At 68.9% G+C, this 57,671-nt stretch carries 44 protein-coding genes and 1 pseudogene (1 of these 45 only partly in view); 23 read left to right on the forward strand and 22 right to left on the reverse strand.

The features are described 5' to 3' along the window. The first annotated feature begins 273 nt into the window (after positions 1 to 273). The 4 genes from OG787_RS20930 (at position 274) to OG787_RS20945 (ending at position 4,094) form a co-directional block, all read left to right on the forward strand. Entirely contained in the window at positions 274 to 1,191 is a 918-nt protein-coding gene (locus OG787_RS20930) for a DUF2637 domain-containing protein (protein WP_405540539.1), read from the forward strand. 124 nt (positions 1,192 to 1,315) lie between these two features. Further along, on the forward strand, positions 1,316 to 1,921 hold the full coding sequence (locus tag OG787_RS20935) for a plasmid mobilization protein (protein WP_405536010.1): 606 nt from the start codon (positions 1,316 to 1,318) through the stop codon (positions 1,919 to 1,921). Between the two features lie 4 nt (positions 1,922 to 1,925). Further along, positions 1,926 to 3,590, forward strand: a complete 1,665-nt coding sequence (locus tag OG787_RS20940) for a mobilization protein (protein WP_405536011.1) — start codon at positions 1,926 to 1,928, stop codon at positions 3,588 to 3,590. 111 nt (positions 3,591 to 3,701) lie between these two features. Beyond that, on the forward strand, positions 3,702 to 4,094 hold the full coding sequence (locus OG787_RS20945) for a hypothetical protein (RefSeq protein ID WP_070204410.1): 393 nt from the start codon (positions 3,702 to 3,704) through the stop codon (positions 4,092 to 4,094). Between the two features lie 123 nt (positions 4,095 to 4,217). Here the strand turns inward: OG787_RS20945 and OG787_RS20950 are convergent, their stop codons facing one another. From OG787_RS20950 to OG787_RS20960, 3 genes are all read right to left on the reverse strand, one after another. Further along, positions 4,218 to 4,916, reverse strand: a complete 699-nt coding sequence (locus tag OG787_RS20950; protein ID WP_176162636.1) for a hypothetical protein — start codon at positions 4,914 to 4,916, stop codon at positions 4,218 to 4,220. Positions 4,917 to 5,013: 97 nt separating this feature from the next. Beyond that, positions 5,014 to 5,472 (reverse strand): hypothetical protein, encoded by a 459-nt coding sequence (locus OG787_RS20955; protein WP_405536012.1) that lies wholly within the window; start codon positions 5,470 to 5,472, stop codon positions 5,014 to 5,016. 105 nt (positions 5,473 to 5,577) lie between these two features. Further along, positions 5,578 to 6,264: a DUF317 domain-containing protein gene (locus tag OG787_RS20960; protein ID WP_405536013.1), complete on the reverse strand. Its 687-nt coding sequence runs from the start codon at positions 6,262 to 6,264 to the stop codon at positions 5,578 to 5,580. Between the two features lie 613 nt (positions 6,265 to 6,877). On the opposite strand from OG787_RS20960, the gene aspS reads away from it, so the two are divergent. Next, entirely contained in the window at positions 6,878 to 8,188 is a 1,311-nt protein-coding gene (gene aspS / locus OG787_RS20965) for an aspartate--tRNA(Asn) ligase (protein WP_070204407.1), read from the forward strand. Here aspS and OG787_RS20970 read toward each other — a convergent pair. Beyond that, positions 8,178 to 8,381 (reverse strand): annotated as a pseudogene (locus tag OG787_RS20970) (flavoprotein); the annotation flags it as partial. The gene aspS and the pseudogene OG787_RS20970 sit on opposite strands and share 11 nt — an antisense overlap. A 99-nt stretch (positions 8,382 to 8,480) precedes the next feature. Between OG787_RS20970 and OG787_RS20975 the strand changes: the two are divergent. Next, positions 8,481 to 9,338 carry a hypothetical protein gene (locus OG787_RS20975; protein ID WP_405536014.1) on the forward strand — a complete coding sequence of 286 codons (858 nt, stop codon included), beginning with the start codon at positions 8,481 to 8,483 and terminating at the stop codon, positions 9,336 to 9,338. On the opposite strand, the gene OG787_RS20980 is transcribed toward OG787_RS20975, so the two are convergent. The 5 genes from OG787_RS20980 to OG787_RS21000 form a co-directional block, all read right to left on the reverse strand. After that, positions 9,326 to 10,183, reverse strand: a complete 858-nt coding sequence (locus OG787_RS20980) for an aldo/keto reductase (protein WP_405536015.1) — start codon at positions 10,181 to 10,183, stop codon at positions 9,326 to 9,328. The two genes, OG787_RS20975 and OG787_RS20980, sit on opposite strands and share 13 nt — an antisense overlap. Continuing rightward, positions 10,117 to 11,313: a JmjC domain-containing protein gene (locus OG787_RS20985; protein ID WP_070204404.1), complete on the reverse strand. Its 1,197-nt coding sequence runs from the start codon at positions 11,311 to 11,313 to the stop codon at positions 10,117 to 10,119. The genes OG787_RS20980 and OG787_RS20985 overlap by 67 nt, the downstream gene beginning before the upstream one ends. An 85-nt stretch (positions 11,314 to 11,398) precedes the next feature. Next, complete coding sequence (locus OG787_RS20990) at positions 11,399 to 11,566, reverse strand: hypothetical protein (RefSeq protein WP_167307964.1); 168 nt, start codon at positions 11,564 to 11,566, stop codon at positions 11,399 to 11,401. A 147-nt stretch (positions 11,567 to 11,713) separates the two neighbouring features. After that, entirely contained in the window at positions 11,714 to 11,854 is a 141-nt protein-coding gene (locus OG787_RS20995; protein WP_365406580.1) for a hypothetical protein, read from the reverse strand. A gap of 176 nt (positions 11,855 to 12,030) precedes the next feature. After that, positions 12,031 to 12,522 carry an ATP-binding protein gene (locus OG787_RS21000; protein ID WP_070204403.1) on the reverse strand — a complete coding sequence of 164 codons (492 nt, stop codon included), beginning with the start codon at positions 12,520 to 12,522 and terminating at the stop codon, positions 12,031 to 12,033. A 252-nt stretch (positions 12,523 to 12,774) separates the two neighbouring features. Between OG787_RS21000 and OG787_RS21005 the strand changes: the two genes are divergently transcribed. Both OG787_RS21005 and OG787_RS21010 read left to right on the forward strand, forming a co-directional pair. Then, positions 12,775 to 14,118, forward strand: coding sequence for a transcriptional regulator (locus OG787_RS21005; RefSeq protein ID WP_402493739.1), 1,344 nt, complete (start codon positions 12,775 to 12,777; stop codon positions 14,116 to 14,118). A gap of 72 nt (positions 14,119 to 14,190) precedes the next feature. Beyond that, positions 14,191 to 15,363 (forward strand): serine hydrolase domain-containing protein, encoded by a 1,173-nt coding sequence (locus OG787_RS21010; protein WP_402493737.1) that lies wholly within the window; start codon positions 14,191 to 14,193, stop codon positions 15,361 to 15,363. A 78-nt stretch (positions 15,364 to 15,441) separates the two neighbouring features. Here the strand turns inward: OG787_RS21010 and OG787_RS21015 are convergent, their stop codons facing one another. The 3 genes from OG787_RS21015 to OG787_RS21025 all read right to left on the reverse strand — a co-directional run bounded on the left by OG787_RS21015 (position 15,442) and on the right by OG787_RS21025 (position 20,088). Beyond that, complete coding sequence (locus OG787_RS21015; protein WP_405536016.1) at positions 15,442 to 17,127, reverse strand: TIGR04141 family sporadically distributed protein; 1,686 nt, start codon at positions 17,125 to 17,127, stop codon at positions 15,442 to 15,444. Positions 17,128 to 17,236: 109 nt separating this feature from the next. Next, positions 17,237 to 17,617: a hypothetical protein gene (locus OG787_RS21020; protein WP_405536017.1), complete on the reverse strand. Its 381-nt coding sequence runs from the start codon at positions 17,615 to 17,617 to the stop codon at positions 17,237 to 17,239. Next, positions 17,614 to 20,088, reverse strand: a complete 2,475-nt coding sequence (locus OG787_RS21025; protein ID WP_405536018.1) for an AAA family ATPase — start codon at positions 20,086 to 20,088, stop codon at positions 17,614 to 17,616. The genes OG787_RS21020 and OG787_RS21025 overlap by 4 nt, the downstream gene beginning before the upstream one ends. Before the next feature lie 316 nt (positions 20,089 to 20,404). On the opposite strand from OG787_RS21025, the gene OG787_RS21030 reads away from it, so the two are divergent. Then, a complete protein-coding gene (locus OG787_RS21030) occupies positions 20,405 to 21,061 on the forward strand; it encodes a DUF433 domain-containing protein (RefSeq protein WP_152170614.1) in 657 nt (218 codons plus the stop codon). After that, complete coding sequence (locus OG787_RS21035) at positions 21,051 to 21,437, forward strand: toxin-antitoxin system, toxin component, PIN family protein (protein ID WP_405536019.1); 387 nt, start codon at positions 21,051 to 21,053, stop codon at positions 21,435 to 21,437. The genes OG787_RS21030 and OG787_RS21035 overlap by 11 nt, the downstream gene beginning before the upstream one ends. 39 nt (positions 21,438 to 21,476) lie before the next feature. Here OG787_RS21035 and OG787_RS21040 read toward each other — a convergent pair whose 3' ends face one another. The 4 genes from OG787_RS21040 to OG787_RS21055 are packed head-to-tail and all read right to left on the reverse strand — an operon-like array spanning position 21,477 to position 29,779. Next, on the reverse strand, positions 21,477 to 24,740 hold the full coding sequence (locus tag OG787_RS21040; protein WP_405536020.1) for a type I restriction endonuclease subunit R: 3,264 nt from the start codon (positions 24,738 to 24,740) through the stop codon (positions 21,477 to 21,479). Further along, positions 24,737 to 25,990 carry a restriction endonuclease subunit S gene (locus OG787_RS21045; protein ID WP_405536021.1) on the reverse strand — a complete coding sequence of 418 codons (1,254 nt, stop codon included), beginning with the start codon at positions 25,988 to 25,990 and terminating at the stop codon, positions 24,737 to 24,739. The genes OG787_RS21040 and OG787_RS21045 overlap by 4 nt, the downstream gene beginning before the upstream one ends. Then, the gene (locus tag OG787_RS21050; protein ID WP_405536022.1) at positions 25,983 to 27,623 is read right to left on the reverse strand and encodes an N-6 DNA methylase; all 1,641 of its coding nucleotides are present in this window, start codon (positions 27,621 to 27,623) and stop codon (positions 25,983 to 25,985) included. Before OG787_RS21050 ends, OG787_RS21045 begins: the two co-directional genes overlap by 8 nt. A 41-nt stretch (positions 27,624 to 27,664) precedes the next feature. Next, positions 27,665 to 29,779 carry a hypothetical protein gene (locus OG787_RS21055; protein WP_405536023.1) on the reverse strand — a complete coding sequence of 705 codons (2,115 nt, stop codon included), beginning with the start codon at positions 29,777 to 29,779 and terminating at the stop codon, positions 27,665 to 27,667. Positions 29,780 to 30,156: 377 nt separating this feature from the next. On the opposite strand from OG787_RS21055, the gene OG787_RS21060 reads away from it, so the two are divergent. Both OG787_RS21060 and OG787_RS21065 read left to right on the forward strand, forming a co-directional pair. Then, positions 30,157 to 31,683 carry a hypothetical protein gene (locus tag OG787_RS21060; protein WP_405536024.1) on the forward strand — a complete coding sequence of 509 codons (1,527 nt, stop codon included), beginning with the start codon at positions 30,157 to 30,159 and terminating at the stop codon, positions 31,681 to 31,683. Next, a complete protein-coding gene (locus OG787_RS21065; RefSeq protein ID WP_405536025.1) occupies positions 31,676 to 34,348 on the forward strand; it encodes a hypothetical protein in 2,673 nt (890 codons plus the stop codon). Before OG787_RS21060 ends, OG787_RS21065 begins: the two co-directional genes overlap by 8 nt. A gap of 150 nt (positions 34,349 to 34,498) precedes the next feature. On the opposite strand, the gene OG787_RS21070 is transcribed toward OG787_RS21065, so the two are convergent. The 3 genes from OG787_RS21070 to OG787_RS21080 form a co-directional block, all read right to left on the reverse strand. Then, positions 34,499 to 38,299, reverse strand: coding sequence for a CHAT domain-containing protein (locus OG787_RS21070; RefSeq protein ID WP_405536026.1), 3,801 nt, complete (start codon positions 38,297 to 38,299; stop codon positions 34,499 to 34,501). A gap of 88 nt (positions 38,300 to 38,387) precedes the next feature. After that, a complete protein-coding gene (locus OG787_RS21075; RefSeq protein WP_152865299.1) occupies positions 38,388 to 39,323 on the reverse strand; it encodes a hypothetical protein in 936 nt (311 codons plus the stop codon). Then, complete coding sequence (locus tag OG787_RS21080; RefSeq protein WP_405536027.1) at positions 39,323 to 39,718, reverse strand: hypothetical protein; 396 nt, start codon at positions 39,716 to 39,718, stop codon at positions 39,323 to 39,325. The genes OG787_RS21075 and OG787_RS21080 overlap by 1 nt, the downstream gene beginning before the upstream one ends. 597 nt (positions 39,719 to 40,315) lie before the next feature. Here OG787_RS21080 and OG787_RS21085 point away from each other — a divergent pair. From OG787_RS21085 to OG787_RS21105, 5 genes are all read left to right on the forward strand, one after another. Next, positions 40,316 to 41,545 carry a PP2C family protein-serine/threonine phosphatase gene (locus tag OG787_RS21085; RefSeq protein ID WP_369036825.1) on the forward strand — a complete coding sequence of 410 codons (1,230 nt, stop codon included), beginning with the start codon at positions 40,316 to 40,318 and terminating at the stop codon, positions 41,543 to 41,545. Positions 41,546 to 42,044: 499 nt separating this feature from the next. Continuing rightward, positions 42,045 to 42,389 (forward strand): hypothetical protein, encoded by a 345-nt coding sequence (locus OG787_RS21090; protein WP_369036824.1) that lies wholly within the window; start codon positions 42,045 to 42,047, stop codon positions 42,387 to 42,389. Positions 42,390 to 42,484: 95 nt separating this feature from the next. Beyond that, positions 42,485 to 43,600 (forward strand): sugar ABC transporter substrate-binding protein, encoded by a 1,116-nt coding sequence (locus OG787_RS21095; protein ID WP_405536028.1) that lies wholly within the window; start codon positions 42,485 to 42,487, stop codon positions 43,598 to 43,600. A gap of 38 nt (positions 43,601 to 43,638) precedes the next feature. Next, positions 43,639 to 44,415 (forward strand): ATP-binding cassette domain-containing protein, encoded by a 777-nt coding sequence (locus OG787_RS21100; protein WP_369036822.1) that lies wholly within the window; start codon positions 43,639 to 43,641, stop codon positions 44,413 to 44,415. After that, the gene (locus OG787_RS21105; protein ID WP_369036821.1) at positions 44,412 to 45,626 is read left to right on the forward strand and encodes a sugar ABC transporter permease; all 1,215 of its coding nucleotides are present in this window, start codon (positions 44,412 to 44,414) and stop codon (positions 45,624 to 45,626) included. Before OG787_RS21100 ends, OG787_RS21105 begins: the two co-directional genes overlap by 4 nt. Before the next feature lie 19 nt (positions 45,627 to 45,645). Here OG787_RS21105 and OG787_RS21110 read toward each other — a convergent pair whose 3' ends face one another. Then, positions 45,646 to 46,824: an FAD-dependent monooxygenase gene (locus tag OG787_RS21110; protein WP_405536029.1), complete on the reverse strand. Its 1,179-nt coding sequence runs from the start codon at positions 46,822 to 46,824 to the stop codon at positions 45,646 to 45,648. 283 nt (positions 46,825 to 47,107) lie between these two features. Here OG787_RS21110 and OG787_RS21115 point away from each other — a divergent pair, with 283 nt between their 5' ends. Genes OG787_RS21115 through OG787_RS21130 form a run of 4 tightly spaced genes read left to right on the forward strand, consistent with a single transcriptional unit; the run spans position 47,108 to position 50,881 of the window. After that, entirely contained in the window at positions 47,108 to 47,692 is a 585-nt protein-coding gene (locus OG787_RS21115; protein WP_405536030.1) for a hypothetical protein, read from the forward strand. A gap of 2 nt (positions 47,693 to 47,694) precedes the next feature. Continuing rightward, on the forward strand, positions 47,695 to 48,960 hold the full coding sequence (locus OG787_RS21120) for a peptidoglycan-binding protein (protein ID WP_405536031.1): 1,266 nt from the start codon (positions 47,695 to 47,697) through the stop codon (positions 48,958 to 48,960). Next, positions 48,957 to 49,673 (forward strand): ABC transporter ATP-binding protein, encoded by a 717-nt coding sequence (locus OG787_RS21125; RefSeq protein WP_369036817.1) that lies wholly within the window; start codon positions 48,957 to 48,959, stop codon positions 49,671 to 49,673. Before OG787_RS21120 ends, OG787_RS21125 begins: the two co-directional genes overlap by 4 nt. After that, on the forward strand, positions 49,670 to 50,881 hold the full coding sequence (locus OG787_RS21130) for an ABC transporter permease (protein ID WP_369036816.1): 1,212 nt from the start codon (positions 49,670 to 49,672) through the stop codon (positions 50,879 to 50,881). Before OG787_RS21125 ends, OG787_RS21130 begins: the two co-directional genes overlap by 4 nt. Positions 50,882 to 51,021: 140 nt before the next feature. Here OG787_RS21130 and OG787_RS21135 read toward each other — a convergent pair whose 3' ends face one another. Continuing rightward, the gene (locus OG787_RS21135) at positions 51,022 to 51,378 is read right to left on the reverse strand and encodes an SH3 domain-containing protein (protein WP_369036815.1); all 357 of its coding nucleotides are present in this window, start codon (positions 51,376 to 51,378) and stop codon (positions 51,022 to 51,024) included. 263 nt (positions 51,379 to 51,641) lie between these two features. Between OG787_RS21135 and OG787_RS21140 the strand changes: the two genes are divergently transcribed. After that, positions 51,642 to 53,261 carry a sensor histidine kinase gene (locus tag OG787_RS21140; protein ID WP_405536032.1) on the forward strand — a complete coding sequence of 540 codons (1,620 nt, stop codon included), beginning with the start codon at positions 51,642 to 51,644 and terminating at the stop codon, positions 53,259 to 53,261. Between the two features lie 176 nt (positions 53,262 to 53,437). On the opposite strand, the gene OG787_RS21145 is transcribed toward OG787_RS21140, so the two are convergent. After that, positions 53,438 to 54,133, reverse strand: coding sequence for a response regulator transcription factor (locus tag OG787_RS21145; RefSeq protein ID WP_369036813.1), 696 nt, complete (start codon positions 54,131 to 54,133; stop codon positions 53,438 to 53,440). 418 nt (positions 54,134 to 54,551) lie between these two features. Here OG787_RS21145 and OG787_RS21150 point away from each other — a divergent pair, with 418 nt between their 5' ends. Next, a protein-coding gene (locus tag OG787_RS21150; RefSeq protein WP_405536033.1) for a hypothetical protein crosses the window boundary here: on the forward strand, positions 54,552 to 57,671 show its 5' portion. 909 nt of this gene lie beyond the right edge of the window; only the first 3,120 of its 4,029 coding nucleotides appear in the window; the start codon lies at positions 54,552 to 54,554; its stop codon lies beyond the right edge, outside the window.

A 57,671-nucleotide genomic window follows, 5' to 3' on the forward strand; every position in this document is an offset into this window, starting at 1 on the left:
ACGCCCTCTCCGCCGCACCCCGCTCCCGCCCTCACCGCCCGTCGGCAGCGCCGATGCCATGCCCGGTCGGCTTCCTTGGCCCCCCTCATGCCCACCCTGGAGATATCTGACTTGCCCTCCCCCACCCCGATAGCCTCGGCCGCCTTCCCCAGCTCCGACACCCATCGTTCCCGCTACACCCGGCTCCGCACTCGCCTCGGCCGCCGCAGGGTCGCACGTGCCGAGGGCCATCGCGCGAACCGCGGTGCACGATTCACCCTCGTCGTCGGCCTGATGGCCGTGGTCCTCATGGCCTTCCGAGTCTCCTGGAACGCCTTGTCCGACGTGGCCCGCGCCATCGGCGCCGACCCAACCGCCGCCCTGTTCTACCCGGTCGTGGTCGACGGGCTGATGGCCCTCGCGCTGATCGCCACACTCGTGCTGCCCGATGCCGACCGGAAGTTCGCACTGCGGGTCCTGGCGACCTACACGATCGCCAGCCTCCTGCTGAACTACGTACACGGCCTCACCCCGGCCCTGCACACCATGCCGACCCGGTGGGGCCGACTGACCGACTGGGACCCGGCGAACTGGGCCCTCGTACTGCTGGCGACCTCGCTCCCGGTCGGGTCGATCTACTTCGGGTCGGACCTCGTCGCGAAGGTGCTGCACCACAACCCCGAGTCGGCCGACTCTGCCGAAGCGGTCGGACGGCAAGCCGCACGGTCGACCTCTGACCAGGCCGAATCGGCACCGAGGCAGCCGACCGAGTCGACCTCCGCAAAGGCTGCCAGGACGCCCGCGCCGAAGCCGACCGAGGCCACCCAGGCGGCCCCCACTACCCGACCGCTCCAATCGTCCGGCGCGGTTGAGTCGACCGAAACCGCCCCGCGCCGTGCGAGACGTCGGGCCCCCGCCACTGCCGAGTCGGCCGCCGACCGCCCCCGCACCGACGACGAAGTCCTCGCCGAGGCCCGACGCCTGACCACCGACTGGAGCGCCGACCAGCTGACCGCACAGAGCCTGCGCACCAAACTACGGATCAGCCAGAACCGCGCCCGCGTCGTGCGTGACCAGCTGAAGGCCGAACGCACCGACCGGCCGGACCCCGTCGCCCACGACGACATCAAGGCCGAACCTCTCGACGGACCCGACGAAGCCGCCTCCGAACACCAGAGGCATCTCGACGTAGCCCCCGTCGGCGTCGCCTGACCCCCGCAAACGCGCGCACCGCACCGCCCTTCCTGCTCACCCCGTGCCCAGGGCCAGACCAGTCCGGGGCACGGGTTGCGCAGCGCGAAGATCCTGACAACAGCACCCCACGGAGCACCGATCCATGCACGAACCGAACTACCGACTCCCCACACCCCAACCGGAGATGACCACCAGCCTGAACAGCCCAGCAAGTTGTCGGATAAGGAGTCCTTATCCGGCCTCCACCCCGCAGGGGGTGGAGGCGTCCGGCGCCGAGGCGGCACCGGAGTCGGCCGGCCCAGGGGGGCCAACCGGGACAGGGGGAGCCGAGTCGTCGTCGAGCGTGCCGCAGCAGCAGTCTGCCCCGCGTCGCCGTCTGCGTGACAAGCAGCTGCGCGAGCGCCGCGTCCACCCTCGCTACAACGACGACGAGTTCGCCCTAATCGTGAATGCCGCCGCCCTGAGCGGCATGGCCCTTGGCGGCTACGTGGCCGAGTGCTCGCTCGCCGCCGCCCGCACCGACGACCCCACCGCAGCGGTCGCCGACTACCGCGCCATGGTCAAGGCGCTGATGGCCGCCAACGGACGGCTCGGCATGATCGGCAGCAACCTCAACCAGCTCACATGGCACCTCAACAAGGACGGTGCCTGGCCCCACCCCGACGTCGTCCAGCGGCTCCTCGCGCGCGTCGAGGCATCCATCGCCGAACTGGACACCGCCGTAGCCCAGGTCACTGAGGGTCGGTGAGTGGGTGATACCCAAGATCATCCTGAGTGCGGGCCCGTATGCCACGTGCCGCACGATCGGCTACCTCTTCGGCAAGGGACGGGCCAACGAGCACATCGACCCCCACCTGGTGGCCTCCTGGAACGGCTTCGCCCCCGACCCCGGCCGCAGCCCTCACCGCGATCCGAAGGAGGCGATGGCCCAGCTCGTCGCCCAGCTCGACCAGCCGGTAAAGATGCTGGGGGACAAGGCACCCAAGGACACCGTGTGGCACTGCCCCGTCCGCGCTGCCCCCGAGGACCCGATCCTCACCGACGCCCAGTGGGCCGCCATCGCCCGCCGGATCGTGGCCGCCGCCGGCATCGCCCCCGACGGGGACGAGCACGCCTGCCGCTGGGTGGCCGTCCGCCACGCCGACGACCACATCCACATCGCCGCCACCCTCGTACGCCAGGACGGCCGCCGTCCCGAGCGCGGCTACGACCAGCGCGCCGTCCAGCGCGAGGCCCGCAGGATCGAAATCGATTACGGGCTCAGGCGGTTGAAGCAGGGGGATGGCACCGGTGCCAAGCGGCCCACCAGCAAGGAACACTTCAAGGCCAGGCGTCTGGGCCAAGACGCCGCCACCCGCGATGTGCTGCGTCTGCGGGTTCGCCGCGCGGTCGCCGCCGCGGCCGACGAGGCCGAGTTCTTCGCTCTGCTGGAAGCGACAGACGTGATTGTGCGCCTCAAGCTCGGCCCCTCCGGCGACGCGCTGGGCTGCAACTTCGCCCTGCCCGGTGACACCAACGACAAGGGCGAGCCGGTGTTCTACGCGGGATCCACGCTCTCCCCCGACCTGTCCCTGCCCAAGATCCGCAAGAGCCTCGCAATCACCGGCTCCGAACCGGCCACCGCCCGGCCGGGCAACCCGTGGCACCAGGCCACCGCCGCCGCCGAACGCATCCCCCACCACCTCACCCACGACGACGACCACGCCGCCCAGGGCCAGCTCGTTGCCCTCGGTGCGACGCTGGACCTGCTGCCGGTCGCCGCTCCGGCCGCGCTGAGGGCTGAACTCGAACGCGCCGCAGCCGCCTTCGAGCGAGCCACGCGCTCCCGCATCACCGCCGACCTCGCCAGCACCCGCGCCCTACACCGCAGCGTCCAGGTGATCTGGCGCGACCGCCCACAGGAGCGTGACGGCACGGGGTTGGCGATGCTCCTCGACTCCGTCCTTACCGCCGTGGCGTTCGCCGTGCACTGGCACCGCACCCGCCAGCACGCCCAGCAGGAAGCCGCCGCCGCACAGGCACTCGTCCACCTGCAGACCGTGTACGGGCAGGTCGCCGAGCCGGTCCTGGCGGGCCTCGCCCAACGCACCCCAAGTGACCAGACCAAGCGTCGCTTCGCCCATCACCTCCAGGAGGCGGTGCCGGAGCACGCCGAGCGCATCCTCAACGACGTCTCCTGGGACGCGCTCGCCACCGTGCTCGCCGAGGCGGAGGCCGCCGGGCACAACGCGGCCACCGTCCTGGACCAAGCCCTCGGACAGCGCACGCTCGACGACGCCCACAGCCCGGCCCGCGCGCTGACCTGGCGCATACGGCGTCTCGGCGAGCGTCACGTCCCCAGCCCCCGCGCCCAGGCAGCAGCCCACCCCACAGTCGGCGTTCCGCTCCAGCAGCGGCCTCCCGCGCGGCGGCGCTGACCCGCAGGCGCGCGGACTGTAGCCGACGATCCACGGCTACCGAAACCGGGGATCGTCCGGAGCATTCGTGCCCCAATCCCGACTCCCACTTCCCGGAAGGAACCCCCCTGCATGGCCCAGACCGAAATCCGCCCCCGCGTCGTCATCCTCCTCGCCGACGTGGATCCCTCCCGCTGCGATGAACTTGGTCGTCTGTACCACCGCGACGGCCGCCCGCTCACCGGCATCGAGCACGACCTGCTCTCCACCAGCACCTCGGACGAGATAGACATGGCGGTCGTGCACGGCCTGCCTGACGAGGCTGGCTGGATGAGCGAAAGCACCCTCGTGGGGAGGGCCCTCGTCAGCCTGTACATGAAGTACGCGTACCTGCTGCCCGACGACTCCCTGGACAGTGTCTACGACCTCATGACCGACGAGGACTACGCGGAGTTGGAACGCCTGTCCGACATCCACAGCACCCTGCGCGCGCCCGAAGGGCACGCCGAACTCGAAGAAGACTGACCACACACGGGCGGCACTTCAGGACTCCACCCACCGGCCGACACCCTCAGACCACGAACCCTGGCCCCACATGCCGAAGGCCCGACCGGAGACACCGGCCGGGCCTTCGGCATGCACGCGAACTCACGTGGTCACACGGGCTTTCGCCACCGCCTCCTCCACATGGGCATCGACCAGCGCGGGCGAACCCGAGACCACCGCAACCACCATCCCCACACGAACAGCTGTCTGCTTGACGACCTGGCTACGTCCTCCCGCCGTGAAGGTAAGCAGTTGGCCCCACTGCTCGTCACCCAACCTCGGGGCGGGCACCTCGTGGGCGGTGACCGTGACGGCCGTGCTGCCGGCGAGGACCCGGTAGCTGGAGCAGGAGGTCATCGCCTCGAAGATCCGGCCCACGCCACTGGAGAGCTCGGCCGCGGTGCCGCTGTACAACTCCTCAGAGACCTCCGAGCCGTTGCCGCTTGCGTAGGTGAAGGAGACCTTCGCCCGGCGCGGGAAGCCGAGGCTGCCGCCGGCCGCAGTGTCAGCGTCGAGTTCCTCCAGCGCGGGACAGCCGGTCACCTTGACGTCAGCGTGCCGACCGGGCAGCTCTGCCTTGCGGGCGTAGCCCTCGCCCAGGTCGCCCTCGTCGAGAAGCCGCTTGGCCAGCCCGGCTGAGGACAACGGCCCGGCAGCCGGGGTGTTCCTGCCCTCCTGGCGTCCGGAAACGGAGGCGGAAGACGTCGGGTCCGTGGCGCGGGTGCTGTCGTTGGAGCAGGCCGTCAGGACCAGGACGGACACAGTGCCGAGGCAGAGCGCGGCTGTGGTGGGAAAACGCATGTGGAACCCCCATGTTGGTGCGGAGCGAACGGTCTGACCAAGCCGGCTCTCCGGGGCCGGCGATGTGGAGGGGAAGGGAAGGGGGGTTTCGTGGGAGTCAGTGGCCGAGGTGGCGTAGCCCGTCCTCAAGGGTGGGGTGCCAGTGGTCGGCCGGACCGGAGTGGCGGTTGTACCAGGCCGCGTCCAGCCCCGGCTCCCGCGCCGTGTGGCCGACACGGCAGCGTAGCCACACCGAGTCGTCGCGCAGGCAGAGGACAACCCAGTTCCGGTACGCGCCGCACGCGGGACACTCACGTACCTCGCCGTCGACGACGAGCGGCTGGTCCCAGCGCGTCATGAACCCGGCGACGTCCTGGCGGGACGGCGCCCTGAATTCCGGCGGCAGGAAGTCGGCTTCCGGCGCAGCCTCCGCAGTGTCTTGGGTGGTAGCGGCGACCGGGTCGGGAGCATCGGGCCAGGGCATTTCGGTGTGCGTCTGCAGCAGCGCCTGGATCTCACGCTGAGCATCACGGAACTCACGGTCGGCGCGAACACGGCACCGAAACATTCGGAACATACGGGTCTCCATCTCTGCCGTCTGGCGAGTGCGGGGAACCGGCCGCTCAGGGAAATCTGCGGTCGGCAAGGAGCGGCACAACAGCCACCCCTGGGGCGCGGGCCGTCAGCTGCGGCGGACGACCATGAGCCGGCCCTCGGCGTCCTTGGGCAAAGTGCGGCGGGACACCACGGCCGGCGAGGCCAGCGAGGAGGCGAAGGCGGCGACCAGATCATGGGGGACACCGGCGCTGAAACTGGCGCACCACAGATACGGGGCGCCGAGAACGGGTTCCGTCCACGCCTGCCAGCTCATCAAGCCGGGGCGCGGATCGGCGTCCTGGACGAGCGGCGGCTGCAGCCCCAGGGAGAAGGTGGCGGAGAACCCGGGGTCCATGGCGGTGGTGTGGGGACTGTCCAGGTCACGGACCCAGCCCTGGGCGCCAAGCGCGTTCAGGACCGTCTCGGGCCCCTCGTAGCCGATGTCGGGCGCCTCGCGGGTGTCGACCGCAACGAGGAGGTCGGCGAGTGCCTCATACGGGATACCGGCGGTGAAGTACGCGTTCCACGATGTCATCACGGAGTCGGCGTCCGGGCGGGCGCTCAGTTGCCAGGCCACGGGCAGCCCGCCCAGTTCGAACGGGTAGGCCGCGAGGACCCACTCGGCACCGCACAGCCCGTCCGGGCTTACGTACAACAGGGTGTCGCGGGAGGTGGGCCACATGTGCCAGCCGAGACCGGTCAGGGAGGACCCGATCTGCTCGGCGAGTACGCCGTCGTCACCAGCCAGGTGCCGAGGGGTGACCCAGTACAACGGCTCCTGCGAGTCGGGGCGGAGGGGGTCACTGGGGTGGTGCGGGTACAGGGGCGCCTCCGTGGGTTCGGGGGTGGGTGTTCTGGCGGGGTGTGTACGTTGACATGGCTTGCGGCCGGGTACCAGTCATTTCCGGGGATTTCCTGTCTGCCAATGGCGAACTGGAAAGAAGGCGGACAAATTTACCCTCGCACGTAGGGGCCGGCTCCCTCGTCCTGCCTGAGTACGGAAGGGGCAGACGGCATGACGACGAGCGAGTAATCCGTGTTCCTTCCTGCGTCTCTGGCTGCACGCCCGTCTTTTTGATTGCTGCTGTCACCGCCCGCTCCGTATCCTGCTGGGCAACGCGTTGACGGAGACGAGTACCCACAGATCACGCGAGCAGAGAGAGCCGCTGGAAGCTGGGAAGGCGGTCTCGCGTCCTGTAGTGAAGACCCTCCTGAGCGCGGGGAGGAACGACCCCGTTTGGTGGTTCAATGCCCCGCCGGCTGGCCCCCGTCACTGGGCCTGAACGAGGCCGCCACCTGGTGGCGGCGAAAGTGCGGTGGTACCGCGAGTTGCCCTTCTCGCCCGCACTCCCAAGGGATCATGACGACGTCCTTCGGAGGACCGAATGATCCACAGCCGCGTACCCGTCTCCGACCTGCGAGAACACGTCGGCCGTACCGTTTCCGTCTGCGGATGGGTGAACACGCTCCGCCTGCAGCGCCACATGCAGTTCGTCATCGTGCGCGACCACACCGGCATGGTGCAGGTGACCCACAAGCGCGACAACGGGCCGCTGGAGGCCCAATTTGAAGCTCTCACCCCCGAGTCCGCAGTCAAGATCACAGGGCGCGTCGTCGACGCAGCCCAGGTCAAGCTCGGTGGCCTCGAAATCGTCCCCGAGGCTGTCGAGGTTCTGAACCCGGCCGTGACACCGCTGCCCATCGACGAGCACACAGGGCTGGAGCAGAGGATGGACTGGCGCTTCCTGGACGTGCGCCGCCGTCCTGCCACTCAGTTGTTGTTCGCCGTGCAGACCACCCTGGAACAGGGCATGCGCGAGTACGTCTACGCGCAGGGCGCCACCGAGATGCACACCCCCAAGCTCATGGGCACTGCCTCGGAGTCCGGCGCTGAGGTCTTCGAGGTGGGCTACTTCGGCCGCAGCGCCTACCTGGCGCAGTCGCCGCAGTTCTACAAGCAGATGGCGATCGCGGCCGGCATCGACAAGGTCTTCGAGATCGGGCCGGTCTTCCGCGCGGAGCCGTCGTTCACCTCCCGGCACGCCACCGAGTTCACGGGCGTCGATGTGGAGCTGGCGTGGATCGACGGCGTCGAGGACGTGATGGCGTTCGAGGAGCAGATGCTCGCCCATACGATCGCCAAGGTCGCCGACGCGCACGGCGAGGCGATCGCCGAGCACTTCGGCGTTGAGGTCACTGTGCCCACGACGCCCTTCCCCCGCGTCACCATGGCCGACGCGCAGGAGATCCTGCGTAAGGGTGGCTGGGACCCGGCAGGGGTGAAGGAAGACCTGGACCCGGAAGGCGAGCGGAGCATCTCGGCCCACATCGAGGAGGCCACCGGGCACGAGTTCGTGTTCATTACGCACTACCCGGTCGGTATCCGGCCCTTCTACCACATGCGGGCTGCCGATGACTCGAGCGTGACCTTGAGCTTCGACCTGCTGTGGAAGGGCCTGGAGGTCACCACCGGCGCGCAGCGCGAACACCGGTACGACGTGCTGCTGAAGCAGGCCGCCGAGAAGGGCATGAGCCCCGAGCCGATGCAGGACTATTTGAACGCGTTCCGGTACGGATGCCCGCCCCACGGCGGCCTCGGCATGGGTCTGGGGCGAGTGCTGATGGTGATGCTCGGGCTGGACTCCATCCGCCAAGCCAGCTTCCTCTTCCGCGGGCCGAACCGGCTCACTCCGTAGCCAGCCGCACGGACAATCTGGGCTTGAGCAGTTTCCAGCGCCTCCTCTCAGCTGGCCAGTCCGCCCCGCCCCCGGCCTTCGGGCGGTGGGGCTCGGACGAACCGATCAGGACGCCCATCTCGTGCAGCCGCTCCCAAACTCAGGCCGTAACGGGGTGGGCAGCCTGAGCAGAGTTCAGAAACGGTAGGAGGGCGGTGAGGACCCTGCAGTCGGATTATGAAGTGGCTGGTGGCTACCGCTCGTACTTCGGCAAACAGGCGCCTCTCACCGCGCCACTGCTACGGTCGCGTCCATGACGCTCTCGGTCTCCACGGGTCAGGCTGTCGACCTACGTGTACAGCCGGTTGGCGAGGTTCTTGATCGCGTCGAGCGGTCTCTCCAAGCGGGGCTGCTCCCGGGCACGATGGTGCGTAAGCGCCGATCTGTGGGGGCCAGAACCGACCGCGACACCTGGGTTCGGATCGAGCGGCGCCTGCTCGACAAGATCTCCGACCAGGGGTGGAACGGGACTGAGAGTGCCGCTCGTCTGAAGGGCATCGCCCAGCCCGAATGGCACGGATGTGTGGTCTGGCGGGCCCCGGACGGGTCGGTGATGTGGCGAGCCGATGAAACCGATCTCCTGCCAGGTGCTCCTGTCGGAAACGCCATCCTGAGTGAAGCCCCGGAGCTGCCGGACGACTGGTGGGGCGCACTGAACGCGTCGTTGGACGCGCTGGCGAAACAGAGCACGAGGCGGGTCGCCACGCCGGACACCGAGACCGTCACCCAGGCCCTCGTCACCGAGTCTGTCCGTGGTGTTTTCTCCGGCGATTTCGATACGACCATCGAGCAGTGGGTGCCAGCCCACGCGGACTTGAACTGGGCCAACATGACGGCTCCGGCGTTCAGTCTCTTCGACTGGGAGGACTGGGGTAACGCGCCGCTGGGGCTGGATGCGGCCTCGCTGTGGGCGAGTTCCCTTGCTGTCCCGGCTCTGGCCGATCGCGTATGGCACGAGCGCCGGTCCGACTTCGAGAGCCGGGACGGCAAGGTGATGACGCTGTTTGCCTGCTCGAAGATCCTCGGGCCGTACGCGCACCCGGAAGACCCTCGGCTGGAACCCGCCCGGCGCATCGCCGAGCAGGTCATCAAGGAGCTTCAGGCCGGCTGATCGTGTGAACGGTCTCGCAGGAGACTCCGGTACTCCTGGACCGTTCGTTCCTCGACCTCTCCGACCAGGGCGCCGACGAGTTCACCCAGATGGCCGGGCTCCTCAGTGCTCACAGCCACAGTGTCCACCCTTGGCAGGTGATAGGCGGCTATGAACGCCGCCTGCACACGCGAGAGTTGACGGCAGTCACCGAGGAAGACACGAGGGTCGATCTTGGCCCACACCGAGTCGCTGGTGCTGCCGCCGAAGGGGCTCATGCCCCATACCTCGCTGGGGTCCAGGTCCCACGCCTTGATGAGGGTGTCCGCGGCGTCCAGCGTTCTGACTCCGACGAGTAGGCCGGCGCGGACCATGAGGGTCGCTGACCTCGGTACGGCCGGGCCGATCAGTCCTACCAGGGGTGATGGATCCCAGGATGCGATGCCCCAGGCGGCGCACAGGCCCTTGCTCGTAGCGTCATCGAGGGCAGCGCATGCTTCTGCTAGCACCTCCTGGCCATGCAGGCCAGCCTCGCGGAGCGAGTGTTCCGGGTTGTGCAGGAACACCAGGTCCGGCTCCTGCCCCAGGTCCCCGGCCGCCTGTTCCACGGCCGCGTGCAGCCGTACGGGATCCAGGGAGTGCTCCGCCCCGCCCGGTCCCGGGAAGTAGCCCACCTTCGTGGAGACCGTGAACTTCGGCAGCAGGTCTCCGGCCGTCTGCGCCAGGACCTGATGCGAACGGAAGCCGAGGTAGTTGGTGCTGGTGTCGAGTGCTGTGACGCCGAGGTCGAGCGCCCCGGTCAGGAGCCGGCGTTCGTGACGAGACCGGTGTAGCCCGAGAACAACTCGGGGGTCAGCACCGCGCACAGCTCCTCCTTCACCAGGATCTCAGCGACCTCCATCACTTCGGCCCCGGCGACGGCCGCAGCCTGTTCCAGCTCGACCGGCCTACCACTGAGCAGCAGACGCAGGGCAGGCAGTGCCTTGGCCGCGAGGGTGAGCTTCTTCCCCGAGGCCACGAGGTCGACGGTCTCTCCGTGCTCGTGAATCTGGGGCGGGAAATGGGTGGTGCACACCACGGCGTCGAGCGGCCCGAGTATGTCGAGGAACGGCACGTGCCGAGGCAGGGTCGTCGCCTGCTCGTATGCGTCCAGGAAGTCGGCCGGCGGGCGCTCGCTGACCAGTTGGGCGGCGGCCTCGGTCAGGGCGTCGGTGCCGGTTCCGTGCTGGCGGTCGAGGTCGTGGCGGAAGATCTCGTGTTCGCGGCACCAGTCGCCCAGCCACGCGAGCCAGCTCGCCCCTGTGCGTTTGGTGATGCCGAACGTGACGTGAAGGCTCTTGCCGGAGCCGCTGCCGGTCCGTGTCGCCTGATGCCAGTGGCCCCGCGGAATGTGCATGACGTCGCCGGTCCGCATCAGACCGGACCAGATGATCTCGTCGCTCGGAGTGCTGTTGGGGTCGGCGTCCCGGTACATCGGGACCGGACGGGAGGTCGCACGCACCTCCCACTCCTTCTCACCCGCCAGCTGGACGATGACGACATCGTGGTCGTCCCAGTGCAGGGGGAAACCGGAGGCGTCGTTCGTCGTCAGGTACGCGTTGACCTGGACTCGCTCGCGGGACCACCACTGCAGGGCCCGGCAGGCGGCCTCCATCGTCGGATCGAAGACGTTGGCCTGGTCCATGATCACCGTCGCGCCTTCGCCCAGGAGCCTGCCCAGGCTGCGCATGTTGACCATGGAGATGCTCTGGCCACGGGGGCTGACGCTGTCGGTGTAGTAGATGGCCGGGTGGACCTCCTCGCCCTTCTGGAAGCACCGGAACTGCGGGCGGTTCAGACTCCTGCGCATCGCGATGTCGAGCAGGCGGTTCGGGGTCATGATGCGGGAGACGAGTGCGGGGTCGTCCATGCTCCCGCGTACGAAGTCCTTGCCCAGCTCCTCGGCCCCGCTCCAGCCGAGCGCTGCCTCGATGGCGCTGATCAACCGGTGTTCCATCGTGCGTCCTCCATGGGTTCGACCACTGATGCGGACACGGTGAGGGCCGGCGCGGCCGACCGCGCCGGCCCTCACCGCTTGGTGCTTACTCGCTGTCGTGCAGGTTGCCGTCGCCACCCGGCCATGGCGCGTCGCCGGAACTGCCCTGGTTGTCCGACCGGAGGCTGTCGTACCGGTCGTGGACGGCGGTCAGCTCTTGCACCGCTACCAGGAGGCCGCTCCGGGCCGGAGGCGGTGTCGTGGGCTCTGCCACCTCGTACTCCTTCCTCTTCGGTTCTCCCGTCAGGGCTCCGACGGGAGGTCTATGGCCGCCCCACGGCGGTGGGAGACGTGGGTTGCGGTGGGGCGGCAGTCATTGGCAGCTCGATGAGCGGCAGTCCGAGACTGGGGACAGGGCAGGTCAGCGGTGGTTCGGCAGGCCGCCGACGTCCTCGCGCATGTTGATCTCCAGAACGCGCTGGTCCAGCTCATACAGACAGGCACGGCAGGCGTAGAGAGCCGCGTGCATGCCGCTCGACCGGACGGGCCCGATCCACGTCACTTCGACGTCGTCACGTCCGCACCACAGCCAGCACTCGCCTCGCGCCTGCCACTCGTGGCGGTCCCATAGCGCGTAGTCAGTGGGCTCTCTGGTGACGGGGTCGATGTCTCGGCGGGTGGGCCGGAAGACCACGTCGGGATCAGGAAGCGGATTCGCTCGTAAGGTGTGCCGTCCCATCACGCGACCGCCAGAGTGAGCGACTCGGGCTCAGCTACCACGCCGCGCTTCGGCCGTAGCGCGAATAGCCTGCGCAGAACGGCAGCTCGGATGGCAGGCGCCGCTTTGGGAAGCGCGATCTCCGCCCATACGCGTTTGCCCTGGCCGACGGGTTCCCAGGCACACCGCGAAGCGAGAAGCTCGACCAGCGCCAGGCCGCGCCCGCTCTCGTCGTCGGCCTGGGCACAACTCATCTGCGGAGCAGCAGGGTTGTCGTCGAGTACGTCGATCACCAGGCGGCCGGGCCGGTGGTACAGCGTGACGGTGACGGACCCTTCCCCATGGACCACGGCGTTGCTGACGAGCTCGGAGGCGACGAGACGGATGGCGTCAGCCGCGTCGTCGTTCAACGGCACACCCCACGCACGCACCTTGTCGACGACCGTGCGCCGGGCGAGGGAAACTTCCCTCTCCTCACCCGCGAGGACGAACCGATGGACGAGCGTGGGCATGGCGGACGCCTCCGAGGAGTTGGAGAGCGGCTCCGTCCCCTGACGGGGAAACAGGGGCGGAGCCGCCGATCTGAGAACCGTTCCGGAAGCTGCACCCTGCGCGGGCTCCGTGGACGGCTGATATTCAGTCAACGGCCCCTGACGGCAAGGCGGAACGTTTCTAGGGGGTTCCTCATGGGGACGCCCTCCCCGTACGCGGCCACGCGAAGTAGCCTCCCCACTACGCCTTGAGGGGATGACGGGAGTGATGACATGCCTGGTGAGCCGTTGGCAGTCCACCCGCTGAGCTTCCTCCGCCAGACGCGTGGATGGGGGAAGGCCGAGTTCGCCCGGCTCATGCAGGCGCACGGGCGGTCGCTCGGAATCCCGCTCGCGACCAACCGGACCACCGTATGGAAGTGGGAGCAGGGGCAGGAGCCGGACGCGGACGCCCAGCGCGTACTCGCCGACCTGCTGCGCGTCCCGTACGAGCAGGCCCGGAGGGAAGGTTGGCCCCGGTGGCTGCCGGTCTGGGAGGTCACGGGACTCACCGCCCCGTGGACCGAGGCCGGTACCGTTGAGGCGTTGTCCGAACTCGTGGGGAGTGGCCGCATGGATCGCCGGGGCTTTCTCACCATCACCGGCGCCGCCTTGACGGGCCTCGCGGCGAGCTGGGTGGACGCGCCGTCCGCCTTCGCCTCGGCTCTGGGCGGGGATCAGGTCACGGACACTATGGTCTCGACGATCGAGCAGCGCATCAGCACGCTCCGTACCCTCGACGACCAACTCGGCGGCGCCACACTCCTGGAGCAGGCACGCGGCGATCTCGCCCTCGTTACCGGACTCCTCAGCACCGGCAGGTACACGGAGAGCATCCGAACCCGCCTCTACGCCCTGGCCGCCCGGGTGTCGCACCTGACCGGCTGGATGGCCTACGACGCCGGTCTGCGGTCCGCCGGCCAGCGCTACTACGTCGGCGCCCTGCGCAGCGCCCGTACCGCCGGAGACGACGCGTTCGGCGCCTTCATCCTCGCGGAGATGGGCGTTCACGTCTCCGAGGCCGGACGGACCGCCGAGCGCGTCGCTCTCATCTCCACTGCCATCGACAACGCCCCTCGAACGCTGTCGCCTTACACCCAGTCCTTCCTCTACCTGCACAAGGCCGAGGCGCTGTCCCGCGACGGCGACCATGCGAATGCCGGTACAGCGCTCAACCGCGCATTGTCCCACTGGGAGCACCACACGACGGAGGAAAACCCGGACTGGCTCAACTGGTTCGGCGAGGCGCAGCTGAAGTCAACCGAGGGCAAGGTCCTGCTGCGGTCCGGGCAGGTGGAGCGCGCGACCGGTTCCCTGGAGACTTCGGTGAAGAGCGCGGCTCCTCGGGACAAGGCCGTACGCTCCAGCCGCTTGGCCGAAGCCCGGCTCGCCGGCGGCGACCTGGACGGGGCGCTTGACGCCGCGAACTACGGCACCGAACTCCTGGAGAGCAGTGTCAGCTCCGTAAGGGCTCTGGACCGCCTGAAGGAGTTCTCCGCACACCTCGAACCGCGCAAGTCCGTCCCCGCTGTCCGTGAGTTCCGCGAGCGGCTTCAGGCCGTGCCCGTCGCGGCGTGACCGTCACCTCTCGGGTTGAGAGGCCGAGCCCGCCCCCTCAGAGCAGGCTGTCGTAATGCCAGGATGGACGGCATGACGACGATCTACGGTGAGGTCGCGGCTGGGTTCGAACCGGTGCGTGAGGCGTTCGCGGCGAACTTCGCCCAGCACGGGGACATCGGCGCGGCGGTGTGCGTCTACCAGTACGGCCGACCGGTAGTGGACCTGTGGGGCGGTGTCGCCGACCCCGAGACCGATCGTTCGTGGACACGAGACACGCTGCAACTCGTCTACTCGGCGACCAAGGGGGCGACCGCGACCGCGGCACACATGCTGGCCGAGCGCGGTGCGCTGGACCTGGACGCGCCGGTGGCAAAGTACTGGCCAGAGTTCGCCGCGAACGGCAAGGCGGACATCCCGGTGCGCTGGCTGCTGTCCCACCAGGCTGGCCTGATCACGCTGGACCAACCCGTCCCGCTGAACGAGGCGTTGGCCTGGCACCCGATGGCAGCCGCGCTTGCCGCTCAGCGTCCCCAGTGGACTCCGGGCACGGCGCACGGCTACCACGGCCGGACCTGGGGCTGGCTCGTCGGCGAAGTGATCCGCCGGGTATCCGGCCGGACACCGGGCCGCTTCTTCGCCGACGAGATCGCCGCCCCCCTCGGGCTCGACTTCTTCATCGGACTCCCAGCGGATCAACGCGACCGGGTCAGCCGCATGGTGTACCAGCGACCGGCCATCGACCTCACCACCGTGCCCGCCGAGTCGGTTCCCGAAGAACTCCGCGAACAGGTCGCCGCCTGGCGGGATCCGGAGTCACTCAGCAACCGGGCGTACGCGGTCACCGACCCCGCCGCGATCGACTTCGACTCGCCCGAGGTGCAGGCCGCGGAACTCCCGGCCTCCAACGGCATCGGCACCGCACACGCACTGGCGCGCATGTACGCCGCGCTGATCGGCGAGGTGGACGGCGTGCGCCTGCTGACCTCGGAGACCCTGGCCTCGGCGGCCAAGGAGCAGGCCAGTGGGAAGGACCAGGTGATGCTGATCCCGAGCCGGTTCAGCTCCGGGTACATGCTGCCTACCGAGACCAACCCCATGATCGGGCCGAACTCTTTCGGTCACACAGGCAGAGGCGGCTCACTTGGTTTCGCCGACCCGGAGCAGGGCATCGCCTTCGGCTATGCGATGAACAACATCATCGGGGGCCTCGACGACCTGCGTGCGACGTCACTGGTCGACGCGGTGCGAAAGTCGCTGGCGTAACAGCTGGCATCGCTGTGGCCCCGAGATCCGGAACGGCTCGCCAGCCACGTCGGTGTACGTCGTTACGGTGCGCGGCGGCTACGCCGCCAACCGCCGAGTCCCAGTCGAGGTGGTGGCGGACGGAGTGGAGGCGATGCCGATGACCTCGACCTGGACGCCCCATGTTTCGAGCGTCCTCGCCGTCTGCACCAAAGTGACCTGCGAGAACGGGAACAGGGTGTCCGCGGTGAGGTCGGTGCCGTCCTTCAGCAGGATCGCGAAGACGACCTTCGAAGGCCGGAAGTCTTCCGGCAGACCGTGCCCTTGCCGGGCCGCCGCCACCTTTTCGGCGAACCGTTCCCTGCCCTCCGGGGAGTTCCGTAACGTCTGTACGGCGACGAGCGCCTGACTGAAGAGATGGCTCAGGGCGTCGGAGCCCTTGGCTCGCTTCACCATGACCAGGACATCGTCCGGGCTCAGCAGGTCGCAGATCTCCACACCGTTCCCGCGGTGCAACGCGGTCTGTACGTTGTCGCGGTCGAAGCAGACGTACCCAGGCCGCTGGTCCGGCACGGACGCGTTGTAGGTGCGTTCCTTCTCCCCGAGGACCCACGGGGGTAGGTCGACGGACGGGGTGTCGGTGATCAGCCGCTCGGCGTGCGAGCGGATCGCCTTCAGATACTCCTGGTCGATCTCGTACCAGTGCTCGTCCATCAGGAAGAACCGGCGGGAGTCGAGAAACACCTCCGCCTCGATCCACCGGAGCGCGCTGGACGTCCAGATTTCGTCGGCCCGGTCGGCGCGGCCATGCTGATAGAGAGTGACGGTTCCTTCCCGGAGCGCGGCCACGCGGCTGCCCGCACGCTGGACGCGCGCGCGGCAGAGGACGTACTCAAGGTCGAAGTCGTCGGTCGACCGGCCGGCCACGTCGCTGTTGATCCTGGCCTTGAACGCTCTGGCGGCCATGTAGTCGTCCCAACGGTCGGCGGGGACAGCGACGCTGATTCTCCCGTCGGGCTCCTGTCCCAGAAGGTCGTCGAGGACGGCCTCCAGACGGGTGACAAGGCTGGGATCGTCGACGGGCACGACGTGTTCGACGAACTCCAGCTCCGGACTCGGCTTCTCTTCGCGCAACACGCGGGCGATCGCACGGATGTCGGCAATCAGGTCGGTGCCCTCCACGCCGAGCCGCATGCGCAGCCCGGCGCCGCCCTCGGCACTGGAGATCTTCCCCGGGTTGTCCCGGGAGATGGTGAGCGGGATGTTGTCCAGGTGGCCGCCGAGGCGGCGCACGATCTGGGCGTGTTCGACGATGCCCAGGCTCCACACCGAGGCCCCGCTCGGGATCAGGGTGATGTCGGTGCGCCCTCCGCCCGGGGTGTGCGACACCAGGTCCCGGATCTTCGCGGGGTCCACCCGGCGGGACGCGAAGCTCAGACCGAAGCGGTGGTCCTTCAGGCGGTCGGGCACCAGGCGGAAGCCCTGGTCGTAACCGATCGCGTACACCTCACCGTCGACGGCCAGCATCAGCAGGCCGGCCGAGCGGTTGACGGGCCGTGACACCTCGATACCCGTCGTGCGGAAGATCTCGTCGCACCAGCTCGCCACGGGCTGCTCGAAACTGCCGGTGACCAGGACCGCCGGTACACCGAGGTTCTCGGGGACGTCGAAGTCCGCGTGGACCTTTTCCAACTGGTCCGCGTCCAGGGCGTCGAACATCGCGTCGGCAGTGGGAGACACACCCCTGAGTCGGTACAGGGTTCGCTTGGACGTACGGGCCGTCATGGTGCTGCTCCTCGTTCCGCTCTTTGTGGACGGCGGCGATAACCGCCCTCGTGATTTCGTTCTCATGCGTGTCTCCTCCCGGCAGTGCCTCTCCTGGGGCCAATGCGGATCAGCGGGCCAACAGGGCGACGAGCACCGCGACTTCGGTGTACCACGCGCGGACCTGGTCCTCCGTGGGACCGATCTCGTACTGGTGGTAGTGGCATCCCAGGCAGAGCTGGCTCCACACGGCCTTCGCGCGGCGGGCCGCCCCTGCTTCGGCGCAACCGCGGAGCCAGAGGAACGCGGCCCGCTGGGTGCCTTCCCGGATCGCGCGAGGCGCCCGGTGGGCGGTGAGGCGGTCGGCGACCGCGCTCTCCAGCGCGACCCGGAGGGCGAAGGCTGCACCTCGACACCGGCTCGCCGTGGCGGCAGTGGACGTGGCGGGCTCGTCGGTGTCCGTGAGCAGCAGGTCAGCGGTGTCGAGCAGCTGGCGAATCGTCTGGTTCACGGCCCCTCCTCGGGCTTGCGTACCGTCAGGGCGACGGCCTTGACGTCGTCCACGAACCGCTGGGGGTCCGGCATCGAGGTGCCCGACGGGTGGGCGCCCTCCTGGCACTGCCGGACAACGTCCACCGCCTTGGAGCCGCACCGCCTGCGCAGCTCGCAGTAGACGTCACTGGCCCTCTTCGTCGGGTCTCCGAAGAGCCCCAGGGCGGCGATGTCCATCAGCGTGACGGCCCCCGCGACGGCCTTCTCCGCCTCGTGTTCGGCCACCCCCGCCCGGTGCAGCCGCAGCCACGCGGCCTCGGAGAAGGCCCGTTCCAGGACGGCGCGGCAGAGGCTGGGCAGCACATGGGTCATCGCGACCGGCGGGAGGTTTCGCGTGCGGATGAGAGCGCGTGCGTCGGCCAGTGCCTGACCGACCGGATCGGTCACCCGGTTCACGGACACCACGGACCTGCCCGCCCGCTCCACCTCCAGTACGGTCACCGGGAGTTCCTGGTTGGTGAAGGCCCGCTGGAGTCGCGTGTCGTGAGTGAAGACCACGACCTGCCGGGTCTCCCCGAGGTCGTGCAGCACCTTCGCAAGGCCGTGGACCTTGGCGGGATCCATGGACTGCACCGGGTCGTCGATGACGACGAACCCGAAGGGACTGTCCGGCGCGGCGGCACGCGGCAGGAAGAGCGAGAGCGCGAGGGAGTGCAGTTCGCCCTGGCTCATCACGCCGAGGGCCGCCGCCTCGGTGCCGTCGACGGACACGTCCATCACCAGCTTGCGCACGGTGGCCTTCTCACTGCCGGTCAGGCGCACGGAACGCAGGTCCACGTTGCTCTGCTGGCGCAGCTCCTCCCAGATCCGCTGCGAGTGGTCCTCGAACGGCCGCAGCCGCTCCTCGCGCAGCTCGGCACGCGCCTCCTTCAGCCACTTACGGGCCGCCCTGACCTGGCACAGCCGGGGCCTGCCGGCGTACGCGGGCCGGGCCCGGTCGAGCCAGCCCGCGAGGCGGGTGACACAGGAGCGCCACTCCTCGTCGAGCTTCTCCAGCTCCCGCAACGCCTCCTCCCGCAGCGCGGCGCAGGCGTCGGCGAGGACGAGCGCGGTGGTCTCAGCGCGGGCGGCGAGCCGCTCGGCGTCATCGATCGCCCGGCACGCCTGCCACTCCTCCCACGGGTCCACAAGCGGGGCGGGCAGCCACGCGGGGGCCGGCGTGACGAGGTAGCGGACAGCGTCCACCGCGTCCCGCAGCCCGGTGCGGGCCTCCCGCGCGGTCGCGGCCTCCCGTCGCAGGGTCGCCACCTGCTCGGCTGCCCGCTCGGCCCACGCCTCGTCGAGCGCCCGGTCGGACCCGCACACCGGGCAGGTGTCCTCGCCCTCGTACCGACGGCTGTGCTCCAGGGCCTTGGCCAGCAGTTCCGCGCGCTGGTGGGCGTCCTCGGCGCCCGAGGCGCGTACGTCGTCGAGTACGGCGACGGCCTCGCGCAGCCGGTCCACGGCCGCGCCGACCACGCCGAGGTCCGGTCCGGCCAGGGCGGCGGTCGTCCGCAGTTCCCGGAGACGACCCTCGTCCGCGTCGGGCAGCGAGGTCACGAGGGCATCGAGCTCGACGAAGTCGGGGTCGCCCGCCTTGCCGACGACCGCGAGCGCGCGTACCGCCCGCGGGTCGTCCAGCACGGACAACGCCTCGACGAGTACGGGCCGTTCAGCCTCGGCCTGCTTCAGCGCGGAGTCGAGCGCCTTCTCGATGCCCTGGAGCCGCTCGTCCGCGTCGGTCAGTTCGCGGAGTCCGAGGATGGCGGCGACCGAGTCGTACTGTTCGCTGGGCCTGCCGTTGAGGACCTTGTCGAGATCCGCGTACGACAGAAAGGGGCTGTAGTCGTTCAGAGCCCGCTCCCAACCGACGCCGACGAAGGGCCGACGGCCATGGCCCGGCCGTCTGAACTCGACCTCGGGGGCGGTGACATCGTCGCCGGGCCAGGTGCACGTCAGAGTGGACAGCCGGGGGTCACCCGCGATGGCGAGGCGGACCTCGACCTTCGGGTCGGCACCGTCGTGCAGGTTGCGCCAGTGCCGGCGCCACACCTCGCCCCGCTGCTTGTCCAGGCGGGCGGTCCGGCCCGTGAGCGCCGTCTCGGCGCCCTCGGCGAAGCTGGACTTCCCCGAGCCGTTACGTCCCACGACGAGGGTGACGCCGGGCTTCGCGGTCAGCGGCAGACGCGCCTTGCGGCCGATGCCGCGAAAGCCGTTGACGCTGATGGAGTCGAGGAACACCCGCTGGTCCGGGTGCGGAGCGGCGGGGGTGCCGGAGGACTCCGTCGCGGTGGCGCTCAGTGCCTCTCGCAGGAGTTCCCGGGGTGCCTCGGCGAGCGCCGAGCTTTCGAGGCGGGCGGTCAGGCGGGAGAGCGTCGAGGAGGAGCCTCGGCGGTGATCGACCTGATGATCGGATGCGTTCGGCTCGTTCTGTGCGGGGTGTTCCGTCATGGTGCTCTCCGCCCTCCGTGGTCGGTTCCGGGGCCGGGCTCGTGCGGTGGGCGAGAGGAGTGAGTCTCTCGCTTTGCGCGAGCCCGGTGTGACAGAACCGACGGTAGAGGCGGAGAAGTTATTGAATCCAAGATTTCAGTGATAACCCTGGTTATCGAGAATTCCGCTCAAAAATGAGCCACGCGCTGCCGGGACTGCCAAGCCAAAGACCGAGTCACTGCGGCTGACTGAGCTGATGACTGGGTGTGCGGTCCACCTGCAGGTGGGAGGCTTGATGTGGCACGATGCGAAATCCGGTGCCAAGAGGAGGTGGGGCATGGTCGACAGGTTCAACGACGGGCTGCTGACGCCCGCAGAGACCGCCTCCTACCTTGAGATTCCGCAGTCGACCATGACCTCGTGGCTGAAGGGAAAGGCCGCCGGAGCGCCACTGGTCCACCAGGTCGAGCCGGTACGGAGGGGGCAGCCTTCGGTGCCGTTCATCGCGGTGGCCGAGGCACACGTCCTTCGTTCTCTGCGTTCCCTTGGGCTTCGCATGAGCGAGATCAGGGAGGCCGCCGCCGCCGTACGGGACGCCTTCGACACCCCCTATGGCCTCGTGTCGAAGCGGATCGCCACGGACGGCGTGGACATCTTCATCGAGCACGGTTGGGGAGACCTCCGCAGAGCCCGCGACGGCCAGGTCCCCATCCACGAAGTGGTCTCCGACTATCTCCGATACCTCACCTGGGAGCCGGGCGACGACTTCCCCTCCAGCCTGCGGCTGAGGCAGTACCCGGACTCCGTCCCCGTCGTGATCGACCCGAGGTTCGGCCACGGTCTCCCCGTGGTGGCCGCCAACCGCGTCACGGTCCAGGCCATCACCGACCTGTGGGAGGCCGGGGAGACCGTCGAGGACATCGCGTACGACTACGACATGACGCCTGCACAGGTGGACGCGCTCTGCCGGGCCGTGGTGCACCTTGCCGCCTGAGTTCTTCCTCGACCGGAACCTCGGTCGCCGTGTCGCGGAAGGACTGAGAGCCTGCGGGTGGACGGTTCACCGCATCGGGGACGTCTTTCCTGACGACGGGCAGGACGTTCCGGACGAGGAGTGGATCACTTACGGTCTCGACCGGTCCTGGGTCCCGCTGTCGAAGGACGGGCGGATCAAGTCCCGGGATCTTGAGATCCAGCCCGTCCTGGAGCGCGAGGCGGTGCTGTTCTACCTGGACAACCAGCAGCTTCGCAGTGCCGAGATGGTCGAGAGGCTCGTCGCACGCCGTGACGCGATCCACCGGGCCGTCGAGAAGGGCGGCCCGGCGGCCTACGCCGTACGGCACGACCGTGTTGAGCGCACGTGGCCGTGACGGGAGGGTGTCCCTGGTGGCGCCCTCCCATACGCATTGCTACTTCGCCGCGGGCGCCCACAGGGCGGCCACGATCTCCATCTGCTTGAGGACCAGGTCGATCGCCTCGCGCTCCTCCTCCGGCGGATAGTCGAACATCGCCAGCACGCGGCGGATGCGGGTACGGAGCTTCGCACGGACGGGTTCGCGGGAGAGCCAGTCGACGGAGAGGTTCTTCTGGATGTCCTTGACGAGGGCACGGGCGATCTTGGCGAGGGTGTCGTCGCCGCCCTCCATCACCTCAGCCATGTCACGGTGTGCAACGGCGTCGTAGAAGGCCAGCTCGGCGTGGGTCAGCGGCGGGTCAAACCGCTCGCCGCGGCGGGCCTCCGCCGACACCTCCCGCGCCAGGGCGGCGAGTTCGGCGATGACCTGGGCGCTGGTGAGCTGCTGGAGCATGTAACGCTTCATAAGGTCGTTCAGGCGCTCGGTGAAGCTCTCGTTGCGGACGACGTTGTGCTTGGTCACCTCGCGCATCTTCTGCTGGATCATGCGGCGCAGAGCTTCGGTGACCAGGTGCGGGGTCTCGGAGTTCTCCAGCTTGCGCAACTGCGCCTCGTTGAGGCGGGTGATGTCCAGCCGGCCGATCCCGGCCTCCGCGTACAGGTCGGTGATCTCGTCCGCGTCGACGACCGAGGCTGCTAGTGCTTGCAGGTAACGCTGGACCTCGGCGCTGAGCGGCTCCCCACTCGCCTCACGCTGGGCGGCGTCCAGCTTGATCATCCAGGCCCGGACCTCGCTGAAGAAGGAGATGTCACGACGCCAGTCGTCCAGGTCCTCGCAGCGCTCGGCGATCTCCTTGCTCATCGCGCAGACACGGTAGAAACGGTCCAGCCGGGCCGCGCTGTCCTTGAAGCGGACGGAGAGCAGCTTGGCGGGAGGCTCGACCTTGTTGCCCGGGTTCTTCGGGTCGCGCAGAAAGTCGGCGGTCAGGCGCAGCGCCCGCTTGCGGGTGTCGGGCCGGCTGGTGTCGGCAAGCCATTCCTTCCAACGGCTCCCGGCCAGCAGCCCCTTGATGGTGGCCAGCTCGTTCTTGACCTCGGTGACGGCCCGTTCGATGTCCGCGCCGAGCGTCTGGTCCTTGCGGTCCTGGTCCGAGTACTCGCGCAGGGCCTTGGTGAGGTTGTCGGTGAGCGGCGCGTAGCCGACGAGCAGACCGTCCTGCTTGCCGCGGAAACGACGGTTGACGCGGGCGAGCGCCTGCATCAGATTGGCGCCCTGCATCGGGCGGTCCATGTACAGGGTGTGGATGGGCGGGGCATCGTAGCCGGTGAGCAGCATGGAGTGGACGATGAGCAGTTCCAGCTCGTCGTCGGGGTCCTTGGCGCGCTTCTGGACGACCTTCTGCTGGGACTTGCGCAGCGAGTGCTTGCGCATGTGCTCGGGGTCGGAGCGGTCGCCGTGGAAGACGATCTTCATGACGCCCTTGTCGACCTCGTCACTGACCCAGCCGGGCCGCCGCTCGGCCAGCGCGTCGAAGACCCGTACGCAGATCTCGCGGGTCGCGCACACGATCATCGCCTTGCCGGGGGCGCCGATGTCGGGCTTGACCAGCTCGCGGCGCTGCTCCCAGTGGGCGATCAGGTCGTCGGAGAGCTTCGCTATGCGGTCCTCGGAGCCGTAGATGGTGTTCATCGTCGTGGCGTACTGGATGGCGCGGCGGCGTTCGGCGTCGTCCATGCCCTCGGTGAGCGTGTTGGCCTGCTCGTCGAGCGTGTTCGGGTCAACACCCTTGGGCAGGTCGACCTTGATGACACGCGGTTCGTGGAAGACGCGGACCGTGGCCCCGTCGTCTACGGCGCGCTTCAGGTCGTAGATGTCGATGTACTCGCCGAAGACGGCACGGGTGTCAGCCTCGGCCTTCGAGATCGGCGTACCGGTGAAGGCGAGCAGGGTGGCGTACGGCAGGGCGTCGCGCAGGTGGCGAGCGTAGCCGTCGAGGCTGTCGTAGTGCGAGCGGTGGGCCTCGTCGACGATCACCAGGATGTTGCGGCGCTCGGAGAGGAGGGGGTGGGACTTGCCGGCGTCCTTCTCCTCCTTGCTCAGGCCGAACTTCTGGAGGGTGGTGAAGACGATCCCGCCGACGTTGCGCCGCGTCAGCTCGGTGCGCAGCTCTTCCCGCGTGTCGATCTGGTGGGCCTTCTGCCCGAGCAGGGTCTCGCTGTCGAGGAAGGTGTCGTAGAGCTGGTCGTCGAGGTCGTTGCGGTCGGTGATGACGACGATGGTGGGGTTGTTGAGGGCCGGGTGGCGGGCGACGAGCGCCGCCGTCTCCACCATCTCCTCCGACTTTCCCGCGCCTTGCGTGTGCCAGACGACGCCGGCTTGGCCGTTCGTCCGCGACGCCTCGACCACAGCGTCCACCGCCTTGTTCACCGCGAAGTACTGGTGCGGCTTCGCGATGCGCTTGCCGGAGAGGGGCTCGCCCGGCTTGGGCGGGGGGAAGTTGACGAAGTTGCGGGTGAGAGAGAGAAACCGGTCCTGCGTGAACAGGCCGTGCAGGGCCAGGTTCAGCGCGTCGAGGCCGTCGTAGCCGGGCTCGTTGGTGTCGACGCGCTCGCCCTCGTGGTCGACGTTCCAGGGGGCAAAGTGCTCGTACGGCGTGAACGCTGTGCCGTACTTGGCGGTTATGCCGTCCGAGACCAGACAGAGGACGTTGTAGCGGAACGCGATCGGGAACTCCGAGACGTACGTCTGGAGTTGGGCGTGAGCCGACTTGAGGGTCGCGTTCTCGTCGGAGGCGCTCTTCAGCTCGATGACGGCGAGGGGCAGGCCGTTGACGTACAGGACGATGTCGAAGCGGCGGTGACTGCCGTCGGTGTCCCTGACGGTGACCTGGTTGACGGTGAGGTAGCTGTTCGCGTCGGGGTCCGTGAAGTCGACGAGGCGGACGGTGGGGGTCTGCTCAGCGCCGAACTCGTCGGTGTAGGTGAGGCGAATGCCGGTGGTCAGGAACTCGTGGGCCTGCTTGTTCTCCGGGTACGCCTCGCGGGAGGCAGGGTCGGTGGCGATTCGGAGGGCTTCGTGGACGGCGGTTGAGGTCAGCTCCGGGTTCAGCTTCTCGATGGCGAGCTGGAGCTCGTCGTGGAGGATCAGGTCGTCCCAGTCTCGGCGGTGGCCGGTGCCAGGGGCGAGGTCTTTGCCGGGCTTGGTCTGCCAGGCGAGTTGCGCGAGTTCGTCCAGGGCCAGGTGCTCCCAGGTGGACTCGGTCATCTTGGTGTCGAGGTGGGCGGGGGTGGGCTGGTTGGGGTGGCTTTCGGTTGTCATACCGCCTCTTCCACGATCTTCTCGGCGTCACGGACGTGGAGCCTGCCGGACAGTAGTTGAGGAAGGAGGGTTTCGCGGAGGGTGACGAGGGTTCGAGATTCTTCGCCCATGGACTTCATGTGCGCAAAGGCCGCAGACGCACGTTTCCCAAACGCCATGAGAGATTCATGGTCGGGGCGGACGACGTAAAAATTCGATGAGTCATTGGCACTGACCCGCTGTCGCCCCGAAGAGCCGACCATGTTCCGGATCGAATGCTCGCGAAACCTGCCACTCCGGGCAAGGAAATAGCTGAACTCTTGCGGGATTCCAGGGCGAGATCGCATCACGATGAACTCAGTCGAACCAACGCCGACTTCACCCTCTAGCATGAAGTCAACGTAACCCGTCTTCCCATTTTCCAAACATGGCGTGATGCGAGCGAGAAGAGTATCCCCGTTGCGGAACCGAGTGCCACTCTTGGGTTCCCTTCTCGACCAGCTATCGATACCTGCTCGACTTGTCGAAAGCGCCGCCATGTCCACATAGACAGGCTCGTCATCAGACGGCTTCGGTGTCTTGGGGTTGAAATCAACTAGATCCGTTACGCGGACGCTGTCCGAATCATCTGGGATTCTTTCTACGTCAAGCATTTCCATACCCACCTGCAGCAATCGCTCGTACGACACCGCAAGGCGTTCATTGACGCCGATCTTGTCATCCAAGGCCCCGACCACCTCAGCGATAGCTCGCTGAATTGGGAGTGGCGGAACGGAAACCAGGAAACTTTCTACCTGCTTCTTGGTCAGCGCCCTCCTGGATCCACCAGCGCTGTGACTAAGCATGTATGCGCGCATTGCCGGATGCGATAGGTGACGCTGAAGGAATTCGGGATCCAATCCCTCACCGGCACGAATAATCATTACATGCTGATTGACTCGCGCAGGAAGAACAGTCGACGGAGCAACGCAGCAACGCGCAATCGTCTGCCCATCACCGGTAATATTCAAGAGAACATCGTTCTCCCGAACTGCCACACCGGACAACCGCTCGGCAGCATCGTCTGCGATGAAAGCTAGGCCGGCTTTGGAGAACCTGTGATCGAACACGTTTTGCGATCTAATGAACGAGACGCCGCTTTGCACATAAACAGCGGAGCCCCCCTTAGGGGTTGCACCACTTCCGATCTTCGTGCACATTCCGCCCAGTTCCCTGAGCGCCCACCCATCCGGCAGGGTCGAGCCCAGGGGGGTAGTGATACTCTCAGCCATCGATCCTCCCCAACTGCTTTCGCACCACCGCATCCAGTCGTGCTGACTCATCGAGATGCTCGAACAGTTCTTTGGTCAAACGCTCAATGCGCTCTGCCATCGGTTCCGTATCCAAGTCCAGTCCATTATCGGCTGCCCCAACGTACGGCCCTGGTGTCAGTGCGAAATCACGCTTCTCAATCTCTTCCAGAGTCGCGCTGTAGCAAAATCCTGGAACGTTCTCGTAGGAAAGTCCCTTTTCCTTGGCTGATCGAGTACCGCGCCACGCGTGGTATGTGTCGGAAATTTTCTCTAGATCCCCCTCCGAGAGGATACGTTCCGTGCGGTCGACCAACGTGCCCATTGCCCGTGCATCAATGAACAGCACGTGGCTACGACAATCGTTTAGGGCCCTAGCGCTCTGAGGAGACTTGTCCTTGGAAAAAAACCACAGGCATGCTGGGACCGTAGTCGTACGAAACAAGTTTCCAGGCAACACAATCATGCAGGCGACTAGGTCAGCTGCAACCATCGCCGCCCGAATCTCACCTTCTCCCGACTTGGTTGACGTCATCGTTCCGTTCGCCATCACCACGCCCGCGCTACCCCTGTCTCCCAGCTTCGACACGATGTGCTGGAGCCACGCGTAATTAGCGTTCGACTGGGGCGGAGTGCCGTACCGCCACCGCCGGTCATCCGACTTCCTCGCCCAGTCCGACATGTTGAAGGGCGGGTTGGCCATCACGAAGTCGGCCTTCAGATCAGGCAACTTGTCGTCCGCGAACGTGTCCGCCCAACGGTCGCCGACGCCCTTCGGGTCCATGCCGTGGATGGCGAGGTTCATCTTGGCCAGACGCCAGGTGCGCTCGTTGGCCTCCTGGCCGTAGACCGCGATGTCGTGCGTGTGGTCCTTGCCCTTGCGCCGTTCGACAAACTTACCGCTCTGCACGAACATGCCGCCCGAGCCGCACGCCGGGTCGTACACCCGACCCTCGTACGGCTCCAGGACCTCGACGATCAGACGGACCACGCTCGCCGGCGTGTAGAACTCGCCAGCCCGCTTGCCCTCCGCCCGCGCGAAGCGCTCCAGGAAATACTCGTACGTCTCGCCCAGCACGTCCTGCGCCGGACGGTCGCCATGCCCCGTGAAGCGCGCATCGCTAATGAGGTCGACGAGTTCCTTCAGACGCTTCTGGTCGACGTTGTCGCGGTTGAAGATCTTCGGGAGGACGCCGGTGAGGGTCTTGTTGGCCTTCATCACCTCGTCCATGGCGGCGTCGAGGAGCTTGCCGACGCCGCCCTCCGCGCTGGCCGCGTTCTCGGAGAGGTGATCCCAACGGGCGGTCGGGGGCACCCAGAAGACGTTCTTCTCCGTGTACTCGTCCTTCTCCTCAAGGAAGGCCGCCCGGCGGTGTTCGGGGATCTGGGCCAGCTCGGGGTCGGCGGCCAGTTCTTCGCGGCGTTCGGTGAAGGCGTCGGAAACGTACTTCAGGAAGACCAGGCCGAGCACGAACTCCTTGTACTGGGCGGCGTCCATGGAGCCACGGAGCTTGTCCGCAGCCTTCCACAGGATGTCCTGGATCTCTTTGGTGCTGGAGACACTGAGCAGTTCGCCCTGTCCGGCGGCTGCCGCGGCTCGCTTGCGGGGAGGCATCGTTCCTTCTTCCAACTCGTCGGTGGATGGGTGTGGATGGGTTACGTGCGGTTGATGGTTCGGGGTTCGCCGAGGGTGAGGGTGCCATCGGCCAAGCCCGCGATCGTCAGGTGGCGAGCCTCGGCAAGGGCGTCAGCCTGGGCGCGCAGCAGGCGTTCCCGGCGTTCGGTCTCGGCCAACAGGGCGTCGAAGCGCAGCACCTCGTCCGGGTCCAAGTCAGGGAGCTGGTACTCCTCGATACGGCGGGCGGCGCGCACTGCGCTGGGGCTGCGGGCGGTGCCACGGGCCGCGCCGAGCAGGGCCGCGAGGACCCGGGGGGTGAGCGGGCGGGTGGCGTCGGCGTTGACGCGGAGGACGCGGGCCGGGAACGCGACGACCGAGAAGCCGTCGTGGTCGACGTACATGCCGAGGCGAGGCACGAGGGTGTACACGACGTCACGGGGCTCGGTCAGCGCCGCCCGTTCGTACGTCGTCGCCAGCAGCAGGCGGTCGATGCGGCGGTCGCCCACGGGTCGTTCGCCGGTGATCTCCTCGGGGCCCAGGACGGTGTGGTGGCCGTCCCGGGTGAGGTGCTTCTCGTCGATACGGTGGCCGGGGAGGCGAGTCACCCTGCGTGCGGTGATCAGCTTGCCGAGGGTGGTGCGCCTGGGCAGGCGACCGACCCTGCGCATTACTGCCCCTCGGTAAGGGCCTCGCTCGTCCTCGTATGTGTGGGTGTCCGCTGTCGCGCGCTCCAGGCGGGCCTCGGCCTCGGCGATCAGGGCGGGGCGTTCGGTGACCTTGTCGGACCAGATTGCGGAGGCGGGCGGCGCAGGTGGGGCCAGGGGACCGCCGAAGGCCCGGTCCAGGTCGGCGACGGGGACCACACGGCCGTAGCGCGGGTCGTGACCGTCGAGCCCTCGGAAGCCTTCTGCCCGCCAGAGGAGGACGTCCTCGGCGAGTCGAATGCGCACACCCGGCGTGAGCTGTTCCGAGCTGATGTCGGCGAGTAAGACCATGCCCTCCGCCTCCCGGACGGGACCGCGTGTGAGCGTCCACAGCGCGGGACGGTAGCCGGGGCGAAAGGGCAGGACCCCGCCGGGAAGCGCGATAACCGACTCGACGATGTTCTCGCGTAGGAGGGCCGAGCGAAGCTGGGCGGCCTCGGTGCTCTTCAGTTCGTCGACGAGCGCGTCGGCTGGTCCGAGGACGAGGGCTGTGCAGCCGGGGCGGAGGAGGTAGGCGACGCGTTCGAGCTCCGTCAGGGCGGCGAGTACCGAGCGGTCCTCGCCCGGGCGGTACGGGAGCTGGGTAACGACGAGGTCCGGGTCCGCGAAGCGTTCCTCCAGGTCGGAGCCGGTCTGCACGTCCAGGTCGAGTTCGCTTACGCCCGCCAGCAGGAAGCGGCGGCGGGTGATGCGGGTGAGCCGGTCGTCGGGGTCGGCGGCGAGGACGGTGACGCGGTCGCGGTCCTCCGTGTCGTCGAGGAGCGCGGCGAGCAGGTCGCCAGCGCGGGCGTGCGGGTCGGCGAGGGTGAGGGACTCACCTCGCTCAAGGCGGACGCGGAGGTCAGTGAGCTGGGTGAGCAGACTCCGCAGCTCCTGGGTGACCGCGTCGGCGGCGAGGGAGTCCAGTCCGAGCCGGGAGCGGGCGGCGAGCAGCCACTCGTACGCGCCACGTTCGTCGTAGGCGGATTCGACCAGGTCCTCGGCGAGGCGGGCGAGTGGGGCCGCCGTGGCGTCGATCGCGCGAAGCTCGCGGAGTACGAAATCGTCCTCGGCGTCGATCCGTTCGGCTCGGCGCAGCAGCGCGGACCAGAGGGCCTCGTCCGCTTCGGCGTCGGGCGGGGAGGTTGGGGAAGCGTTCGCGCCGTCGTCGGCCAGTGGCCGGCCGCCGAGCCGGCGTAGGCACAGGAGGCTGCCCAGCGTCTCGACCAACTGCCACGGCGTGAAGCGGTCCCGCAGCGCGATGATGCCGAAAAGGGCCAGCTCGGATCGGAGCTCCTGCGGGGCGGCGTTGCCCAGGCCGGAGGCGATCAGCCAGTCCGTCACCTGTGCGCCGTCGAACAGGGGGCGTCCCGAGTTCTCGGACACCGCTGCTGGGAAGTCCGGGTGGCGTCGGCGCCAGGTGGACACGACAGGGCGCTTCACTCGGGCGAACGTCGCGATATCGGACATCGATACCAGGAGAGGTAGCGGCCTGGGGGAGCGGAGTGCCGGGTCCGGCAGACCAGTGATCACGGTGCGCATCCCTCCCCGCTCATCTATCGTCACATCAGCTGCTTCGGCCCTCAGGCCGGGCCTTGTCTTGCGTCACGGTTCCGCTTGCAGCGGATTCTCGCCGACGCCACAAGACGATACGCCGACCCTGGCGACGCGAGTGCGTCTTCATTTGATAATGACGGTTATCAGACATGGATGCAGATTCACGTCCCATCGGGCTGTCTCATTCGGCTGGGTGATTCACATCCGAAGTGCCGCTGCCTCCCGAGAGATGCGCCAGAATGACGGATCAGTTTCCCGGCTGGGCAGCGCTGAGGGGGTGGCAGCGGGAGATGGCTGAGCGCATGGTCACCGTCGGCGGCAAGGGGCAGACACCGGACCTCGTGGACGGACCCGGCTGGAGCCGCCCCGGACTGGACGTCGCCGCGGGCCGTTATCCGCTCTCGGTGGAGCGGCATGTGGGGCGCATGGTCGATCACCTGGTGCCAGGGGTGACCACATTGACCCCGCACGCGCGTTACTACGCTCTGCACGGGCTGATCGCCGCGCAAGCCGATGCGGAAGACCTGACGGTCCCGGCCGCCCAGACCCTGCTGCGCCGCGCCGAAGTGGCGTTGGCCGCCGTGTCGTTCGCACATCATCCGCAGGCTCTGGAGTGGCTGCCGCGTGCTCATGGGGTCGATGCCCTTGCCCGGCGGCTGCACTCCGGGACGGTCACCATGTCCGAGGCCGAGGTCCCGGGCAAGGACGGGTACGTGGGCAACTCGTGGGGGTTCTGGGGACCGTACACCGGATCCGAGGTCGCGCTCGGCATCCTCGGCGCGGGGCCCATGCCGGTTCCCGGACCGCGGCTTGAGACCGCAGCACTTCGAGCCGGACTGGGCGGGTTGCTCGAACTGGCTGCCGAGGACATGCTGAACGTGGATGATCTCGCCCCTTTCGGGGACCGGCTGTGCGTGTGCGTGGGCGGTGAGCATCCTGACGGGGCGTGGCTGGCGAACCTGATGTGCGAGCCCGGTGCACCGGCCGAAGCAGGCTCCCGCTCGGCAACGCGACGCCAGACGATTCAGCTTCTGGCTCGTGTGGTCGCCACACATCCCGTCCGGTATTTCACCCGCGACATCGGCCATGTGCTCGCTTTCGGCGACTTCCTGACCACCGATCCCGTCACCAGCGGCATCGACGCGGCCGGCGCCTGGCGCGGAGTGGTGCTGCGCAACTACTCCGTCGGGGCCTGGCGCCGCCTGTGGTCCTGGCTCGTGGAGCAGGTCGACGGGCTGGTGCCGATCGAGGAAGTGGCCGACCGCTTCGCCGCGGAGTTGCCCGACATGACAGTGGACGCGTTCCTGTTCTCCCTTCCCGCGACGCAGAGCACGACCGGAGCGCCGTTGCCCGCCGAGCACGACCTGAGGTGGGCGGGTGATGATCCCTTACCTCTCACCGAACTACGGGTGCTCGCTACCAATGCCCGTCGGGTGGACGAACTCACCGGTCGGGTCCGGGACGCGTTCCTCGGCCAACGCGGTGTCGAACTCGGCCCGGAATGGGTCCAGCGGCGGCTTGACGAAGCCCGGCCCATGAAACTGCGCGATGTCGCCCGCCGACTCACCTATGACCTGGTAGCGCGGTCGCAGAGGATCGCGCTGGCCAAGGCCCGCCGACGTGCTGACGGCACGCTGTGGTTACCGACCCGGCTGCACGAACGGGGCGGGCTGCTGTACCGGACGAGCCAGGAAGGGCGCAGTGATGTCGGGCTACGGCTGGACCAACTCGGGACCGTCCTGGCCACCTGCGGGGTACTGCGCTACCACGACCAGCACTGGTCGGTGACCAGTAGCGGGAGGGCTCTCGTTGACTGAGACCACACCGGCACCAAAAGTGGTGGAGCCGCTAACTGCGTTCGCCTCTCCGCTGACCCTCATCCTCGACGAGGAGCGCACGGGCGGGCGGAGCCTGGAAGAAGCCCTCTTCCTAAGCTTCACCGCCGATCTTGGCTTCTTCGAAGAGGTCGCCCTCGGCGTCACCCAGGCCACTGGCGCACGCGTCACGGTGGCGGGAGACGTCTCCATGGCCCGGAACGATCCCCGCTCCGTCCGGCGGGCCGGCCGCAGCTACCTCGCCGGTCTGGCATACGCCCACGGTCCCGCGTTCCATCCCAAGCTGATGGTCCTCGCCGGACCGGAGCACGCCACCATCGCCCTCGGCTCCGGCAACACCACGCTGGCCGGCTGGCAGGCCAACGCCGAACTGTGGACGGTTCTGCGGGTGGACGGCGAGCAGAGTCCCACCGCGGTTCCGGAGCTGTCGGCATGGCTGCGCGACCTCCCGGAAAAGGTGAGGTTCTCCGCCGGAGTGCCACAGGCGCTGGGGCGGGTCGCAGCACTGCTGGACCGGCTCCACCGGGACAGGACACCCACGGCGCCACAGGTTCGCGTCGTCAGCAGTCTGCGTTCGCCGATCATCGAGCAGCTGCCGCAGGGGCCCGTCGACGAACTGGCCGTGTTCGCGCCCTTCTACGACCGGCGCTCGATGGCGCTGCGGCGGCTGCTCGAACGCTTCCGTCCGAGCCGGTTCACCCTCGCTTACCAGCCCGGGCTCAGTGATCTCGACGGTCCATCGGTATCCGCCCTGGTGAAGGAGTACGACGGACGCGTCATCAGCGACAACGACCAGCGGTACCGCCACGGGAAGCTCGTCGAGTGGGTCTCCGAGGGGCAGAGGTGGGCCCTGACCGGCAGCCCGAACCTCTCCGCTGCGGCCCTGCTGCTTTCCCAGGGCGACGGCGGCAACTGCGAACTCGGCATCATCACCCCCATCACCGCCACCCTCCTTCCGGACGGCACCGACGAGCCCGCCGCCCGGCTGCACACCGTCCCGCCCCTTCCCCGCCCCATCGCTGGCGGTGGGCCACTGCTGCTCGGTGCCCTACGCGTACCGGACGGCCTGGAGATCAGCGTGGCCCGGCCTCTCTCCGACACCGCTCACCTGGAGTTGTCTCAGGCCGCGGCACCGCCGGAGGCATGGGAGCGCATCGCCGACATCCCGACCGGACAGGCCACGCTGACGGTGACGGCTCCGGCCGATGCGGGCAGCCGTGTGCGCCTGGTCGTAGTCGACAGCGACGGCGTACCGAGCTTCGGCAACATCGTGTTCGTCGTCGACCCTGACCGCGCCCTGCGCCGAATGACCCCGACCCAGTCCCAGGCCCCTACGACACGGCCTCCCGACCTGTTCGCGGATCCCCGGCTCGCCGAACGATTCCTGGGCGATCTAGAAACCCTCCGTACGGGCCTGACCCCCACCCCAGCGGGCGTATCCGCGAGCAGCAGCACTGGCGGTGCGGCTGCGACGGCCCCGCTGGACGCCGATGAGGACGGCTGGGAGCGCTATCTGGACGAATGCGCCGGACGCGTCGGACATCCGCTCACGCGCTTCGCGCTGGGGCTCCCCCTGCCCACCGACATCAGCACGCCTTTCCAGGATCTGCTGCCCGTCTCCTGGGACGAGCGGTTCACCGACGACATCGACGCCGCCCTCGATGATGACGACGCCGAGAGCATGGCGGCAGAGCACGACCCCGAGGCAGTCGATGCCGAAGCGAGCAGCGCCGCCACCCTGCCCGACCTCCGGCAGGCCGACCAGGAAGTCCGCCGTAGATACCGGCGCTGGGTGGAGCGCCTCGTCGCCCTCGCTCCCAACCTGGGCCCTCCCGAGCGCATGCTCGTCGTCCGGCTGACCCTGTGGACCGTCGCGGTAGGCGCCTGGCCGCCGGCGCACACCGACTGGGTGCCACTGCTCTCCCAGGCCGTCCGTGCACTGAACCGAAACGACCTCCCCGAGCGGATTGAGCCCCAGGTCGGCAGCCTCGCAGCAGTCGCCCTCGCCGTGCTCCGAAGCCACGCCCCACGCTACGAGATCACGCCTGAGACCATCGCCTTCAACGAAGCCTCCCAGGCGGTCGGCCACCTGCTTCCCGCAGTGGACTCCGTGTACGTCACGGAGTACACGACACTGCTCGACACAGCTTTCGGCCCGGCCGTCGACCCGGCCGCCGTGCTCGATGTCGCGTCGGACGTCGTCCAGGACGATCCCCTCGCCGACGCCGTATGGTCCCTCGCCGAGAAGGGACGCGACGTACACCGCCACGGACGACTCCTGCTTCATGTCATCGGCAGCTTCAGCAACCCCGCGCTGGTGGCACTCGAAGCAGTGGGCGCCGCCGAGGATGCGCCCCTGGTCGGGGCCTGGGCCGACTCGGGCTCGGAGTCCGGCGGGGGAGGTTGGGCGCTGGTTGTCTGGCGTCGACCCGACCTCATCGTGGTCGATGCTCGCCGGCCGATTCCCCTCTGGCGGCATTACCGGCTCACCGGACTTGTGGGCCCCCGAGCTCTCGCCGCACAGCGCAGCTTCGAATCCGCTGCCTCCGTACCCCACGGCCCCCGCAACCAGCCATTCGAACTGGCTCACCAAGTCCTGTCGGATCTCGGCCTGGTCGGACCCCAACCACCGCAATGTGAGCCATAGCCTGGGGAGTTTCTACATGTCCATCGCGGAAGATCCGCGTCACGGACACCCGATCACCGCGCACTCACGATCAGTCGAGACCAAGGTGCAAGCGGCATCGAGAGCAGTGTGCATGTCGATCCCGCGTCTCAGCGGCGACACCGCCCGCGTTCAGATCCCGGCGTGCAGATGGGCCGCCCAGAGGTAGGGGGACTTGGGATAGCGATCACGGACCTTGCGCACAGTGTGGTGCAGAGCACGGGCCGCCGCATCCGTGTCGAGGTCAGCATGCTGGTCGGTGACCCCGCCGAGCTCAGCGTAGAAGTCAGCTGCCATATGCGAGGCCACCTCGTCGTTTATCTCCCAGAGGGTGCCGATGACGTGGGGAAAACCCGCGAGCTGAAAAGCCGATGTGAGATGGATGGCCTCGTCGATCAGCTCCACGGATTCCATGAACGCTGTTCGGCACGCTGACAGGTAGGCCAGTTGGGCCGAGTCCATCTTCATTCCTGCAAGGCTCGCCACCGTGAGCGGATCACGTTCGTGGTCGTGCAGAAGCAACAGGCTCTGGGACGGGTCGTCGGGGTCGTGGGCACCGTGGCACGCGAAATGAACGATCCCGGAATCGGAGAGGGCCTTCAGGACCCGAGCCTTGGTCGGTCGTGTCTCCGGCCCGGGGACGGTCATGCCGTCAGCTTCTGCACCCGGCGCCATGAGGAGCGTCGGCTCGGGCAGCAGGCCGCACAGCAGTGCGGCTTCTTCCGAGACGTGGTCCAGGCGGCCTTGAACGCCCGGAGTTGTGGGCATGGCCACGATCAGTGACCGGCTCACGGACGGCGCGGATGTGCGACGACGGCGCGCGTGGTGCAGTGCGCGGATAGTGGTGGTGTACGAGGAGACGACACGGTCCATGACTGTCGGCGGTTCCCCGTCTCTCAAGTCGGCCCGGAGCGGCTCGGAGTGATGGCCGGCAGCGTGCAGAGGTAGCAGCGAGAGGAGCCCGCCAGGCGCCCACCAGACGCGGGGCCACGGCTGTCCGGGAGAGGGCTCACCAGTGAAACCAAGGCTACGCAAGACCGGTTCGGCCGCCACGTCCCACAGCCACTCCAAGACAGCGTGAAGTGTCGCTTGCGCCTCCTTTCGCGTGAGGGGCGACATGCGCGGATCCGCAACGGTTTCCAGGGCCCTATGGAAGGTCTGTATCTGATCGATGACGAGGTCGTACGTGAGGTCGGGCAGATTCAGGGACTCGATGCCATCGGACGTCAACAGCAGTGCGTCGCTGCGGTAGTGGCTGACGTTGAAGCTCACCACCGGGCCGGAGGTGGCTTGTGCCAGGAGCTCACTGACGGCGGGGGGACGAGCGAAGCTGGCGAATCCGTCCTGCGCCCGGATATTGCCCAGCGTGGCCTGAAGTTGGTCGGCGCGGCTGCGTCGTTGCTCCTCGGCATCGACCGCACGTACCGCGGCGCTGACTTGTCCGTCGGGCTCCGTGAGGGAAGCCAATTCCATCGGCCGGTCCAGCTCGTCCCGAAGTACCTCGAAGCGATGGGCCAGGTCGGGATGGCGCTCGCGAAGCTCTGCGAGGTCGCTCCGCATGTCCAACGCCTGGCTGTGGAGGACGCCGCGACCCACCTCGATCAACTGCAGTGCTCGCGCCGCCCGTTCAGCGGGTGTGCCTTCGCGAGAAGCAAGAGCTAGTGCCGCCGCATCTCCGGCCAGCCCGGACCACTTGCCCATGGCGTGCTGCTGGTCACCGCGACTCAGCCGGCGGTCTGCCACTTCGGGCAGCAGGCGTACGGAACCGTCCAGGAGATCAGCTGCGAGATCAGGATCCGACCGTCCGGTAATTGAAGCCGCTGCCTGGGCGGCCCGAATCCGAATCGAGGGCCTGGCCCCGTCGGCTCGCGCGCCTTCCATGTGGGCGGCCAGGGCACGATCAAAGTCCTGTCTCAAGTGAGTCCGCTGATAACGGCGGTGCAAGGCCGTCCCGAGCTGGAACAGGTAGTCGGCGCGCTCAGGATGTTCTGCCGGCGAGGTGTCGAGCGCGGCCTGACACGCAACCACTGCGTCGTCCAGGTCCGCAGTAGACCCGGTCTTCTCGAACCTGACGGTCAGCACACCTCCCAGCAAGGACAAGTACCTCGGGCGCTCAGGGTGGTGGGATGGAACGGTGGCGGTCGCATCCTGTCCCGTCGCAACCGCGCCGTCCAAGTCCTCAAAGCTTCCGGCGCGCTGGAAGCGGGCATACAGGCTGGCGGACAGATTCGCGAGGAAACGAGGACGGTCAGGACTGCTTGCATCCACAATGCCGAGGACCTCGCGGTTCCTTCGGATCACCTCGTCGAGGTCTTGAGGGTCCCCGTTCCGTTCGTAACGCTGCAACAACACTGCGCCGAGATTGGACAGCATCGCCGCGAAGGCGGAGTGTTCACGGGGTGCCGTCTTCACAGCTCCGTGCGCGAACTCGATCGCGGCGTCCAGGTCCGACATCCTCCCGGTGTGCTTGAACCGAGTCCACAGCATCAGACCGACGTTGGACAGACGGGTCGATCGGTCGACGTGACCGTCCGCGGTGGCCTGAGCGGAAGCGCGACTGACACTGATCGCCTCGTCCAGGTCGGCCATATCACCAGTGCATTCGAAACGCTGCCCGAGAGAGATGGCCAAGTTGTTGAGGGCCGCGTTGAACTCGGTCTGGTTCGGGGTAATTTCCCGGGAGGCAGCGCGGTTCATCTCGATCGCCGTATCAAGGTCATATCTGTCGCCGCCGATGCGGTATCGCGCCAGGAGAGCCTGACCCAGGCCGGAGAGACGAAGCCCACGAGCCCGGTGCCCCGGCGGGAGCATCTCCAGAGCTTCCTGGAACGCGTTGACGGATCGGTCCAGATAGGCTGTTTCCCCGGTCCGCTCGAATCGAGTCAGCGTGATGCCGCCGAGCCCAAACAGGAATATGGAGCGTCCAGGATGTTCCTCGGAGGCAACCTCTACTGCGGCCTGGCCGCACTCGATCGCGCTGTCCAGATCCGCCGGGACACCAGTGCTCTCATATCGGGCCCGCCAGGCGATCCCAAGATTGTGAAGAAATCCTGCCTTGTCGTCGTCCTCGGCACAGAGGTCTGACGCTTCTTGGAAGGCTTCGATCGCCGCGTCCAGGTCCGACAGGATGCCTCTCTCGGTGAACCTGGTCTGCAGCGCGGTGCCCAGGTTATTGAGTCCGCCAGCCCGGTGGGCAGGGGAGCCCGCGGCAGCTTGGACTGCCAGTCGGCCGGTCTCGATCGCATCGTCCAGGTCCGCCGCCATACCTGTATGAGTGAAGCGCTCCATCAGCACACCCGACAGGTTGGACAGCATGACCGGCTGGTTCGGGTGCCCTGTCGCCGTGCTTTCCACTGCGCCCTGGGCAGCGTCGATCGCCGCGTCCAGATCCGCTCGTTCGCCACCCACGTCGAAGTGGGATTTCAGGATGACGGAAAGATTGGACAGCGTTTCCGCGTGCTCGCTTTCTCCACGGGGAATAGCGGCCGCGATGCGCCGCAGGAGATCGGTCATTCTTGCGCGCAGCGCCGGGCTCGGCGAAGCGTCCATCCCTTGCTGGATCCTCCAGACGAAACCAAGCGCGTGCTGGGCCACATCTGGAAGGAGTTCGTCTGGCAGATCCTCCTCATCTGCGCCGAACACGAAACAGGGCGTGAACTTCGCGACGGCTTCCTCTCTGTCCCGCTGCCCAGCCCCTTCGGGAAGTGCCCGGTACCTGAAGGCGTGCAACCAACCGAGGACGTAATGACCTTCCAGGTCGGACTCGTCGTTTCGGAGTATTGCGGCAAGTTGGCGGGCCTCGACCAGTGCTTCCGGCTCCAGCACCACACCAAGGTCCTGTTCACGGGCCAGCCGTTCGAGCCGCAACCCCACTACGGCAATCCGCTGCTCCAGTTCGTGTTCCCTTGCGAAGTCCTGCTCGCGCCCCTGCATGAACCGTCCTGTCACTTCCCGGTCTCCAGTAGGTCTGATTGCTGCACTGTCCAGGTCCGCCGAGGCGAGCCTCTGAATGCGAGGGAGCTCACGAAGCCGGCTCCGTCGCTGGCGCCAGGCTGCTCAGCCGTCGCATGACCGCGCCACCGAGTGGAGGGCCCATTGGCTGTTCCTCGATGCGCAGCTTGTCGGCCAGGTCCGTCAGGTGAAGGCGCACGGATGCCTCCAGCAGCGTGGCGTAGGTGTCCGAGGCAGTACGGAGGCGACGTGCCGAAATGACCACCAGCGTGGCGGCGAGCGGCACCGCGGGCCACCACCACCAGGCCAGAGGCAGATAGAGCAGGGCCCATCCACCGAGGACGGCAGCTCGCGTCAACGCGGCGCGGGCCCTGCCGATCTCGCCGCGTATCTCTTCCGGCAGCACGAGCCAGAGGTGTGGCCAGAGGATGAGGAGATCGACATGTGCGTCTCGGTCTAGCCGGACCGCGGTGGCGTGGATCCGGTCACCACTCCAGGTCGGCCGTTCAGGCCGCTCCACGGAGATACGTTCGCACCTGTGGGCCGCACGATGACGCTCCCGGGGCCTGGGGCGGTCAGCCGGACGCGGAGCACGCTCCAGAAGCCGTAGGGCTTCGTACTCCGCCCGTGCCGCGTCCCAGCGACGCTGTCGGCGTGACACGTGACGCTCGGCCAACTCGCCGAACAACCACGGCCATGCGCCCCAGCCGGCAGCCAGGGCCACACGCTCGACAACGGAGCCGAGGGACTGGGCGGCCAGACCAGTGACGGCCGCACCGGCCAGGATGGCAGCGAGCAGCACGACCTGGCCGCCCACCGTGGTGGCCTCGGGAGCCCGGGCAACGTCCGAGATCGCGTGAGTAAGCCGCCCCACGTCCAGCGCGGCACTCTGCCCGAGGGTGTGTCCGGCTGCGGCGACCGCCAAGTAGAGCGCGCCTGGGAGTACGAGGAGAGTCAGCCACCGCTCGGCCAGCTTCTTGCTGAGTTCACTGAGCAGCCCTCCCACTACGGGAGCCTCTCCCGGATCAGCGCTGTCTCGCCGGGGGCGAACTGGCAGCGTGGGACGTCGTCGTCCACTTCATGACCGGACCGACCGATACACAGCTGCAAGGGGCACCGGTACACGACGTCTAAATCAGCAACACCGGCCAGTATGGCACTGCGGCCCGTTCCCCCATACACCCCCGACGGGTCGCCTGCGCGTCGAACCGCTGCGTGCAAAGCGTCCAGAAGGACAGTGAGCGAGACGTCGTCCGCGGGCGGCCTGCCGACTGCGGCTTCGATAGCACGCAAGGCGGCGTCGTCCTCGTCGAGCAGCGCGGCGAGTTCGTCCCGATGCCCACACACGTACGACAGTGCCTTGGCGATCCTCAGGCCGCCTACTTCCACCTGGCTCGTCATGCAAAACTCCGCCCCCTGCGCCTTGTTGATCCACCAGGCCGCCATTCTTGCTCCAAATGTGCAGGTGCACGCGCGGGTTCGGCCAACTCCCTCGGGCAGAGCAAAGAGGCGCCGAGGTCCTTGAAAGGACGGTTCAGCCGATCTCCTCTGCGCGAGCGATGCGTAGGCGGCGGTGTGCCACGCGCCACGCTGCCGCTGACGGCGTACGGCATCGCGCAAATTCGCCTTCGTGACGCGGCGTGCGGAAGTAACCGTCATGCCGTCCCCCCCGCCGCTGGGAGAAATCTGGGAGAAGATCTTCTCCCAGAGCCCCCGCGAGACCACCCGAGGCCAACCACCACCAACGCGCTGACCTGCACAGATATCATCCACAGCAGGTGGTCAACATGATCGAACCTAATTCGGGACGAAGAGGTCGTGGGTTCAAATCCCGCCACCCCGACATCGAGTTGACACTTTGGGGCCTGATCCGCACTGCGGATCAGGCCCCAAAGTGTTTCCCGTGGGCTTCCTGTGCAGTGGCCAGGCCACGCGTCCGTTTCGCTCCTATCGTGGGACCGCACAGCAACGCTCGGTACCGGAACAGACAGGCAGGACATGAGGAAACCGCAGATCGACTACGCGGCGGTCTTCCGGGCCCTGCCCGGCATGGTGGCCCTGCTCACCCCTGATCTGGTGTACGCCGACGCCAACGACGACTTCGTGCGGCTGACCGGGCGGAGTCGTGAGGAGTTGGTGGGACGGTACATCTTCGACGTCTTTCCCGAGAATCCCAATGATCCGGCCGCCGCCGGCATGCGGGAGACCGAGACGTCGATGCTCCGTACGGTGGCCACCGGCGAGCGCGACACGATGGCGTTGCTGCGCTACGACATCGAGGATCCCGCGCGGCCCGGGCACTGGCAGGAGCATTACTGGAGCCCGGTCAACGCTCCCGTCCTCGGCCTCGACGGCACGGTCGAGCTGATCGCGCACCGGGTGGAGGAGGTCACCGAACTCATCCGCGCCTTCGGTGGTCCGGGCGGTGACAGCCGGGACCGTGCGCTGGAGGCCGAGCTGTACACCCGTGCCCGGGAGCTCCAGGAGGTCAACGAGCGGCTGCGCGCGGCTCATGCCCGTGAGCGTGAGGTCGCCCTGGCCCTACAGGCCGCGATGCTGCCCCCGCCGGGGCCGACCGGGGCGCACGACGCCGCCGTGCGGTACCAGCCCGCCGTCGGCACGCTGAACGTGTGCGGCGACTGGTACGACCTGGTCGAACTGCCCGGCGGGGGCCTCGCGGTCGCCGTCGGCGACGTCGTCGGGCACGGGCTGGCCGCCGCCTGTGCCATGGGGCAGTTGCGCAGCGCCCTGAGCGGGGCCACCCGTGTCGCGGGCGGGCCCGCCCAGGCACTGGAGGCCCTCGACCTGTACGCCCGGTCCGTCGAGGGCGCCGAGTCGACCACCGTCGTGACGACCTTCATCGACTGGGACAGTCACCACATCAGTTACAGCTGCGCCGGGCATCCTCCGCCTGCCCTCGTGCACCCCGACGGCACGGTCGCCTTTCTCGACCAGGCCACCGATCCGCCGCTCGGTGCCCGGCCCGAGCGTCAGCCTCGTCCTCAGGCCCGTACGCCCTTCGCCGAAGGCGCCGTCCTGGTGCTGTACACCGACGGTCTCGTCGAACGCCGCGACGAGGACATCGACGCCGGCCTGGCCCGCCTCGCCGACTCCCTCACCCATCACCGGAACGCGGCTCCCGAGGCCCTGGCCGACGCACTCCTGGCCGACCTCCTGCCGCCCACCGGCACGACCGACGACGCCGCCCTGATCGTCCTGCGTCTGTGAACCGGCCTGGTGGGTGAGTGACGGCCCCCGGCGGGGGCCGCCCCCGATCGAGTGGACCGCAGAACCCGCCCGGGTACGGGTACGCCGTTCCTGCGCCCCAGGCGCCGAAGAAGCGTGGTGCCGGCTCCCGGTGAGAACATCTCCGGCAGCGTCACCGGCCAGGGCGGTTTCGCCCCGAAGTACGTGACCTTCGCCGACGGGTTCCTCGGCGACTCGATCCGCGCCGACGTCTCCTGACCCGCCTGGAGGGAGCGGAGCGCAGCCGTCGCGTTGACATGGATCCTCGCCGGACGTTCACTGGCAGCACGGCGCGGCGCCGGGCGGAAGGGGGCCGCTCCGGATCACCCACCCCAGGCTTTCGCCTCACCGTCCCAGGGCGTGTCACCGCCGGCAGGTGACCGCAGCGCCGATGCAGGACCGACCGGGTCTCCGGGAGCCTGGAACAGGCCGTCGGGAAGACCGAGGACGCCTTCGGGCGCAACGGAAGCGGCACCTACAGATGTACGACCAGACACGCGCCCAGCAGTCTTCCGACCAGCCTCCCGGCCGCTCCCAGCGCCGGACCAGCGGCCCTGAGCCGCTGCTCGGGGCGAAGGAGCGGGACGAGATCGTGCGGCGGCTCGGGCGAGCCATCAACCACTTCGCGGACACCCCGCGTGAGGCGTTGGAGGAGGCCGAGGGTGCCTACGACGACGCCGTCGCCCAGCTGGTGAACGCCCTCGCGGAGCGGCGTCGGCTCCTTCACGCCGGCTGGCAGGACCACGATCCCGAGACGCAGGCCGACGAACTCCGGCTCTCGCTCCGGCAGTACCGGGAGATCACCCAGCGGCTGCTCCACCTCTAGCGCCTGCGCAGGGCGCCTGCGCAGGTCCTTGACTACCCTTGCCTTTAAGTTCCCTTTGCGTGCTTATATCGCACAAAAGTTCTAAGGAACGGGACATGGGTACCGTTGTCGGCCTGCCAGCCGTAAAGCGAAGGTCTCTCGCCGTCACTGTCGCCGTCGCCGTTGGTCTCGGGCTCCTCGGAGCCTGTGGGGGTGGGGGCAGCGGTGGTGACGGCGGTGGTGGTGATCGGATCACCGTCGGGGTCCTGCTTCCCGGTGGCGGGGCCTCGCGGTTCGGGCAGTTCGACAAGCCCCTCATCGAGGAGAGGCTCAAAGAGCTCTGTCCTGACTGTCCTGCCGCCAATGTCGCCGCCACCCCCGACCCCCAGGTTCAGCAGCAGCAGTTCGAGGCCATGATCACCCGGGGTGTCGATGTGGTCATCCTCGCCGCCGTCGATCCGCAGCTGATGCGTCCGTCCGTCGAGTCCGCCCATCGGGCCGGGATTCCCGTCGTCGCCTACGACCGGCTCGCGCAGGGGCCGATCTCCGGGTACGTCACCTTCGACGGGGAGGAGGTCGGGCGGCTTCAGGCCGAAGGCCTGCTCACCGCCATGGCGGCCGACGGCGATGACGGGCGGCGCATCGTCATGATGAACGGGGCCACCACCGACCCCAACGCCGGGTGGTACAAGGAAGGCGCGCTCAAGGTCCTCAAAGGCAAGGTGACCATCGGGAAGTCCTACGACACCGTCGGATGGCGGGCCGAGAACGCCTACGTCAACATGACCGGCGCCATCGCCGCACTCGGCGGCGAGAACATCGACGGGGTCCTCTCCGCCAACGACACCATGGCCGGCGCCGTCGTCTCCGCCCTGAAGGCCGCCAAGGTCAGGCCGCTGCCGCCCATCACCGGGCAGGACGCCGATCTGCTGGCCGTACGGCGGATCGTCAAGGGCGATCAGTACATGACCGTCTACAAGCCCTTCAAGCGCGCGACCGACGCCACCGTCCAGATGGCCGTCGCCCTCGGGCGGGGTGAGGAGGTCGAGGCCATCGCCACCGGCACCGTCGACAGTCCGACCACCAAGGACGTGCCCGCGGTGCTGCTGCCGTCCGTCTCGGTGACTGTCGGCAATATCGGGGAGACGCTGGTCAAGGACGGTATGTACACCGTCGACCAGATTTGTACGCCTGCTCTCCGGGCCGCCTGTGATCGGGCCGGCCTCACCTGACGCACATCCCCACAGCGCCCACGGGAAGGAGGTGGCTCGTGCCCGGTCAGCCTCTGCTCGCGTTGCGCGGTGTCTCCAAGCGGTTCGCCGCCGTACAGGCGCTGGTCGACATCGAGCTGGAGGTCAGGGCCGGGGAGGTGGTCGCCCTCGTCGGGGACAACGCCGCCGGCAAGTCCACCCTGGTGAAGGTGATCTCCGGGGTCGGGCCTCCCGACAAAGGGGTTATCGAGTGGGAGGGGAGTCCTGTACAGATCAAGCATCCCCAGGACGCCCGTCTGCTCGGGATCGCCACCGTCTATCAGGACCTCGCCATGTGCGAGAACCTCGACGTCGTCGCCAACCTCTTCCTCGGGAGGGAGATCCACCGCTTCGGGGTTCTCGACGAGGTCGAGATGGAGCGGCGTACCCGTGAGCTGCTGCACACCCTCTCCATCCGGATCCCCGATGTGCGGGTGCCGCTCGCCAGTCTCTCCGGCGGGCAGCGGCAGGTCGTCGCGATCACGCGGTCCTTTCTCGGCTCGCCCCGGCTGCTGCTGCTCGACGAGCCCACCGCGTCCCTGGGCATCCAGCAGACCAACCAGCTTCTCGACCTGATCGAGGAGCTGCGCGACCAGGGGCTCGGGGTGCTGCTCATCAGCCACAACATGAGTGACATCAAGGCCGTCGCCGACCGGGTCGCCGTGCTGCGCCTCGGCCGTAACAACGGTCTCTTCGACGTGAACACGACCTCCCAGGAGCAGATCATCTCCTCCATCACCGGCGCGGCCGACCATGCCGTCGCCCACCGGCCGCACCCGGAAGAGGTGTGGCCGTGAAGACCACTGTCAGCGTGGCCGTGAAGGGGCGGGTCTCCGCGTACGTCGGTGCTGTGCGTCGGAGGGTTCGTGAAGGGGGCCTCGGGCCCGCGCCCGTGCTGCTCGCCCTCGCCGTCACCTGGGTGGTCTTCCAGAGTCTCAACGACAAGTTCCTCTCGCCGCGCAATCTGTCCGTCCTCAGCGTCGACATCGTCGGCACCGGCATGGTCGCCGTGGGCATCGTGTTCGTGCTGCTGATCGGTGAGATCGATCTGTCCGTCGGGTCGCTCGCCGGGCTGGCCGGCGCGGTGTTCGCCGCGCTGAACGTCAACGTCGGTATGACGGAATGGCTCGCCGTGCTCATCGCCGTCATCTGCGGTACGGCCATCGGGGCGCTCCACGGGTTCCTGTTCGCCAAGTTCGGCGTACCCGCGTTCGTCGTCACCCTCGCCGGGCTGCTGGCCTGGAGCGGGCTGATGATCTACCTGCTCGGGCCCGACAGCTCCATCCACTTCAGCGAGGACGGGCTGGTCGCCACCCTGACCAGCCGCTACTACAGCGCCCCCGGCTTCACCTACGGTCTCGCGGCGGTCTGTACGGCCGCCTATCTGTTCTTCTCCCTGCGCGAACGCGGGCGGCGCGCAGGCGCCGGGATGCCGTGCCGGCCGGTGGGCGAGATCTGGGTACGTACCGTGCTGCTGGCGATCGTCGCGTTCACGACCGTCGCCGTGCTCGGGAACTTCGAGGGGCTGCCGCTGGCACTGCTGATCTTCCTCGGCTTCATCATCGCCTCGGACCTGCTGCTGCGCCGTACGCCCTATGGACGGCAGGTGCTCGCGCTGGGCGGCGGGGTGGAGGCGGCGCGGCGAGCCGGTGTCGATGTGACGCGCGTACGGGTCTCGGTGTTCATGGTGTCGGGGACGCTGGCGGCGGTCGGGGGGCTGTTCGTCGCGTCGCGGTTCACCTCGGCGAGCCAGGTCTCGGGGTCCGGCATGCTGCTGATCAACGCGGTCGCCGCCGCCGTCATCGGCGGGACCAGCCTGTTCGGGGGGCGGGGCTCGACCTGGTCGGCGCTGCTGGGGGTGCTCATCATCCAGTCGATCGCCTCGGGGATGGCGTTGCTGGGCGTCCAGACCGCGCTTCAGTTCATGATCACGGGTGGGGTGCTGATCACCGCTGTCATCTTCGACTCCCTGGCCCGGCGGACGGCCGCCTCGCGGGTACGGACCTGAGGGCAGGGGAACAGCGCGCTCACGGTTCCTCTCCCCACGCCCCGGCGTGCGGGCCGAACCTGTTCTCCTTCTCGTACGCCGCCATCCGGGCGTTCCGTGCGTCGGCCTCCGGCCCGTCCGGCAGGTGGTAGACCTCGCCCGCACTCGCCGAACCTGCCTGCACCCTGGTGGCGGTGGTCAGCCGTCGGTGTACGTACCGGGTCAGCGCGTCCGGGATGCCGTCCGGCGTCACACCCGCCAGGCAGTCGCCCAGTACCGCCGCGTCCATGATCGCCTGAGCCGCGCCCTGGGCCTGGAACGGGACCATCGCGTGGGCGCTGTCGCCGAGGAGGGTCACCCGGCCGAGGTGCCAGCGGGTGAGCGGGGTGCGGGTGTGGATGGCGTAGCGGAACACCTGGCCGGCGCGTTCCAGGACCGTGCGGATCCGGGGGTCCCAGCCGGTGAACTCGCGGAGCTGCTCCCCCGGTTCGGCCTTGGCCGTCCACGACTCCGTCCACTCCGCCCATGACTCGGGTGCCGTCTTCGCCGTGAACACGGCGACCAGGTTGAGGAGTTCGCCGCCGCGCACCCAGTAGTGGACGACGTGCCGGCCCGGGCCGAGCCAGCCCGCGTACTCCGGCAGGTCCAGGTCGGCCACCTCGGCGGCCGGAAGCAGTGCCCGGTAGGCGGCGGTGCCGGAGAAGACGGCCTCGTCGGCGCCGAAGAGCCACTGGCGGGCCGAGGAACGCACCCCGTCGGCGGCGACGACCAGGTCGGCGCCCAGGCGCTCACCGCCCGCTGTAGTGACGTACGCCTGTCTGTCGTCCTGGTCGATGCCCACGGCCTCCGTGTCCAGGCGGACCGACCCGGGCGGGACCCGGTCCGCCAGTGCCTGGTGCAGGTCGGCCCGGTGGACCTGTAAGTAGGGCGCCCCGAACTCGGCCTCCGCCTCGGGCCCGATGACGTACCGGCAGATCTCCGTGCCGTCGAACCAGGTGTGGAAGGTCAGCCGGGTGGGGTGGGCTGCGCGGGCGGCGACCGTGTCGAGGAGGCCCAGGCGGCGCAGTACGCGGGTGGCGTTGGGCGCGAGCTGAATCCCGGCGCCGATCTCGGTGAAGCGGCGCGTCCGCTCGACGAGGGTGACGTCGTGCCCGGCCGCGCGCAGACTCAGGGTGGCGGCCAGCCCGCCGATGCCGGCACCCACGACGATCGCCCGCACACCCACTCCCCTCAGCGACCCGGCCCGGCGAAACGACGCGCCCTCATGACGACAGCGACCTCGTGGCCCTCCGCACGCAGGGCGGTTGGTGTCGCGGCCGGCCCGCCGATGCCGGCCCCCACGACGACCGGCCTCATGTCCCCGCCCCCTCCGTCTCTCTACCTCTATCTCCGGTCGCATGATCAGATGACAGGTTCTTCAAAAGTTCTTCATCATGTGCGTTCTACCGTCGGGGTGCCCGCCGCGTTCGTGGTCGGGCACGACGGGAGGACGGGGAGAACCGATGAGGACGAATCGGGTACTGCTGGCCGTGGCGGCCTCGGTCATGGCCTTCGCGCTGACCGGCTGCGGGGGCGACGACGGTGGCTCGAAGGTCCCCACGGCGGCGAGCGGCGGCGCGACCACGGCGTCCGGTGGGGCGGCGGCCGGGGACGGCGCCGGAGATGATGTCGCCGCCTATGTGGCGGCCCAGGGCAAGTACGTGAAGTGTCTGCGGGACAACGGGATCGACGCGCCGGACCCGGACGCGCAGGGGAACATCGACTTCGGCGGCGGCGACAACGTGCGCGCCCTGAAGAAGGACCCGAAGTTCCAGGCCGCCTCCGAGGCGTGCGCGGAGTTCGTGACGGCCGTTCCCGAGAGCGTCGAGAAGGGCAACCAGCCGGCGCTCACCGCCGCGCAGATCAAGGTCAAGCAGGAGTACGCCACCTGTATGCAGAAGAACGGCGCCGCCGACTTCCCCGACCCCGGTCCCGACGGGCTCGGCCAGGGCGAGTGGGACCAGACCTCGGCCGGGGCCAAGCGGGCCACCCGGATCTGCGGTCCGATCGTCGGCGTACCGGCGACCGCCGCTCCCGGCAAGGGCTGACCGTGGCGGAGACGGACACCGTGACACACGTCGACGACACCGGCCCTGAGGACGAGGGCATCGAGCCGCCCCGCGGGGCACGTGGACGGCGTACCGCGCTCATCGCCTGTGCCGTGGCCGTCGTGGCGGCCGTCGCCGTGGTCGGGGCCCTCGGGCTCGGCGGCGGTACGGACGAGAACGTGAGCGCACCGCCGCGGGCCGGTTCCGTCGTTCCGGTCACCCGAGCCACGCTCACCGAACGCACCGACGTGGACGGGCAGTTGGGGTTCGGTACGGAGATACCGCTGCCGGTGAAGGCGACGGGCACCGTGACCTGGCTGCCCCAGCAGGGCGCGACGGAGGAGCGCGGCGACACGCTGCTGCGGGTCGACGACCGTCCCGTCGTCCTGCTGTACGGGTCGATGCCCATGTACCGGGATCTCGGGCTCGTCGCCGCCACCCCGGCGACCGAGTCGGAGTCCGGCGCCGCGTCCTCGGACACCGGGACCGACGCCGCCCCCTCCCCCTCGGCCACCACCGAACCCAGTACCGGAACCAGTACCGGAAGCAGCGCGCCCGCGCCCCTCACCGGTATGGACGTCCTACAGTTCGAGACCAACCTCGCCGCGCTCGGCTACACCGGCTTCACCGTGGACGAGAAGTTCACCGACAAGACCGTGCAGGCCGTCAAGCGCTGGCAGAAGTCGCTCGGGCTGGCCGAGACCGGGACAGTCGGGGTCGGGGACGTCATCTACTCCGCCGGGAAGGTACGGATCGGCCAGCCGGGTGCCCGGCTCGGCGCCGCCGTCGGCGAGAACACGCTGACGTACACCGGTACGGCACGCAAGGTCGTCGTCAACGCCTCGGCCTCGGACGCCGCCTGGGCCGTACGCGGCACGGTCGTCGGGATCACGCTGCCCGACGGGAAGTCCGTACGGGGCGAGGTGGCCTCGGTGGGGCGGCAGGCGAGCGCGCCCGAAGGGGGCAGTACCGACGGGGAGTCGGGAGCGGGCGCCGCCACGGTGCCGGTGACGATCACCATCGCGGACCAGGGGGCCCTGGGGCGGCTGGAGAGCGGACCCGTCACGGTCGAGTACGTGGGCCGTGAGGTCAAGGACGTGCTGAGTGTGCCGGTCGCCGCGCTGGTCGCCCTGGCCGAGGGCGGACACGGGCTGGAGACCGAGGACGGCCGGTTCGTCGCGGTGAAGACCGGGCTCTTCGCCGACGGCGACGTGGAGGTCAGTGGTACCGGGGTCACCGAGGGCATGAAGGTGAGGATTCCCGAGTGAGCGACCCAACACCTTCGGTCGTGGAGTTCGACTCCGTCTCCAAGACCTATCCCGGCGGGGTCGCCGCCGTCCGTGACGTGAGTCTGCGGATCGGGCGCGGTGAACTCGTGGGGGTGGTCGGGCCGTCGGGGTCGGGCAAGTCGAGCATGCTGCATCTGATGGGGAGCCTGGACCGGCCCTCGGCGGGGCGGGTGCTGGTCGACGGGTACGACGTGGCGAAGCTGTCCGACCGTGAGGTCTCCGCGCTGCGGGCCACCCGGATCGGCTTCGTCTTCCAGCAGTTCCATCTGGCCGTCGGGGTCCCGGTGCTGGACTCGGTGGCGGACGGTCTGCTCTACGCGGGCGTGCCGATGCGCCGCCGTCGGGCCAGGGCCGCCGCCGCGCTGGCCCGGGTCGGGCTCAGCCATCGCGTCCGGCATCTGCCGCACCAGCTCTCCGGGGGCGAGCGGCAGCGGGTCGCGGTCGCCCGCGCGGTGGTCGGCGAGCCGTCGGTCCTGCTGGCGGACGAGCCGACCGGCAACCTCGACTCCGTGTCGGGGGCCGCCGTACTGGAACTGCTGCGCGAACTGCACGCGGCCGGTACGACGGTCGTGGTCATCACCCATGACCTGGAGATCGCCGCGCAGTTGCCCCGCCGGATCGAGATGCGCGACGGTCGCGTCGTGAACGACACCACCCAGGAGACGAGTACGACGATCGGGGTGCGTCGATGACCGACCGCATGGGACAACCCCGTCCGCTCCGGGCCGCCCGGCTGCGGCCCGCCGATGTCGTACGGCTCGGCGGGACCGGACTGCGGACCCGGCCGTTGCGGGTGTTCCTGTCCGCTCTCGGGATCGCGATCGGCGTCGCCGCCATGGTCGCGGTGGTCGGTATCTCCGGGTCCGGGCAGGCGGAGGTGGACCGGCGGCTCGACGCGCTCGGGACGAACCTGTTGCGGGTCGCGCCCGGCGAGTCCCTCACCGGCGAGCAGGCCAAGCTGCCGTACGAGGCTGTCGCGATGGTCCGCCGTATCCCGCCCGTGGAGAAGGTGACCGCCACCGGCGCGGTCGACGCGAGCGTCTACCGCAACGAGCGGATCGCCATCGGGCGGACCAACTCGCTGACCGTGCTCGCGTCGGACACCGGTCTGCTGCCCGCCGTCGGCGGGGAGGTCGGCCGGGGCCGCTGGCTGGACTCGGCGACCGCCGAGTACCCGGCGGTCGTGCTCGGTGCCACGGCCGCGCAGCGGCTGGACGTGTACACCCCGGGGACCCGGCTGTGGATCGGCGGTCGCTGGTTCTCGCTGATCGGCGTCCTCGATCCGGTACCGCTGGCGCCCGAGCTGGACAGCGCCGCGCTGGTCGGCTGGCAGGCGGCCCGGACGTATCTGCGTTTCGACGGTCATCCGTCGACGGTGTACGTCCGTGCCGAGGACAGCCAGGTGACCGCCGTACGGTCGGTGCTGCCGGCCACCGCCTACCCCGAGAAGCCGGGCGAGGTACGGATCTCGCGGCCCTCCGACGCGCTCGCGGCCAAGGAGGCCACCGAGTCGGCGCTGACCGGGCTGCTGCTGGGGCTCGGCGGGGTCGCGCTGCTCGTCGGGGGTGTGGGCGTGGGCAACACCATGGTCATCTCGGTGCTGGAGCGACGCCCTGAGATCGGGCTGCGGCGCGCTCTCGGGGCGACCCGGGGGCAGATCCGGACCCAGTTCGTGACCGAGTCGCTGCTGCTCTCGCTCATCGGCGGACTGGGTGGGACGGTGCTCGGTACGGGCATCACGGCGGGCTATGCCGTCAGCCGTGACTGGCCGACGGTCGTCCCGGCGTGGGCCAGCGTGGCGGGCATCGGCGCGACCCTGCTCATCGGCATGATCGCCGGGCTGTATCCGGCGGTCCGGGCGAGCCGGCTGGCTCCTACGGAGGCACTGGCCGGCACATGACCACCACCGGGCGTTCTGGCCGACGCTCCGGTGGTACGGAGCGGGGGCGGTTCCCGAATTCGGGACCGCCCCCGCTGTCGCGCTATTTCACTGTGCGGGCTTTACCACCGGATTCGCTACCTCCGGATTCGCTCGACAGGCTAGATGCCGCAGCTGACGTAGCTGCCGCCGTCGCTCAGCAGGTCGTCCCGGACCCAGCCGGTGATGCCCGTCGAGTCGTTTCTGAGGTACGTCCAGGTGTAGCCGTCGTTGCCCGAGGTGTAGCAGTGGTAGTCGAGCGTCTGGGTGCTGTAGGCGACGCCCTTGATGGTGCAGCTGGTGCTGGAGCCACTGCGCTCGTTGGCGCCGTCGGCCGTCTTGCCCCAGGAACTGCTGTCCTTGTCCGAGACCGTGGTGCCGCACGAGGCGTGTGCGGCGGCCGGCGTGGCGATGGACAGCGGAACGGCGATGGCTACGGCCGCGAGTGCGGGAACGACAGCCGCGAGTCGACGTTTCATTTCATACCCCCTGTATGTGATTCGTCGGCGCTGCGAAATGCGAAAGCAGCGACCCCTGATTCCCCCTGCATCAGCTGGGGCGTCAGCGGCTTAAGTACGATCACCTGGCGTTCACACTGAAGAAATAATTCCGCCTACCGATGTCCATTTTTGATACCCATGAGGCTGAAAGTGATCAGAGTGAAAACGCGCCACTTCTGATAACTCCTGGCCGACACCGCACTCTTGCGTCTCTCGTGATCCACACCGAAAGGGTCCCGCCGATGAGTTTCCGGCTCCGGGTTCTCGGCCTGCTGACGCTGGTCGCCATGGCCGCCACCGCCGCCACCGGCTGGCTGACCCTGCGGCAGGCGAACCGCCAGGTCCAGGAGACCGTCACGGCCGGCCGGCAGGAGGTCTCCCGGATCACCGGCGAACTCCGGACGTACGGATTCACCCACGGCACCTGGGACGGCCTGTCCCCCACGGTGGCCGCCCTCGCCCGGGACACCGGCCAGCGCATCCGCGTCGCCACGGAGTCCGACGTCCTGCTCACCGACTCCGACGCCCTCGCGGGACGTACGCCCCGCGAACCCAGCGGCCAGCCCGCGGTGCTGGTGGATCCGCGGCCCGTGCTGAAGGTTCCGGCGGGCCAGGTGCGCCGGGCTTCGATGAAGCGGGTCGCCACGGCGATCGCCGACTACCGCGCCGAGGTGGCCTACGCGGCCTGTCTGACCGAGGCCGGCGCCGAGATGACCGTCCGCGCCGACGCCCTGGGCATCCCCCGGGCCGGCACCGACCGGCGGCCCGCGCGCTGCCCGGCGCCGAGCGGCGCCGCCGATCCGCTGACCCCGGCCGACCTGACCGCCCTCGGGCCCTGCGAGGCCGAACAGCGCTTCGCCGCCTGTCTGCGACGGGTGTTCAACGCGCGGGTCGCCTCCGTCGCCCCGCCGCGCCTGGAGGTCCGGCTCGGCGTACGGAACGAGTCGCCGCCCACGCTGGCCGCCGCGCCCAGCGTGGCCGTCGCGGCGGGCGTCGCCCTCGCGGTGATCGCGGGCGCGCTGCTGCTGAGCCGGGCCGTGCTGCGTCCCGTACGGGCCATGACGGTTGCCGCGAAGGGGCTCGGGGAGGGGGATCTCGGGCGGCGGGTGCCGGTGTCCGGGCGGGACGAGATCGCCCAGCTCGGGGGTGCGTTCAATCGGATGGCGGACTCCATCCAGGCCGGGGAGGAGCGGCAGCGGCGGCTGACCGGGGACATCGCGCATGAGCTGCGTACGCCGCTGGCCAATCTGCGCGGGTATCTGGAGGCGCTGCGGGACGGGGTCGTCGAGCCGACGCCCGAACTCCTCGAATCCCTCCACCGGGAGGCCCTGCTCCAGCAGCGGATCGTGGACGACCTCCAGGATCTGGCTCTCGCGGAGGCCGGGGCGCTGACCTATCACCCCACCGAGGTCGATCTGCGGGAGCTGCTGGAGGCGGGGCGGCGGGCGCATCATGCTGCGGCGGAGACGGGGGGCGTGACGCTGCGGGTGGAGGCGCCGACGTCCGCCGTCCATGTCACGGCGGACGCGGACCGGTTGCGGCAGGTGGTGGGGAACCTGGTCGGGAACGCTCTGCGGGCGACTCCGTCGGGGGGTTCTGTGACGTTGGCTGTGGTGGGGCGGGGGGAGTTGGCGGTGGTGGAGGTGCGGGACACCGGGGTGGGGATTGCGGTTGAGGATCTGCCGCACCTGTTCGACCGGTTCTGGCGGGCGGATGCGGCGCGGGGGCGGGCGACGGGAGGCAGTGGCCTCGGCCTGTCGATCGCCCGTCAGATAGTGACGGACCATCGGGGGACGATCGAGGCACGCAGCGAGGTCGGCACGGGGACGACGTTCACGATCGTGCTGCCGCGAACCCTTTGATCTCGCCCCCGCCGCCCCTACCCGTCCCATCCTCGGGGGCTGCCGCCCCCGAACCCCCGCTACGGCCCTGAAGGGGCCTTGTCCTCAAACGCCGGACGGGCTGAGTTGGTCAGCCCGTCCGGCGTTTGAGGACAAAGGGGGGTCTGGGGGCGCAGCCCCCAGGGATGCGAAGGGAATCAAGGGGCTGTCAGGCGGTAGCCGCGGCCGTATACCGTTTCCAGGAGGCGGGGGGTTGTCTCCGAGCCCGCCTCCAGTTTTCTGCGTAAGTTCATTACGTGGGCGTCCACCGTGCGTTCCAAGACGTCTCGGTCGTAGCCGAATACTCGTTCTATTATTTGGGCTCGGGTGAAGACCCGGCCCGGCTCGCGGGCCAGGGTCTCCAGGATGTTGAACTCCTTGGAGGTCAGGGCGACCGGGCGGCCGGACATCCGGACCTCGAAGCGGGCCGTGTCCAGTTCCATCTCGCCGACCCGGAGGGTCGAGGGCTGGGCCGCCGCGCCCGTCTTGCGGGAGCGCCGCAGCAACGCCCGTACCCGCGCGGTCAGTTCCCGGGGGCTGTACGGCTTGGTGAGGTAGTCGTCCGCGCCCAGGTCGAGGCCCAGGAGCATGTCCTCCTCCGTCGTGCGGGCCGTCAGGAGGAGGATCGGGACATCTGATGACTCCGTGCGGAGGATTCTGCACACGTCCAGGCCGTCCACCAGCGGCAGCATCACATCCAGGACGATCAGGTCCGGACTCGTCGAGCGGGCCTTGTCCAGGGCCGCCCGGCCGTCCGCCACCACCTGGACCGCGTTTCCCTCCCGCTCCAGATAGATCCGGATCAGGCGGGACTGCATCTCGTCGTCTTCGGCGACCAGAATCCGCGCGCTCAACGGTTCTCCCCCAGCATCTCCACACCGTACTGCGCCCACAACGCCATTCGGCACCGGTCCCTCCCCACGTGGGGACCGGTGCCGAACGATGGACGAGGACCCGGGGGTGTCCGGTCTGTGCCGGTTCCGTAGGTCTCGGGTTCGCGTGGTGCGGCCGACTCTCCCCGCTGGCGAATCCGGCAAAGCTGGCCGAGAACGTTCGGCCTTCGAGCTGCCCCTGGGATCGCTGCGCTGGTGGTCCGGGTGGACGCCACGCGGGTGGTTCTTCGTTGCGTCATGATCCTGCCATTCAGGGCCCGAGGAGAGGAGGTTCCGGTGTGGGCCCGAACGCTTAACCGCAGGTCAGCCGTATAGAGTGGGTTTTCCGGTCCGGATGAGACCGGACGACGCCGGATGACCGACGCGGGGGAAGTTAGGGGTGGAGACCTTGAGTTCCGACTCAGGGGCACGCACGGCCTTCGCGGAGCGACTCGCGCTGTTGTACAAGGAGGCCGGCAATCCTCCCCTCAAGCGTGTGGCCGAAGCCGTCGTCCAAATGCAGCGGGTCGACGAGCGCGGGCGGCCCGTGCGGGTGTCCGTGCAGCGGATCAGCGACTGGCGGCGGGCCAGGAACGTACCCGCCCAGTTCGCCGCCCTGGCCGCCGTACTGAGCGTCCTCGTCCCGCAGGCCCGCCGTGCCCGGCCCGTCCCGGTCTCTCCCGGACTGTACGACATGGTCCAGTGGCAGCGGCTGTGGGAGCGGGCCGTCGCCGACCCCGTCGGTGACCGGGCCCCGGGCTCCCTGGACGAGGAGGAACCGCCCGCCGGCGAGATCACGCCCGTGCCGGGCGCGGTGTGCCCCTACCGTGGCCTCGCCTCGTACCGGCTGGAGGACACCCGCTGGTTCTTCGGGCGTGAGCGCAGCACCGATGCGCTTGTTGCCCAGCTTCGTGCCGCCGAGACCGCGGACACGGGTAGCGGTGGGCTGGTCATGCTCGTGGGGGCTTCTGGGGCGGGCAAGTCCTCGTTGCTCAGCGCCGGGCTCGTGCCCGCCTTGCAGGAAGGCGCGCTGGGCGGGGCGGGGCAGCAGGCACGCGAGGTCGTCCAGCTCGTTCCGGGTGCCGATCCGCTCGCCGAGCTGATCCTTCGTATACCCGGGCTCTCCGAAGTCCTGACCTCTGCCGCCGAGCCCGGTACTCCCGAATTCGCCCATGCCGTACGGGAGACCGTCGGCGCCTGGGCACGCCGTGACGGTGGGAGCGCTGCCACCCGGCCCGTCGTCATCGTCGACCAGTTCGAGGAAGCCTTCACCCTCTGCCCGGACGAGACGGTCCGCAACACCTTCATCCAGTTGCTGCACGCCGCCGCCTCGCCCCCCGGGCCCGGTGAGCGGGCCGGGGCCGACGGGTGGGCGCCCGTGCTCGTCGTCCTCGGTATCCGTGCCGACTTCTACGACCAGTGCCTGCGCCATCCCGAACTCGCCGACGCGCTCCAGCACCGGCACATGGTCCTCGGACCACTGACCACCGCCGAGTTGCGGGAGGCCGTGATCGGCCCCGCGAAGGCCGTCGGCCTGGAGCTGGAGCCGGGGCTCGCCGAGCTGATCGTGCGGGAGGTGAGCGCCGACGGGCCGCGCGGGGCGCACGACGCGGGCGTCCTGCCGATGCTCTCGCACGCCCTGCTCGCCACCTGGCAGCGCCGCAAGTCGGGGCGGCTGACGCTCTCCGGCTATCGCGCGGCCGGCGGGATCCAGGGCGCGGTCGCCGCGACCGCCGAGCACGCCTGGACCGGGCTCGACCCGGCGGCCCGTACCGCCGCCCGGCTGCTGCTGCTCCGGCTGGTGCGGTTGGGCGAGGACACGCAGGCCACCCGACGGCGGGGTACGCGACGGCAGTTGGCCGCCGAGTCGACCGACCCGGGCAAGACGGAGGAGTCCCTCGAAGCGCTCGTACGCGCCCGGCTGGTGACGCTCGACGCGGAGAGCGTGGAGATCACCCACGAGGCGCTGCTGCACGCCTGGCCACGGCTGCGCGACTGGATCGACGAGGACCGGGGCGGCAATCTGCTGCGCCAGCGCGTGGAGGAGGACAGCAGATCCTGGGAGCAGTCGAAGCGCGACTCCGCGCTCCTCTACCGGGGCTCCCGGCTCGAACAGGCGCACACCTGGGCGAAGGCCGCCGGTGACACCTATCTGACCCGTGGCGCGAAGGAGTTCCTGGCCGCGTCGGCCCGGCTGCGCCGGCGTACCGTCCTGATCAGCCGGGCCGCCGTCGCCGCGCTGGTCGCGCTGGCCGTGCTGGCGGGCGGTGCGGCGCTGATCGCCCGGCAGCAGCGGGACGACGCCGTGTTCGAGCAGGTGCTCGCCGAGGCGGACCGCGTGCAGTCCTCGGACCCGTCGCTGTCGGCGCAGCTGAGCCTGGTCGCCCACGCGCTCCGCCCGGACAACGCGGACACCCGCAGCCGACTGGTGTCGATCGTGAACACCCCGCTGGCCACCTCGCTGATCGGCCACACCGGCGCCGTCTACCTCACGACGTTCAGCCCGGACGGCAAGCTGCTCGCCACCGCCAGCTACGACGGGACCGTGCGCCTGTGGGACGTGGCGAACCGGGCGCGGCCCAAGGCTCTCGGCAAACCCATTGAGGCGAACGCGAGCTGGGTGAGCAGCGCGGTCTTCAGCCCCGACGGGAAGACCCTCGTCAGCGCGGGCGACGACGGCACGATCCGCCGCTGGGACGTGTCCGACCCGGCGCACCCCGAGGCGCTCGGCACGCCGCTGAACGGGCATGACGGCACGATCTATCTGATCGCCTTCAGCCCGGACGGCCGTACGCTCGCCTCGGCCAGCGAGGACCGCACGGTCGGCCTGTGGAACATGACCGACCCGGCCGCCCCCAAGCGGATCGGCACCCTCACCGGGGCGGGCGCCGCCGTGCGCGCGATCGCGTACAGCCCCGACGGCCGCGTGCTCGCGGCGGGCGGCGACGACAACACGATCCGGCTGTACGACGTGTCGAATCCGCGCGATCCGAAGGCGTACGGCACGAAGCTGACCGGGCACACGGACCTGGTGCACTCGGTGGCCTTCAGCCCCGACGGCCGCACCCTCGCCAGCGGCGCCGCCGACGACACGATCCGCCTGTGGGACGTGTCCGACCCCGCGCACGCCGCCCAGCTCGGCCCGCCGCTGACCGGGCACACCGACGCGATCTGGTCGGTGGCGTTCAGCCCGGACGGGACGACGCTGGCCGCCGCGAGCGCGGACAGCACGGCGACCCTGTGGAACGTCAGCGACCCGGAGTACCCCTCGCAGGTCGGCGAGCCCCTCGCGGGCAGCAGCGGCGAGATGTACGCGCTGGGCTTCAGCCCGGACGGCCGTACGCTCGCCACCGGCAGCGGCGACAGCAGGGTGCGGCTCTGGTCGCTGCCGACGTCGGACATGATCGGCCGGCTCGGTGTGTTCCGTCCGGACGGCAAGGTGCTCGCCACGGGCTCGCGCGACGGACGGGTGCGGCTGTGGAACGTGGAGCGGCCCGACCACCCGGTGGCGCTGAGCGCA

It is taken from the genome of Streptomyces sp. NBC_00075 (assembly GCF_045041225.1).
GTDB lineage: Bacteria > Actinomycetota > Actinomycetes > Streptomycetales > Streptomycetaceae > Streptomyces > Streptomyces adonidis.

Coding starts and splice junctions, on each gene's coding strand:
- OG787_RS20930 (WP_405540539.1), top strand. CDS start 274: ATGGCCGTGGTCCTCATGGCCTTCCGAGTCTCCTGGAACGCCTTGTCC.
- OG787_RS20935 (WP_405536010.1), top strand. CDS start 1,316: ATGCACGAACCGAACTACCGACTCCCCACACCCCAACCGGAGATGACC.
- OG787_RS20945 (WP_070204410.1), top strand. CDS start 3,702: ATGGCCCAGACCGAAATCCGCCCCCGCGTCGTCATCCTCCTCGCCGAC.
- OG787_RS20950 (WP_176162636.1), bottom strand. CDS start 4,916: ATGCGTTTTCCCACCACAGCCGCGCTCTGCCTCGGCACTGTGTCCGTC.
- OG787_RS20955 (WP_405536012.1), bottom strand. CDS start 5,472: ATGTTCCGAATGTTTCGGTGCCGTGTTCGCGCCGACCGTGAGTTCCGT.
- aspS (WP_070204407.1), top strand. CDS start 6,878: ATGATCCACAGCCGCGTACCCGTCTCCGACCTGCGAGAACACGTCGGC.
- OG787_RS20975 (WP_405536014.1), top strand. CDS start 8,481: ATGACGCTCTCGGTCTCCACGGGTCAGGCTGTCGACCTACGTGTACAG.
- OG787_RS20985 (WP_070204404.1), bottom strand. CDS start 11,313: ATGGAACACCGGTTGATCAGCGCCATCGAGGCAGCGCTCGGCTGGAGC.
- OG787_RS21000 (WP_070204403.1), bottom strand. CDS start 12,522: ATGCCCACGCTCGTCCATCGGTTCGTCCTCGCGGGTGAGGAGAGGGAA.
- OG787_RS21005 (WP_402493739.1), top strand. CDS start 12,775: ATGCCTGGTGAGCCGTTGGCAGTCCACCCGCTGAGCTTCCTCCGCCAG.
- OG787_RS21010 (WP_402493737.1), top strand. CDS start 14,191: ATGACGACGATCTACGGTGAGGTCGCGGCTGGGTTCGAACCGGTGCGT.
- OG787_RS21015 (WP_405536016.1), bottom strand. CDS start 17,127: ATGACGGCCCGTACGTCCAAGCGAACCCTGTACCGACTCAGGGGTGTG.
- OG787_RS21025 (WP_405536018.1), bottom strand. CDS start 20,088: ATGACGGAACACCCCGCACAGAACGAGCCGAACGCATCCGATCATCAG.
- OG787_RS21030 (WP_152170614.1), top strand. CDS start 20,405: ATGGTCGACAGGTTCAACGACGGGCTGCTGACGCCCGCAGAGACCGCC.
- OG787_RS21040 (WP_405536020.1), bottom strand. CDS start 24,740: ATGACAACCGAAAGCCACCCCAACCAGCCCACCCCCGCCCACCTCGAC.
- OG787_RS21045 (WP_405536021.1), bottom strand. CDS start 25,990: ATGGCTGAGAGTATCACTACCCCCCTGGGCTCGACCCTGCCGGATGGG.
- OG787_RS21050 (WP_405536022.1), bottom strand. CDS start 27,623: ATGCCTCCCCGCAAGCGAGCCGCGGCAGCCGCCGGACAGGGCGAACTG.
- OG787_RS21055 (WP_405536023.1), bottom strand. CDS start 29,779: ATGTCCGATATCGCGACGTTCGCCCGAGTGAAGCGCCCTGTCGTGTCC.
- OG787_RS21060 (WP_405536024.1), top strand. CDS start 30,157: ATGGCTGAGCGCATGGTCACCGTCGGCGGCAAGGGGCAGACACCGGAC.
- OG787_RS21070 (WP_405536026.1), bottom strand. CDS start 38,299: ATGCAGGGGCGCGAGCAGGACTTCGCAAGGGAACACGAACTGGAGCAG.
- OG787_RS21080 (WP_405536027.1), bottom strand. CDS start 39,718: ATGACGAGCCAGGTGGAAGTAGGCGGCCTGAGGATCGCCAAGGCACTG.
- OG787_RS21085 (WP_369036825.1), top strand. CDS start 40,316: ATGAGGAAACCGCAGATCGACTACGCGGCGGTCTTCCGGGCCCTGCCC.
- OG787_RS21090 (WP_369036824.1), top strand. CDS start 42,045: ATGTACGACCAGACACGCGCCCAGCAGTCTTCCGACCAGCCTCCCGGC.
- OG787_RS21095 (WP_405536028.1), top strand. CDS start 42,485: ATGGGTACCGTTGTCGGCCTGCCAGCCGTAAAGCGAAGGTCTCTCGCC.
- OG787_RS21115 (WP_405536030.1), top strand. CDS start 47,108: ATGAGGACGAATCGGGTACTGCTGGCCGTGGCGGCCTCGGTCATGGCC.
- OG787_RS21130 (WP_369036816.1), top strand. CDS start 49,670: ATGACCGACCGCATGGGACAACCCCGTCCGCTCCGGGCCGCCCGGCTG.
- OG787_RS21135 (WP_369036815.1), bottom strand. CDS start 51,378: ATGAAACGTCGACTCGCGGCTGTCGTTCCCGCACTCGCGGCCGTAGCC.
- OG787_RS21140 (WP_405536032.1), top strand. CDS start 51,642: ATGAGTTTCCGGCTCCGGGTTCTCGGCCTGCTGACGCTGGTCGCCATG.